Below are 48,300 nucleotides of genomic sequence, written 5' to 3' on the forward strand. Positions count from 1 at the left end.
CATTCTTCGCCAGTAGGATTCTCTTGAGGAATCTGGGGTACCTTTAAGCTCAAAGAATAGCTCCACTTTTTGTTCATATTGATTCATAAAATTGCCTCCCGATATTTGATTAAGTTTAGTGTTGAATCAAATATCAGTAGGTGGAGCCCTACTTAGCTTAATGAGAATATTGAGGTGTATTTTTGAGGTTGTCCATGATAAAATATTTGTCATATGAAAAAGTATGTCTTTCTATTGTTTGGTTTGGCGATTAAACAATATCACAAAAGACATACTTTTTCATTTTTTTATTCTTTTTTTGGTCTGAGGGGGCTTTTAAAGAGCCATCGCGTTAGCGATTTCGTTCTTCTTTCTCTTCCTTATAAACGTCACCATGTCCTCCCCCCCCTCTTTCACCTATATAGAGAGTGAAGGGAGGTGAACAACCATGGCACAGGCAATGTTGAAAAATTCACGATTAACCTTGGTGTTTGAAACAGGAATGAACGAGAAAGGCGAACCGATTTTCAAAGGAAAATCGTATGCAAACGTTCAAAAAGAGGCAACGGCCGACCAGCTACACCAAGCCGCAACCGCCCTAGCCGGACTTAGTGCATACCCACTAAGCTCAGTAGAGCGCACCGACAATCACGACATCATCTAATCCCTTTAAAAGGGAAAGGGGCTAAAAGGAGGTGAAAACAATGGCTAAAACTTTGGAATTACAATTTGCGACCGACCTCGGGAAAGTCGCTCGACTCACCGTCGATAACCCGGTCGAACCAGTCGATCCTGCCGCTCTAAAGCTAGCAATGGAATCGATTATTACATCAAATGCATTCTTCTCAAGCTACGGCAACCTTGTCGCCGTTAGCGGCGCTCGCGTAGTCGAACGCAATGTCACTGACTATGAAATCATCTAATAAGCCACAAGCCGGTTTCCAATAGGAGCCGGCTTTTAAAACATGGGGACGGTTCTTCTGCTTCCCTTTCGGAAGCAGGAGAACCGTCCACATGCCCCTTTGCTTTTAACCTACTTCCTTAACATCCTCTTTGTTTTTGGTAGCCACCGTTTTCTTTAGAGAAAATGCAAACTGACTAAGTCCGAGCGCCTTTGCTTCTTGATTTAAGGATTTAAGTAAGCTGCCGATCATCAATATCATAATGACTGAAAATGGAAATGCGGCAAGGATTACGGTGTTTTGCAGAGCTTGCAGGCCTCCGGAATATAGGAGAGTTAGCGCTGTAAATGAAAGTAAGACACCCCAAGTCATTTTAATCGCTGTACTTGGATTTTGCGATCCATTCGTTGTCATCATGCCGAGTACAAACGTACCAATGTCAGTCGATGACACAAAGGGAGCGTCAGAATAAGCCCTACCGCATTTTCACTTTCTTATTTAAATGAGAGATGTGCTGAAACACACTTCTCCCAGCAACTGCTCCCCATAAAGAGTTGCGGTTATCTATACTATTTTATCTTTCTGAGAAACGACCCTTCAAGCACACGTGGGTGGTTTTATATTTAGGACGTAGTTCCATAGCAAATTTTCGCTATTTCACGCAAACAACCGATCAAATCTCTCTCTCCACTCCTTCACTTTCCTAAGAAACGCCTTCACCTTCCTCCTACAATAAAACAAATCTCTTAATCCTTTAATCTCTTCAAAAAGTATTTATCTCCGTGTCCCTCCACATAGAAAAAAACCTTTAGCCGAATCTCTGCTAAAGGTTTCACCGATTTTCGTTAATCTCCTGCCAACTAGGAGAAGTAGACCTGTAATAAAAACAATGAAACCTAATAGGAACAAATTATATTGCCCCGTCGCGGTATTGGGAGTTTATGACCACCATGACTCTTTTTCATAGCCTTAACAGCTACATCTAAATCAGATTCAGATTGTCTTCCTGTTCCTTCATCCGAACTAGGGGATGTTCCCTCTTCCGGCTCGTCTCCTGTTCCTTCATCCGAACCGGGATCAGATCCTTCTTCCGGTTTGTCTCCTGTTCCTTCGTCCGAACCAGGGGCGGTGCCTTCTTCCGGCTCACCTCCTGTTCCTTCGTCAGAACCGGGGTCGCTCCCTTCTTCCGGCTCATCTCCTGTTCCTTCGTCAGAACCGGGGTCTGTTCCTTCTTCTGACTCATTTCCAGTATCCCCGTCAGAGCCGGTTTCGTTTTCATCAATGATTAGCTTTTCACTACGAGAACTTCCCACAATTATATCGTTCCCAACTCCATTTCCCGTGTTCTTAATCTCATACTCAATAGGGATATCATATCTATCAGCTATTGTCCCTGAACTCACCTTTAATGACGCGTTAACGTTTCCTGAGAAAACATTGCCATCATACGGGACACTTTGCATTTCACTATTTGTAAAGTGTTCTCCGTCAAAGAAATACTTTGTATACACTTCGATTGCACCTGGGCTTTGTTGGCTATGATTCCCTTTATCATATGAAAAATGAATGGTAAATTGAATTTCCCCTGAATCTCTATTAATAGATTCCTTCTTTAGTGTAACTACAAGAGGTGTTCCTGGGGTTGCAACTGCTAAGGTAATGGGAATGATGCCAGACAGAAATAAAACCATAAGCATTAAAAAGGATTTTGAGAACTTTTTCATGCCATACTTCCCTCCTCTTAGATTTCCTAATACTAAGAGGGCCGGTTACACTACTAGCTCCATATAGCCTAAGTGTCCATTTTACCAGCTATACTTCATCGCTACCCTTACACAACTTCGTGTTCCTCCTCCTTTTCGAAAATTATGTTAGTTTAACATATAAAACTTTTATAGTTATAAAGTATGTAATTGATCTAGTTTTATAGGTAAATATATCTATATTATTATATTATATTGTAATTATTTGGAAAAAAAGGAATTACGTTCGACCAATATTTTATGTCCCATATAGAAGGACACAATGTTGAATCGCGTTTAGCGATGTTCCCAACTCATTTGAACAAGGTGCCTTCCCCTGTTCTAACAATTTATCTACTCATAGGTCACAGTGCCTGAGCGAGTAATTTTGAAACGCCCTAAAAAATTAGCCATGGCGTTAATGAGACGCAAATCAAGTAAAATAATATACAAGTTTGACAAAGAAGAATCACTCTGGCCACTTACCAATTTGAAAAAAGATCATACCTTACCCGGTGACATATTCGGGACACAACTCACTTTCCCAAATCCAAAAACCTTAGAGCAATCAACCTTTTCCCTTATTCCTTTTAAAAGTGAATAAATAGGCTCCAACATCTATATAGTTTATAAATTAAATTGGGGAGGGATTTACGGTGGGGGTTTACGACGATTGTTCCCGTTGCAACGGTGGACATGAAGAACTTTTTGACTCTTGTAATTTTTGCAGCGAGTATAAAACGGTCTGCGACAGCTGTGGGTATTGCCAAGAATGTGGACACTACCAAGACTAGATTACGTTCCTGCCTTAAAGGGCTATCGGGACAATTCACTATTCCCTGGGCACCGTACCCCCAGGGACAGGTTCTCTGTCCCAAGGTACCAGAGCGCCGTTAAAATTTCGGGACATAGTGCCTGTGCCCTTGTCCCACTACCTGCCAAAACTAAATTTGCTTATAACAAAAAAACGCCTGACCCTTAGCAGCGCGCTTTAACGCACCGTGGGTCAGGCACTTTTCTTGTCTCTTTAAGCGTTCTTTCTTCGTTGAAGAGTCACGTATATTCCACCGGCAAGTAGCAAGAATACACCGAGTAATAGCATATTATATAGAGAGGTAGCCGTGTTCGGTAATTCATTGCCTTCTTTATCGCTCGTTTCCTTTTCAGGAGAGTCGATTTTTTCCTTCTTAGTTGTTACATTATCCGATTGAGACTGATCATCACTTGAAACTGTTTCTACCTCTAACTCTACTTCTACTTCTACACCAGTTTCTGTCTCACCAAATGATCCAGATGGATCGGTATTGTTATCAGAAGGGGATTGAGTAGAATCCTTCTTAGGCTCTTCCGCAGTAACTTCGTTATCTATTTTTTCAAATACTGTAAAAATACTGAAATGGTCTGTTTGAACGATTACATTTCCGTCGTGATAAACCGCTCCTGGTACTAATTCCCATACCTTCTTTGTTTCATTGTAATAGAAGACTTTTAGATTATCTGTATTATTGACCTTACTTTCATCGATATTGAATACTAGTGTGATAGGTTCTCCAAATTGATGAACAGGCTCCCCATCAGCATAGATGGTAAAGTCATAAACATCACTCACTGCATCTTGAATAGGATCTAGTTTTTTGACGTCCGCTGAAATTTCTTTCCCATCCGGCAAATTAGATAATGGAATATTTAGCTCTACCTTACTGTTTTTCACTTTCAAGGATGCATCCTTTTCCTTTAAGGTTGCAACTTGTTCCTTTGTAAAGGTAACAACTGCCTCTTCTTCCGTAAATTCTAAAACAAGTGTGTCACCATTTTCAACTGCTTCAATATCACTGGTAGGAACTACAGCTATCCCGTTTTCTACTTTTGGTTTTGAAACAACAGACTTTTTAGCTTCACCGTCTGTTGATTCCTGACCATTTCCAGGTAAAGTGTTCGTCTGAGCATATCCATATTGGCCAAGTCTATCGTATTCATCAGTTACAAATAGCTCAATAAAATACTCTTTATCTGGATCCAACTGGTTGAATGTATAAGAGTTACCAGTTGTATTTATATATTTTTGATTATTTATATTAATATAGGTAACATTCTCAGCTGAATTATCCCAGCTAATGGATAATGAATCAGGTGATTGGTTCGTTACTTCGACTGAAACTCCAAATGGATTTGTGGCAGTAAGAGGATCCGAAGTTTCTAAAGCAATCCCTTTATTCTCCAACTGTGTTTTTAATTCAGTGGTTAAAAATTCATCTAAATTAGGTTGAATAATAAAAGCAAAGTATATAGGCATTGATAATAGTTCTTCATAGTTTGTTGCTGGATTATAAAAAAGAAACAGTTCGCTTAAGCCCGATGGTAAAACCCCTAAATCATTTAGGTTTGTATTCTGAAGATTTAGGCTGAATAACTGGGTTAAAGATTTTAGGAATGACCAATCATTAAGTTCCACATGGGTAAACGTTAATGTATTTAGACTCTCTATTTCTTGTAATACATCAAAAGATTTACTATCGATATTCAAATCTGTAAAAGTAATGAACCTTAAATTTGTTGCATATTTTAATGGTGAAAGATCAGAAACATTCTTAGTAATATGAAGTCCACTAACACTTTCAAGTTCTTCGTAGGTGATTCCACGGTGATAGATACCCAATCTGTTTTGGATAGCCTCTAAGAGATTGTTGTCTTGGATATCGACAAGTTCTTCTTCTGGAGGAAGACTTTCTGTTTCAAAAACATGAGGAACTTCTTGAAGTAATTCTCCATTTTCGTTTAAAAGGTGAATGGATAGTTCATACTCCGTTCCAGGCTCCAACTCCTCCAGTTCATACTGCCTAACGGGTGAATCACCATTATCTATAAATTTAGCTTCAAATGGTGTACCGTTATGAAAAAATTGAACCTCTTTTACATCTTCATGTACAGAGTTTAAGAATATAACCATTCCAAATCCAATTGCATATGACGAAATATACTCTACATAATTTTGGGTTTCAGGAATTTCTACTATTTCTTCTCCAGGTAAAAGAATATCTCTAGTTTCTTCACCAATTTGGTGTTGAAGGCGGATTTCCTCCATACCCACTCTCTCATTGTTTATTACTACCTCATAGTCTTGAACACTCTCTTCCTTAGGAAAACGATATGTATATAACCATTTAGAATCATCATATATTTCAATAAAAGTACGTTCATGTACCATATCACTCGTAACACCGTTTACTATAATGGAAAAATTCAAAGGATATTCTTCTTCACCTTCTATTAACCATTTTGCTTCAATAGTGTTATCCTGCTCTACAATTGTATAATCCACAACTGAAAATGTACTCTCAGCATTAGGTGCGGCTATTACTTCACTGTTTGCAGGAATAAACAGTTGAAATACCAAAGCCAAAGTCAAAACTACATTCAATAGTCTCATAGTCCTACTCCTTAGTTGTAATAAATTTTTACAATGCAGTATATATATTACTATGTTTCTATAATTTAGTAAACAAGTAGGCGCTTTATCCTAGGACGGGATATAGGGACAGGTTCACTGTCCCAGTTCAAAAAAATTCAAGTCTGTAATTTCCCTATAGATAAATTTTAGGACACTGTGCCTGTCAGTGCCCAGAGACTTAAAGACTCCGGGACAAGGGATCTATCCCCTTGTTCCATACTCAGTTTTCAAACGGTACAACCGTTTCTACTCCACTCTGAACAATTACTACATTCTCTATGTCTTTAGATACTTCTTTATCAATCTGGACGACAAAGGTTCTTGGTGTTGCGTCAGAAGTACAAGCCCCTTTTGGTTCTGACAACGGAACTGTCATAGTATGATTGTCAGAGCTTATTGCAACATTCTCTACCTTATAGGGACAACTTCCAGATTCATGAACTCCAAGGAAAAATGCATCTTTCTCTTTAAAATCAATGTTTGGTAATTCATTTTTAAAGCCAAATACGCTCCATGTTTGTTCAAATTCAGGCTGATCAACAGATTTTCTCACTAAAAATTGAAAGAAAGGTGTTGTTTCCCTTTCAAATGCGATCTCATGAAAGTTAGAAGGTAACGTCTTTTCACTTACGACCACATAATCATCTGTGGAACCGCTACAACCAACTAAAAGTAACGACATACAAATGGTCAGGGCAAATAATGGTTTAAAGATTGTCAATTCTATTCCCTCCCTCAATCAAAGTAGACGACAATTTCACTTAAGAGTTACACGAACCAACGTGGGACACAGGGACAGTTTCACTGTCCCTACCCCGTAGCCTTAAAGACTCCGGGACAAGGAACCTGTCCCCTTGTCCCAAAACTTATGATAAAATTAATAGACCACACACGTTAGATAGAGGAGAGTTCTATGAAGAAATATTTAATGTTTTTACTACTATTAATGACCCTGATCGTAGGAGCCTGCTCCAATACGGAAGAATCAACTTCTGAGACTCCAACTGACACAGAATCAACTGAAAAACAGAATACCCTTACTACTGAGAAGGAATCCGAAGAAAGAGTGTCACAGAAAGACAAAGAGGAAACTAACGAAGTACCTGATTTCTATGATATTCAACTGAATACTGAAACAAATACGATTGAATTGCTACCTCCTAATGGGGAACCAGTGATCTTAGCAGAGAGCAACCCTTCTGAACCATTGAAGTCTCCAAATGGCGAGATGGCCGCCTATATTTCACCTTATGGTTGGGAAGAACTTAGTGACCTCTATCTTGTTGACCTTCAAGATGGAAGCCAAAGTATATTAGTCACGAATGATTCTGAGAGTAAACCAAAAGAGTTCATATGGCAAGATGATGATCATGTCTTGGTAATCATCGGCTATCCTCATGGAACAGTGAATGTAGGTGGAGACATCTATCGAATCAATATCGAAACAAATGAGAAAGAGGAAATCGTGTCAACTGATGATAAAGTTGAAATAACAGATCTCGAACGTATAGAGGATGGAGTGTTATATTACAGCGGAATCCAATACACAGATGAACAATGGAATGAACACCAGGATTATTCTAATCAAGTTTCACTAAAAAACGATTAAAATGGTGGGACATAGGGACAGGTTCCTTGCCCCTCGATATCAGAACCACAAAAACCCCTGGGACAAGGTACCTGTCCCCCCTAAACCCTCTTCAAAAACCGATTCACTTGCTCGATATCAAACTCCTTGTAACCCTGCATTCTCCCCCAATGACGCATATGTTGATAATCAGGGTGATTGGGATCTGCTAAAATTTTAAGAAATTCCTCATATCCGCCGCTTCCACCGACATCTTCTGGCGGTGTATTTCCTTCGCCTTCTAGGCAAATAGGATGTGGCGCATCATACTCTTCAATCGTTTTCTCTACCTCAATTTCATGTTTCCAATCGTCCCCAAGGTCATACGTGTAGGTCAGTCTCTGATAAGCTGGCAAATACTCAGATAACTTAACCCCCATTTCAAGGATCCTTTCATGATGAACTGGATAATTAAACGCTTCATCCGTACATACAAGCGTCAACACTGGTTTGTGTCCCAAAGATTGATGAGGAGACGAGGAATGCCCTCCTGGTTTTCCACCTTCATAAAAAGTAAATTCATGAAGATGAGAATCCTCCCAGTCAAATGCAAACTGAAGAATATCATGCAGATGCGGAAAGGTCCGATTTAACGGCACAACGATACGGCGCCATGCTGAATTTCCCTCAAGATTCAAGGTGACTTTAAGTTGCACTGCCCTCGAACCAAAGATTGGATGCCCGGCTAAGCCCTCCAGGTTCTTATACATCTCTTCATTTGGATGGATATAACGATTCTTCCCATCCCCAACCATTAGCCTACTAACCCTTCGGCTGACCCTTGGTTTAAAAATATTAGTAGCATCCAAATCACTCGGATAAAAATAAAGACTTTCACATGCCCTATTCATTCGTGCTACAGAAGTACGGTCCTTCGTTTTTGCAAAGGTTACATTTTGGGAAGAAAGAAGATATTTCTCAATGACCTCCTCCTTAATCCCCTCTTCACGAAGAGTTTCACGAATGCCCTCTAAAATGAGTTCATCTATTTTCTTAAAATCTTTTCCCTTTACCCCATACAAAACAACCACATACCGTGTTAAATCATTCACCAACACTAGCGTTTTCCGCCGATTGACGATAATCAAATTAGTATGCCAAGAAAAAAGGGGCTCCTCCTCTACTCCGGACACTGGTTTTATATCAAGTTGCTCTAATAGTTTTTTCGTACATTGAATTAACATAATATTAACTCCTTCCAGGGACAGGTTCTATGTCCCTTCGTCCCCATCCGCAATAATTCAACGGTGGTACTCCTTAGAATTGATGGACCTGGTGGATTAGGCGTACATAGGCATCGTGGTCCTGTACAAGCAATAACTTTAGAGGGCAGCTGGCGTTATACAGAATATGATTGGGGTTCACATGTAGGTGATTTTGTGCGAGAAAGCCCTGGTAGAAGCCATACCCTAATGACAGACACTGGAGCAAAAATTCTCTTCCACGTACACGGAACACTAGAATTCTTAGATAATCAAGAGAATACTACACTTTTGGTTGATTAACCATTACGAGACATATTGTGAAGAAAACAATATTCACATTAATAGAGGTTTATATTTATAAGAGCTTTATCGTTAGCAAGTAATAAACAGCATGAATAAAACCGGGGGGCTTTGCCCACCGGTTTTATGGGACACAGGCGTACTGTACCGTCGCTAGATTCCGTTTCGGTACAAGAAAAGCCCTGGGACAAGGTAGCTGTCCCTCGTGACTTTCTCTTTTCAAAACCGGAACCGTCCCCGTTTCACCTACCTATACTCCGATCCGCCTCCCCAGAGTTCCCGTCCTCCGGTATGACCTGTGTGATGATGGACATCCTCTTTGACAAGTTGCAGAACGCCCGATTCTTCATGGTGATGCCACGTATATCCTTCTGGTGTATTTCCCTGTCCTAGCTGCTGTATATCAGCATTTGTGAAATGTAGGTCCTGGTTCAGGCTTGGTTTGGATTCTATTGCTTCATTCAATTCAGCATTGGCATAGGAAAAATGAATGGAATCTGATTGAAGATACATATTGTCTGGTAATTGAACCTCATAGGCCGCTTCAAAAACAGGAAAAGTTCCTATAACCTCCCCATTCGGTAAAGACACTGTCTTCTCGACAAACGGGACCCCTGTCTCAGGATGAACGTCGCCTACCAATAGGTTATTTCTCGTATCAAGTTCCTCCGCCCCAACACTGTCCACTCCATCTACTATATCCACAACCCCGACCGCCAGTGCAATAACAGCCGCAACCTTTCCAACATTTTTTACACCTTGCAGAGACTTTTCCTTATCTCCGCCGATCAGGCCTCCAATCGCCGTTCCAGTATTTGTGGCTGTATAGGAAATTGTGCTTCCAAGCCCCTTTAAGGTCCGCACACTTGAATCTTTGAGATCAAGAACACCCTCTTGTTTCCGTAATGAATCTTTTTTCACAACTCCATAGGTGCCTTTAACAGCTCCATCTAAAAATTGACCCGCATTATCAAGAGCGATGGTGGAGGCTTGTTTCACGCCATCCCCAACATCTTCAACCCATTCGGATTTCACTGCTTTACCCGCCAGTTTGATCCCTCCACCAAGCACCCCACCAGCAACCCAACCTACACCCTTTCCAACCTCTCGAAAAAAAGACATTCAATCTCCTCCATTGCAATCGTCGGCCTAACAGAAAACTTTTATCCCTAGGATAAAAACTTTTATATAGGAATTGTACTTTTTCTAAAAAGAATAAGAAACTGGTTCATATATATGAAAAAGTATGTGACGCCTTTGGACATACCAATATCCTAAATTTCACAAAACTTAGTAGTCCAACGAATAGTAGGGATATTCCTACGTATAAGTAACTTTTGGTTCGGAACCAGCCTACTTTGAACATATACCTGTCATTAGAGGGTACTTGCCGTTTTAAGCACTTGGACGATATTTCTCCTTGTAATTAAGGAATTTGACCACCCCTCTGGCATTAGGGATGCCTTTTCTATTTTCTCTCCGATTCCATGGATATACTCACTTAACTTTTTTACCTACAAGTTTAAAAGACTCACCTGTTACAATACCGGCTACATCACCTAGTACTTTTCCTGTACTTTTTAAAAATGGATTGGGAACCTCATTGTCAAGAATTCATCCGACTTCCAACTTGTCCAAAAAAAGGCCAATCCTATAGATTAGCCTACTTACAATGATCTTAACTTGATACCTTTTCATCCTCTAATGCTTCAATGCTCTTAACCTCTTTTACATAATAGAGGATTGTTTCTTTGATTGACTCCATATTAGATAAATGTTGATCAATATTTTCTTTATTCTTATTGTAGTCGGATAAAATTGTATCCAGCTGCTCCTTCAAATTATGGATAAAGACATTCAGCTGTGATTCGATAAATTTCACATAATTGGAACGTGACTCATTGATTTCCTTTTCCAATTCCTTAATGACATTCCTTACTGAATCCTTTGAATGCTTCACCATTTCTTCTTTCATCGGGTCTAATTCTATTTTATATACCTTTAAGGATTGACGGACATCGGCATCCCCTGACATGAAGTGTGTCAATAGTCCACCTAATCCACCAATGACTGCCCCCAATAGGTTACCGGCACCTGGAATAACAATTCCTGCTCCAAGTCCAATACCTGCACCCTTAATAATTCTTGCCATCATCGTGGAACTGTCATCTCCAGCAACTTCTGTTGTACCCTCTTGTACTTGAATGTCACTGCTTAATGAAATTTCCCTTGAGATATCCCCCATATTAAACACCTGAAACTTTAATGACATCGACTGCCCGATTAGTTCGTTCGCTTTTTGAGAAAGCTCCTGGAATGCCTTATTAAGTTCCTGATTAATTTGGGTTTGACAATCCATTGCCAAACGTTGAATTTTATCAACATCACGATTGAGCGTCAACTGAACGCCCTGTACCATGGTTTGTTGAATGGATTGTACTTGTTGACGCAACGTGTTCTCATCTGTTCCCTCCACCACACGGCGGGATGGCATATTATTTTCAATCGCCTGATCGACATTCCCTTGAATACCGCGAAGGATAGCGTTAATTTTTTCAACCAACTCAGAAAATTCTTTTTTTGGAATCGACTTTAAAAACTCTCCTTCATTTCTAAGTAATTCAATTTTCTTTTTACTCTCTTCAACAGAGGCTTGGAGTCCTTCCGCATTCTGAGTAGAAAGGTCAATTTGAGCTTGGACGGCATTCAGAATGTTACCCGTTACTTGATGGAGCCGTTCAATCGAGTTGTGAATCATTTTCTCACTAGACTGGTAGAACATCCGCTCAATGATCTTTTCTTCAATGGAAAGAATATTGCTTTCCTCCAGTAATTGCTGGGCAAAAGACTCCGGCTTAGGAATCACTGTAAAGGTAGTTCCTTCAACCTCAATTTCCTTCGCATATTTCGAACCATAGCTAGTCTCCATTTCCTTCTTTAACTCATTTGAAGCAGTTCCAGTTAATACAGCCCGGGCAAGATTCGCCTGCTTTGCCGAAAAAGCAAACACTTGGGGATCTTTAATAATCGGCGCATATTGACTAATTAACTGTTTAACACTGGAAATAACCCCTTCAACGGATCCATCCCGCTCCCGCATCGCATCAATCTTGTTAATGAGGAAGTAAATCTTCTCTTGATCCTTTGCTAAGTCCTCACGATTTTCGAATATATTTTTTAAAATCATAGCGTTGGTATCAGACTTAAAAGTTTGATAGTCAAATAGCATAATTAACGCATCTGAATCTCTTAATTTTTCAAGTCCAATCCGCTGTAACTCGGTCACATCAAACTTCCCATCCCCTGCCTCATTTGGTCCCGGAGTATCTACAAGAATGAAGTTCTGCACAATATCACGGTAAGGAGATTTTTCAATGGCTAAAATCGGACTTTCTAAAAAGTACTTCTCGATGCTAGCAACCTCATTCCTCTTGCGGCTTTCTCGAACATCCTGCAAGAAATTCTCTTCCAATGTCCGTTCCCCATTGCTAACAATTTTAACAATTTCCCCATTCCGGTATATTTTTTGAACATAGGAACCTGCTTGCTCTGAATGTTTAATTTCCGTAATAGCTGCCGTACAAGCTTCCGTTTCATTCGGTAACACGTCTCTGCCAAGTAAAGCGTTAAACGTCGTAGATTTACCTGCCTTCATCGCCGCAATGACGGAAACAACATATCTTTTATCGGTTAAATTCTTCCTTGTGTTCGATAAAATGCCCTGTGAGCGTTCATCTTTTTTTAAAAACGGATCCTGCGAGATATACTTGATCATGCTTTCTGTTTCCGCTAGTAAGGACTGAATCTTTTTAATACTCATTATGCATAATCTCCTTTTTCTTTATAAAGGCTGCGAAATTGGACAATATTTTTATACATTTGTTCACCCAGTAGGGTAGAGATGATGGCCGTTCAAGTGCACCTTTTCCAATGTTTTTTTGATGATGAATAAGAAGCGGCTTTTTCATAAATAGGGAGAAACCTCCATTCCCATTACAGGTGTTTTTTAAAATTTTCCCTGATGCTTTTTCTAGACAGATAATGCCGTTTTCCACATTTTCATTACTCTGGTTCTCCAGCATCAGAACCCGGCACTTTCCAGATAACGCAAAACCCTGTTGATTACGGTTACAGGTATTTTGACTGATGCGGCCCTTTGCTTCTCCTTGTACTGTAATGCCATTGCCTTTATTTTTATCACACTTATTTCCGATAAGGGTAAAGGTGGTCTGTCCAGCCAGCTGAATGCCATCTCCGTTGGATGTAAATTCATTCTCTCTAAGATTGACCTGACTATTCCCCACACTTACCAATCCGATTGATTGATTAAGTTCAATCTGATTCCTGTAAAGTGTTACCATACTATTTTGCCTGCATTCGATTCCGGACCACCGATTCTCTACGATTCGATTGCGATACAATTTAGCATTTGCTTTTGCGGAAAGAACAATTCCACAATCATTCTGCCGAAATTGATTATCTGTTACCCTTACGAACGCTTTTCCACTAATACATAATCCATCGCCTTTTTGATTCAAAAGCTGATTTTGTGAGATGTTTACATGTGAATGATCTGAACAGGTAACACCTATTTGGTTTTCAAAAAAACGATTTTTGGCGATTGTAGCTTTTGCGTTAAGATTCACTGAAATTCCAAACATATTATGTTGATTAAAATCATTATTAACCAAGGAAGGATGGGAGTTGCCACTTACCATGATTCCTTTTACATTATTGGTGAAGGTGCTCTTCTGGACGACACCTTTTGAATAATCCCCATACGTAACTCCTACATCATTCCCTATAAACGTGTTCTCATCTAGTAGAGCTTCCCCACGACCAGACAGCTCTAGCCCATATCCACTATTATGAATAAACAGGTTAACGTTACTAGTCAACATACTACCATCCTGTAAGGTAATTCCCTTGTAAAACCTAGAAAAACTTGATTGTTGGATGTGCCCTTCCGTCTCCCCTTTCAGATATAGTGCTTGATGACTGTTAGTACCAACGAATTGGCAATCTCCAACCACTGTTTCTAGACAATCCATTTCAATAATATATTTTGTATTAGAGGCTTCAAAGGAAATTCGCTCAAGGACCAGACCATGATTTCCCTTTAGATTAACCCCAGCTCCCTTACCTACTTTTATCGTCGTCAGGCCCTTACCCAACCCAATAACAGAGAGACTCTTAGCTAACTCTAGTTTCTGTTTTAAATGATAAACACCTTCTTCTAAATAGATGGTCGTACCGCTTTCTATTTTGGTTAGCATTATATCTAAGTTTGATTTTCCCGGCGTGAGGGTGATGGACTTTCTTCTTGTTGCCAAGTCTGTACGGAATCCTACATCATGCTTCAAATCTATCATTTTTACACTCTCGGCCTGCCGCTTTGCGAGCTGTGCTTCTAATTTTAAAATCTCTGACTCTGTATCTTTGATTAACGGCTCAACCTTGTTGTGTAGCTGTATTAACGGCTTAAGAACCATTTCCTGCACATACTTAGCGATATCGATAAAACGCCTTTGTATCGTATCCAAATGCCATTCTTTACTATATTTATCTAGTGTAGAATGAATAATCTTCTCTGCCTGATTAAATGCCCACGAACAATCATAAGAGTACTCTGTCTTACTTCTTTTCTGAGTAAAGAAAAGAAGAAAGCTTTCTTCCCACTCTGTTGTTTTAGAGTCTGTGCGGATTTTCCCTGAAAACTCCTTGTACTTCCAATCTACAGTTGGTATGTTGGAAAGCCCCTGTGGACGTATATCAAGTTGTCCAATTAGTTTATGAAACTTTATATCTGGCAATTGTTTCGAAGCTGTAGTAATGAGAGTATTCATCCCTTTTAAAATACCTGTAACCGACTGACTGATAGCATGAAAGTAGTTACTCTCTTTAGGCTGATATTCAAGCATCGCTTGATAATGAGACAGAATACTCTGGAACTTGGGCTCTGTGTTTTTATAAAACCACTCATCAAATGTACTAATCCCCTCTTGAAGTGCCTCTTGTGAGGAGGAATATTGATACGTAGATTTCTTTTGTTGGGCATATGTTAGTTTACTAGAGAAAGGTTTTTCTATTCGCATGGCTTCGGCCTGTGAATGGATATTCCGAATAATAACTTCTACTTCATTACGATATCTTATTTCCCCAGCAAGTAATTGCTCCAAGCTCGATAATTTTTTCTTCAATTTACTCTGATTACCTTTCACATCTTGAATTTCCGCATTATTTCTATTAATTTCTTTTTCTAAGACTGTATCTAGCTTATTTGTGAGCTGTGAAAGCCGAACCTGGCTCGACTGGAATAATTGATTCTCAACCTGAAGGTACGCTTCTTCTAAAATTTGACCCTCCAAATCCAGAATGCCACTTTCCTCAATCATTTGTGGATATGCTGAAGCGAGTGGTACTTGAACGGTCACCAGTTGACCTCCCACCTCAATGTTCTTGGTTGGGAGAATGGTATTGATTTCATCCCCTAAATTAGATACTGGTAACCCTTGCTCTACCAAACGTCCGATTAACGCTTTCCTTGAACTAACTGGATATAATCGGTGAGTCTTTACATCCCATGCGTTCAGGAAATCTTTTACCTTATCGACTAAAAACTCGATCCCGCCATCACGATTTCTTAACTTGTCCACCTTATTTAAAATAAAGATGATATTTTCTACTAAATCCGGTCGTAGTTGTTTGATTTTCCTAATAATCTGCAAATTTTCTTCAGCCTTATAGTATTGGACATCTATAACAAAAAGGAGTACATCGGTCCTTCTCATTGCATGTGAGAATACCTGTTCAATCGTTTCTTTTTTTACCCCTAAACCTTCCATTTCATTTAAGCCAGGCGTATCCACCAAGGTGAAACCAATATTATTTAAATATGGATACTTTTTTAACCCGTAGATTGGATGGTTTACCTTATAGGTATAGAATTCTTTCTGAACCTCCATCCTGCTCTTCCGTACGTCTTGATGAAAGACAGAAGAAAGGTTGTCACTTTCTAGAATTTCACTTTTCCCAGACTCATAACTTTTTGTAATTCGATGATCATGCTCCTGATGCACAATATCCGTTGAAGTTAAGGTACATGCCTGATTTTCATTAGGCATGAGGTCATTGCCGAGTAAGGCATTGGTGAAAGAGGATTTCCCAGATTTCATCGCTCCTACCACCGTAATGACAAATTCCTTATTCTTCACTTGTTTCAGTAGGGCTTCAAAGTCAGCAGCACTAATGTTTGCCTGTTGTCCAACTGTAGTTGCTTTATATGTAGTGATGTTTTTTATTATTTTCTCAAGCTGATTATGCAATAAAAATTTTTCCAAGTGCTTCCGCCCCATTAACAATAAAATAAAAAACCTTTATTTCTAAAACCTATTATCTATTTTGAAAATCACTGCTTGTATTCTTATTGATATACTTCTTATAGCATGTCTTTCTCTCATCTGGAGCAATAATCCCACATAAGCTTTATGCCTTTGCCTCAAACCTACCTATTCCAGTGCACACACATCACACAAACCTTCACATTGGGACAAGTACCCTTATTTGCAAAACATCACCTTCTATCAAAATTTAGAAATGATAGTTATTTACTCCTGGTAATATAGTACTACGAATTTATTTTACCAAATTCAGGTACAATAATTTACAAATTCATCTGATAAGTTTCGACATTAATCGACTATTTGTCATAAGGTTTGTCACAGGGACGGTTCTTACATTAGCAATTGGATGTTTGACTCAAATTCGAACACTTTAGGGAGTACTTTAATTAAAAGAAATTTTCTGGAACGAAAAAAAGAGCGAATCACCTGATTGATATTCCTTTTATCCACTTCAATAGAACCATCCGCCTGCTTTCTTATCCCCATCAATAATAGAATTCGTATTTAATAGGATGCGACAGCAGCATCTCTAGAACCTTTTCTCTTTTCTTTTCGCCCCTATCATCTTTATTCTCAAAGTTTAATTTGGCGGGAATTTGTTAGTAGTTGTGCTGCATATTGAGATTTGCGTTCATGACAGTTACAGTTCCATTTTTAATTTTCCCTTTCTCTTAAAGCTTATCAATCTTCTACAAATTTCGGGTTGTGACAGTGCACATAAAGCATGGCCCCTCTGCTCAAATACTTAAACGAATTTTCAGTTAAATCATTGAATATGAATAATTTTCCATTTATACTTGTGTAGTGATCATTTTGATTGCATTAATATGAGGGGGGATTTTGATGAAAGTAACAGCTGCAGTTGTGAATGGAGTAAATGAAGATTACCAACTTGAACAATTAACACTTGGAGAACTTTATCCTGATGAAGTCGTCGTTAAGATGGTTGCTTCTGGCATTTGTCATTCAGATGAGGCACTACGCGTGGGTGACGCGGAATACCCGCTGCCTGCCGTATTGGGGCATGAGGGTGCAGGGATTGTTGAAAGAATCGGGAGTGCTGTTAAAGATTTTGCAGTAGGAGATCAAGTTGTGATGTCATACAATTACTGTGGTACTTGTCCGAGCTGCCGTACTGGACATCCTTCATCTTGTAATCAATGGACAGGCTTAAATATGAGTGGGGCACGTACAGATGGTAGCCATACTTTCTTTAAGGAAGATGGGACACCTGTCTCAAATTTTTTCACGCAAAGTTCATTCTCTACACACACCATTGTACATACAAATAACTTAATCAAAGTGGATCCCGAAGCAGATTTACGTCTAATTGGGCCGCTTGGTTGTGGATTTTTAACAGGTTGTGGCACAGTAGTTAACGGTCTAAAACCAAGAGTTGGTTCATCCATTGCAGTTTTTGGCACAGGAGCTGTCGGGCTCGGGGCACTCATGACAGGAAAGATTGAAGGGTGTTCCACAATTATTGCGATCGATATTCATGACTCTCGTTTAGAAACAGCCAAGGAACTTGGTGCAACACATACGATTAATAGTAGAACAGAGAATTTAGCAGAACGTATAGCAGAAATTACAGATGGCTTAGGGGTGGACTATTCAATCGATACGACAGGTGTTTCAGCTGTTATGAAAGCATCAGTCGAAGTACTAGCGATCGGTGGGATTGCCGCACCTGTAGCTGTAACACCAAACTCTATTGAGATCAATACTTTCATGGACTTAGTCCTAGCTAATCGCAAGCTAATCGGGGTCTTAATGGGTGATGCAGTACCACAAATTGAGATTCCTAAGCTGATTCAATTTCATAAGGAAGGTAAATTCCCTTTTGATAAATTGGTAAAGTACTATAAATTTAGCGAAATTAACCAAGCAGCTGCTGACTCAAATAATGGTCAAACGATTAAGCCAATATTAATAATTGACGAAGACTATCGAAAGTAGGTACAGGTTACTGTCCTAATTCGAAACTGAAGGAAGGTACCTGTCCCATCTCGGGACAGGTACCGGTTTTCAGTGACCCTTGTCCCAAGAAAGAAGGATTAAATAGCTGAAAGGAAAAAGTAACACCCCTTTACCCTTTGGTCGGGTGCGGGGCGGTTACTTTTTTCTTTTGTGACAATCATTATGATCATTGTAAACACTCTAATTAATAAGATAGAAACGCTACAGATATTGCTTCATATGCATGATTTCCCCACCTCCCTTCTTTCGGGAGATGGTCAACCGCCCATTCGCCTAAGCATTAGGCACCAAGCGAAAACTCTTCTGTATAAACTATGAAAATGCTGACCATAATTAAACTATAGTTAATAGTTTTGGAATATGGGAGAAATGTTTTTTGATATAAAGGAGAGGGTTAACTGTGAGCAAAGAGGAATTGAATAAGATGATGGCGATAAAAGAGATGGATTTAGAGGAGTGCCAGCTGGAGCTTAATAGTCGTTATTACCCTGCGATAGTTAGAGTTGCCATGATGAATTATATAACCATTCTAGAAGAACAATTGAAACATTATAACGAACTTATCAAAAGAGAAGGAATTGCTTGATTACATTAGAAAAGGGTTGTTCTTCTACCCCTTAAATAAATTTTTTCATATGTCTCGCCAAAACTCGGGGGTAACAGGGAGATAACCAATGCGAGTGGGGATCAGACCCCACTTGCTCGTCCTTCTTTCTCTTTGTTCAATGCTTCACCTTATTCGTGACCATTTGCTCATGTTTTGGAAAGATTCTCTGGCTCCATATTGAAAAAACTTCTCCAAGTTTAGTACATGAGAATCCGAGTACAGCCCCACATAATAGAGAGAGCACCAGAATGAACCATTCCCCATTCGCAGCAAACGTCGCAAAACACCCCATAAAGATTCCCGGCGTGTAATTAATCGGCACTACTTTTGCACCCAAAATGCACATGAGACAAGTAACAAGCCCGCTGAAAACAGCAGCCCCATTCGGTATTCCCGTTATATTCGTTAAAACTATAATTAACATACCACAACCTACTCCCGCGATATTACAAAGCATCGCTTTTGTCATATCTTTGCTGCCGCCAGCGCCGAGGGTAAAATACGTGGTACACCCAGCAAACCCTGCCCAGCCCAACAAGCCCAGGGGCGTAGAAATGAAGGTCCATAATCCACACAACAGACCCGTTGCTAATACACTAGCCATTTTTTACCTCCTTCTAATGAACAATTACTATTGTAAAATACTGAGCATAAAAATCAATACAAATTCTCATATCATTTTATATCTTCATATCTTTAGCGCTCACAAGGTAATTTAATCCAATAAAAAGGAATGTAAATAAACTCATACAATATTTCACAATAATTTTCGAACTGTACACAGGGGACACACCCTGGTCAAAACATATCCTAGAATAATGTATTAGATAAAAGAATAAGCCGTATAATCGATAAAAATATCGATATACGGCTATTCCTGATGCATACCAGGAAGGTACGCTTTTTTCAATCACAGGCACTGTTCACATGTTGAATTCTAAGTAACCTCGTAATACCCTTGTTCATTTTTTCGATGTATCCCTTTAGATTAGAAATGAAAATATCCCGAACCCTAGAGTTTTCCTTTATTTCTAATGCGAAGAATTTTTTAGTGTACTCATAAATATTCCTTTGAACTATACTTGGAAAAAGACTTGATGGAAGTTCGAATTTTAAAGCACTATCGATTAATAGCTTTTCCAGGTTTGCGACCCTGTCTTGAACAAAATCAACATTAGGAGTAATTAGCAGGCTAATTTCATTAAACTCTTGAGGAAATGGCTCTGCCGGGTTGTCACATTTTTTGATAGTCTTTAATTTCTCCTCTATATCTTCTTCTAATTGTTCAACGGCTTTTTTTAAGGTAATTAGGTCGTCTTTCGCGTCAGCATAACGATCCATATTGTTACAAGAATACTGACATCCTTATTAATAAAAAGAATTTACGTAATCAGGAAAAAAAGATTGCGCTCATTTGCTGCTTCACAAAATAACCCCAACACCAATGCCTATCCCCTGTAAAACAATGACACCGATTAATAATTTCAATTGTAAGCGATTTCTTTTTTCTAAAGCTGCAATATTTTCTTCCTGTGATTCTTTGAAGCGACTTAGTATAGTTGTCACGTTCTGGGTTAGTTCCTGCTCACGTATGACTAGCGTGGTGTCTAGTTTCCTCTCTTGAGTCTTAAATTCTTTAGAGTAAGATTCTAATAAACCTTGCAACTTACCAACAAATTCAAGTTGTTGATTTATGTAAAGGACCATATGTTGTTGTAGCCCTTGTACCTCTTCCTCTACAAATTTTACATACCGGTTATTTTGTTCAAGGTGATCTTTATTGGATTGGTTGACAACAGTTAATTCCTGAATAAATCTTTTTGTAGAATTGCCAAGCTGTTCAACATTGGTTTTAAGCGAAAGGTCTATTTCTGTATATTTAGCATGTAAATCTTGTTCAACCTTTTGCTGCATACACTGCAATGTAGTAATCATTTGCTTTATTCGTTCATAACTACCCTCAAGAAGACTTCTCTCTGCTTCAATAAAGGAAAAATTTGCAGCTTTAATTTCTTCTAAATTTTCGGTAATGTCTTTATTTAATTTTTCTTTATTGTTATCACTTGCTCGTAGTAAAGCTTGAGCAGAATTAATTGTTTTTTTCGACTGCTCTTTAAAAGACTCCTCTAAATAATCAGAAGTTGAATTTAGTTCATCTAAAAAACCTTCAATCTCTGCCTTTAAATCATCTAAAAACACCTCATTATTAAGCCTCTTTAAATCTGATACAGCCTCAAAATATTTATCTTTAGTTGGTAAAGTCATAAGGTATTATCCTCCACAGTATCCAGTGAATTAATGATTAATTGACCATCCTTTACAAGGTGTTGAAGATACCTTAATGCCAGCCATTTCTCCTCAGGAAGACCATAGAGGCACTTCTGTTGTAATCGTTCCTTATATAGAAGCCAATGCTTTATAAAGTATTGCTGAAGCTGACGGGCATGTAGGCAATCTTCTTCCCATCTTTGGCGCAACTTTATATGTTCTTCATTAAGCTCTGCTAATTGCACCTTTACCTTTTTAATCTCTAAAGTCATATTATTTAGATCTTGTTCATATAGATCTTTAATCTGAGATATTTCCTTGTTTAGTTCATCTACCTGTTCATTAATGGTTCCAAGTTTTTCAGAAAGATTATTTGAGTAAATTTCATGGACATGTTCCAGCCACCTTACACAAGATTCTCGAACACTGAATAGCTCCTTGAAATACTTACGGTCAGTCCAAAACTTATTAATTATGGAGTTAATTCCATATACTGGAGCCACATCAACCAAGGTCAATTCATCCATACCATCAACTCTTAGGCCCTTCATGCTCCAATTAATTTCCCTTATCTTCTTGTTCAATAAAACTTCTGTTTGATATTGAAAGTGAACAGCAGCTTGATTGATTACACTTGCATATCGATTCGTAAAATCAGCGGGGATTTTATTTTCTATCTCCTTGTCTATCGAAAACTCTTTTAAACGAATCTGCTCCTGTGAAATTGTCAACCTTACTTTATTCAAGGACCGGATTCTTTCTTCTTGAGGTCTTATTTTATCAGCTATTTTGGTATAGGTATTTCTCATTGCTCTCAAATTATCAAGCCGAGCCTTTATCATCTGTATCCGTAATTCACTCTCCTCTAATTCTACTTTGCTATCCAATTCCGCCTCTCTGTAAAGTTTAGTTAAGAATGAAAAAGACAACTTATTGAAATCAGTACTTGCAAAATCATTTATTAACTTATCCATTATCTCTTGTACAATTACTTTAACTCTTTGGTAAACTATACCCTTAAGACCACGGATTCTTTTCATGGAGACCCCGATTTCTACTGGATAAATAATCTCATTAAAATCTGTATCAACATTCATTTCAGCAGCTAAAAGCTTTGCATAGTAATCTATTAAATCACTTCCCTGACAGATTTTATTCTGTTGTATATCCTTCATGACCGAGTCTAGTGTTGTCGCACGTGTTAAAATAACTCGGTAGTTTTGCGGATGATCATGCCACCTTCTTAAATCTTTTAGAGTAAATTGCGCAAATGCCTTAATATCAGCCGCATCATTTACTAACAGACACAGCTCTGTAAGCGGCATCCAATGCTTTATGCACTGTTGGACATGCTCTACCTCATTTTCCTCAGCTGACTCCACTCCAGGTAAATCTACAATTTCAATTGAAATCTCCCGTTCTCCAAATAAATGCTTCGGGATTGCAATGATAACTGGTTCGACCGAGTAGTCTTGACCATTTTCTATCCGTTGTCTTAATTTATACATGGCAAGCTCAAGGTCCTGCTCGTTAATATCAGATAAGATTTCATTATTCGGAAATTTCACATGGTAATTGTCGTCCGGTGATTGAATGTATTTTGTTACTGTTACCGTAGACGATTCACCAATTGCTCTTGTCCCACGTAGAAATTCTGAAACCACTAATAACTCTTCTTCTCTAATTCCTAAAAGGGCTAGTATTAACGTTGTTTTACCTACTTGGGTTGGCCCGTAAACAGAAATCGTTAATTCTTTCTTGTCGGTATCTAACGATTTAACATCAAGCATTTGAAAACGATTCAAAAAGTCCCTTTTGGCGTTAAACGCCCATTGATACCGCTTCTCTTGAAAATCAATGAATGTATGGAGCATTTCTAAACGCTAACTCCTGCAATTTTCCGCACGTTAATTGTAAACGATGCAAACGGCCCTCTAACTCCTCAAATAATCCAAATGTTTCATTTGTACCACGCCTCTTATGGTACGCTTGCACTAGCTTTTCCTCCATCTCTTCTAGGATGTTTTCAATCATTGCAACCGTGGACTCTCTCTGTATTGAAGCAACTGTATTGAATGTTTCCTTCGCATATATACTTCTTTCAAATTTATACTTTTCAATTCGCTGAGCCCCCTGATTTACCGCTAAACCTGTGCCTACAGCACCAACGATTGCTAAACCTATAGGTGTTGCTGCAGCTGAGGAAGCACCCAAAGCCGTTAGAATACTAGTTAGTGCGCCAAACGAATTGAAGGTACCGTCAATCGCATCAATTCCAAAAAAGACAGCTGCTCCTTTAATAACATTTGACGTTGAAAGTGATAAATTATTAATATCGTCTGTAATTTTATGTGCTTCTTCTAAAATATTTCTTATAAGCTTCTCATCTAACTGCTCTCTTGACTTTTGTAAGGCTTCATTTTCATAAACTAGACTTGCTACAAGCATCTCTTGTGCAATCCCTACAGCTATTATAGGAAGAACTTCTAAATCTTGCGGAGTAATGGTTATATCCTCATTTTCCGGATTTAAATAGCGTTCAATGTTAGATAAGGATTTAGTTATGATATCATTACTTAGTGATAATTCATTCGAACCACTCTTCGGCTGATCCAAATATAGATGCTTGTTTGTATCTTCTAGTTTTATAGTTGCCTCCTTGATATAGTTTTCTAAACTATAAATAACCTTTTTTTCAGCTTCATAACTACTTTCTCCGTGCCAGATCTCTCGAAGGTCCTCTCTTAGCTGTATTCTTTGTTCAAAAGTCATTTCTTTCATGAAATTAGCTTTAAACTTTAGCCAAACCCCAAGCTGTTCACCTTTTAATTTCTGGTCCATTTTGTCACTGCACTTACCTGCATGATTCGTTAGGACTTTCTCGATTTCATTATTTGCCTTAGCGACAACTCTTTTTCTATAAGAATTAAAAGCCTCAGTGATTTCGTTAATGTTATTGCCTTTATTACTGTTAGACTCAATGAATTGAAGCTGTTGACTCAATGCCTCATGTTTTAGCTCTTCCTCAAGATCTACGATTAATCCATCTAAAGACGAGGCTAAATCCATCAGTGTATCTAGTTGCTTTTGATAGCCAGCGGTAGTTGTTAACCCATATTTTATTATTGCATCCACGATCAGCTGTGAAGCACTATTAATCTCCTCCGCAATCCCTGTGAATGTAATCCTGTCCTGTTCTTCTGCAGCAACATCAAATTTTGCACTAATGCTATCTCGAATTGTTTTACGCTGCTCCTCCTCAAGTTCTTCCGCAAAGGACAAAACAAAAATAGGAGCGTTTTCCTTATACGCACGACTAATTTTATCTAAAAGTAACTGCTGTGGTTTCTGTGCCAGCTTTTTATGATTCACCACTAAAACAGCAGATGTAGATAGTGTTAAAAACAACTCTAAATATTTCTGAGATTTCTCCTGCTTATTCCGTTCAAAACCTGGTAACAACGCTAGTGATATATCCGTATTGAAATGCTTTTGAGGTACTAGTACCTCAAGCCATTGTTCATTTTCCTCATAATCACGCGACTTTGCATTTAACTCTTCTAAAGTAATCTCTATATCCTCTAACTCATATAAGCCCGATACTTTATTAGGTACAGCTTTACGTACAAAATATGTTGGATGGATAATTCCTTTTTTTTCAGTAAACAATACAGGGATAATTTCCCCCACACCTGGTGTTGATGGCAGGAGGTCATCAGGTAAATCATACAAATCACGGACTAGCTTCGTTTTCCCGACACCCTGCAAGCCTGTAATTGATACAATCCGACGGTCCTGGATAAGCTTTGCCATATTTAACTTCACAAAGATCTCATCCATCTTTTCTAGTATTTCATTAAATCTCTTTGATCTCGTAACTCTTCTAGATTTTCCAATCACTACATTCAATTCTTTTTGTAACTGTTCAATAAATACTGTTGGACTTTCCCCTAAAGATTGAACCTCAATTTTTTGCATTAGTGACACCACCCTTTTAAGCTTTTTACTAGCAGCTGAATTTCAATAAAAAGGCTAACATTATAATTCTAGTATATTATAAAGTTTGAATTTTTTAATTAGTTAAATCGCTTAAGTCCACCCAAAAGTTATTTTTTTCTAAAAAAATAATGCAGAACCTCTGCATTTTCATTTTCTGCAAAGTCCTGCATTAATTTCTGTACCATTTTGTTAAGGGAACCTATTACCAATCACTCTTTATTTATCTCATCAATCGATATATTTCGTTTCGTATGTTTGGTATGAGGACATTACTTATCACTTCTCTTTACTATCCCAATGATTGATAGAGGAATATACATCAGATTAAAAGATAAGCGGAAATGGCCCAATGAAGTTCCTTATTCTTTTTCTCTAAAATTAAACCGATGATGGAATACGTAGATTAAGCCCAACAAAATAAAATATAGAATGTTAGATGAATCATAACTAACCTTTAGTCGGGCGGCGGCCGGTTACCTTTTTCTATTTGTAAATCCATTAACCCACCTTCTGCTTTATGTAGTTGCTACTATGATTGTGGCGCCTGTATATGCGAAAATCTTTTAAAATCCAATCTCCATTTATACAAATCTCAACAAATATCGGGCGTGCCAGGCACCTCAACACCGGCACCTAAAGCTATAATGACCAACCAACATACATTTCTGACCTTTTTTTAAATCCCTGCACACTCCCTAAATCACTTTGGTCTCCAGTTTCTAACACTTGCTTAATAAATGAATTAATATCAGCCGCATTTCCTCCTAAAGCACTTGCCCCTTTCACAGCAGCTTGGATATCAGCATCTATGAAAGACCTAAGATAAAGGCTAGAATGCGTAACACTCCCAATTATTACTCCATTACGCTTGATCACTAGTGCCTCCGGAAGATTTTCCGCTTGATAACCACTAGGCAATGCATTCTGAACAGTTTGAACTGTAGTACTTACAGCAGGCTTCGGCTCCATGGTTCCCACTTTAATCACTTTATCAACTGGCTGTTTAGTTACTGCCGACGAAACCTTTTCTTTAGAGACCAATCCACCATCTTTGTACGTCTCTTTATAAGTGATGATACGAACGCCGTTCTGACCCTTCTTTACAACCGCCGTCTTACCCTTTTCTAAACTGGAATCATTTTGCTGTTTGGTTTCATATTTAATCGACTCTGTAGAAGTAACTGTTTTCGTCGTTATGACCGGTTCTTTTACGACTGGAGTTTGGCTCGTTTGTGAATCTCTATCCTCTTCCCGAACTGAACTTTCCTTAGAGTTCGAATCCTTGTTAGTAGTAATTGGAGCTTCTTTATTTTCCTCTCTTTCTTGTTTCGGCTCTTCTTTTTCAATTACCTCAGATTTACTTTTCTCCTCCTTCTCTTCACTGACACTATTTACTTCCTTCGACTTCTCGGCATCAGATAATTTCTCATTAACCTCTTCGTCCCCTTCTTCCTTTTCTGACTCCGAAGATACTTCGACATCATTTACTTCCTTTTCGCTTTTTTTCACATGAGCCTCTGTCGGTTCTTTTTCTTTCTCCTCCACAGTTTCCTCTGAACCACATGCACCCAAAAATAAAACCATCATTACCATGAACATTGAAAATTTTTTCTTCATCTACTTTTCCTCCTTATGCACATCGATTATAAAATATAGTCCCTTTCACATTTCCTCGTTTTAATTCTCTACCAATCTATTGATTTTATCAAAAATCTAATTGGTAATTTAAACTAGAACAAAAAAGCCGCACGGGTAATGTGTTTGAGTAAACATCATTCACCATACGGGCGGTTTGCTTACAACAGCATTAATATCGAACGGAGTTTATCCTATCGAAAAAAAACAGAAAATTAAATAATTATTGATTTAACTATATTAAATTTTCCCTGTTTTTTCAATTGCGCCCCCCTTTAAACAAAGTGACAGAAGCTTTTCTTACAACTATCCCATCACCTGCAAAATTCCTTACTCATAGTAGTACAACCACAACAATACTAGGCCCTTTTAAAGTATCCACGATATCATAACTAAGATTAGTATAAGTCATCGGGAAACTAGCATTGGAATCATCTACAAATTCTATATACTCTATTAAGATATCTTCTTGGTAAAATGAAGTTGAATTAGGAGACAACATATTATCTAAATCCAAATATTACATAAGCCCTACCCTTAAATTCTGCTCCGCATGCGCTTGATCAAACACAATCTCACCGTTCCTTAGTTGTGCCTCATCAAGCGCAAGTGAAACATCATGAACAGCTAGTTCAACTGCATTTTTCAATTCTCTTGTTGCTGTTCTATCCGCATCTAAGTTGTATTACAACACAATAATTAGCGCGAATAACTCGGGGGTGACAGCGTACCGAAAGCTCCTACTCCCTCTCCCCATTCACCCAATTCCCCGTAAAAACCGATCCATTGGCATATTGCATCGTGCCTTGCCCATGAGGATTGCCATTAAAAAAGCTCCCAACATAAGTATGTCCCCCATGATAGTTCATTGTTCCATTGCCGGTGATCTGTCCGTGAAGAATATCACCTGTATAGGTTTGACCATTGGTCCAGACAATCGTTCCTTTTCCATGGGGCTGGCCATCTTTAAATTCGCCGGTATATTTCGTTCCATCAGGCCATTCATAGGTGCTCTGCCCATTTACCAAATTGTTCTGAATGACGGGTTTAGAAAATGCTCCTAGTTGCCCCATTTCCGCCCCTCTACTAGCAATAAAAACAATAGCCAATAGAACAAACAACAAGTGGAATCAATAGCTTCTTCATGTCAAAGCTCTTATGCTTACTCTTACTACCGTTAAAACTACTAGAAGAGACCATCTTGGTATCATATTCGGTACTAAATAAAACACGCTCACATTTTTTGCAAGTATTTCTCAATGGTTCATTATGTGTTTTACAGAAGGGGCATTGATAATAATGATCCGTTTTCCTATGAGTGGAAGTCTTTCTTGGGAATGATTTAGATGTGGAGGGTGCATCTCCTTTAAGCACTCTGTTTGTTTGCCTGCTCAATTGCTCATAGCACATTCCGCAGAATAAAATTTTACGATAGAAATCCCCCTTTTCTTCTGGATGAAGAATTCCAAAGGCAGCTAATTCCCCTTCAGTTACAAGATTCTTATTTTTATCCACATACATAAACCGGAACATACTATCAAAGCGATTACAATTATGACATTTCATAAAGTTCAACCTGTCCTTATAAATTTATCCTCTTACATTTCGACAAATATCCCATATCCCCTCCATATTTTGCTAAAAAATCGCACCATTTTTCCTACAATTATATGAACACTAACAGTGAGTAAATCATAGGGGTCAATAGCAGTAATGACCTCTGTCCTTCCCAATAGGGACCTCCATCGTTAACCAGCCTCTGTTCAAGTTCAACCGGACGCAGGTCCACTCGTTCACTACCCCAAACCTGGACTATACACCCAGGGTAAAGGACATAGATCCTCACCCTGAAAAACTCTCCTAACTTCGACACATTTCAACACGCATCCCCTTATGACTCATTCCTATAAAAGACCTATAAAAACGCCCTTTTACAAACACAACAACAACTCACAAAGCGATAAACTTTTCCAGAAAGAAAAACTTCTTCTCTAACTCAAATTTTGTCGGATATACCCCGAGGTTAACCATTTCTCCTTCATGGGTAATGGTCTTAAAAAGGGGTTTTTCCCATAAGAAATAACGAGCCTGTTCCGATTGGAAAAGTAATAAAGAGACTAAGAATGTCCAAGCAAATGTCGCAGGAGGATTTATCGAACCGAAGCTCTCTTGATCGTGGATACATAAGTGATCTTGAGCTGGATAAACACGAACCAGGATTGGGTACGCTCTTTGCCCTAGCGATTGGCCTAGACATAGACTTTATGGATTTGATGCAAGCCATCCATGAATACTATAAAAATGGTTAAGTAATCGAACATTGAATGTCATTACATACAGATACTTGAAACAACACTCAGAAGAGTAGGGATTCCCCCTCTCTCTTCTCCTGCCTTACTCTCACCTATAGAACAACACCTGTTGCCCTCACCTTTTTATTTCCATATAAATAGCAAAAACCAACTATGCACTACTTTTTCATTAACTATAGATAATTAAAAAGTAAATCTTCCAATCAAAGGTGGAATCAAAACATGTATGAATGACTAACCCGTTTTAGAGACTCTGTTCTAAATGGAATCACCAGAATCAAACCATTTATAAAATTGACTAGCAGATTGCTACTAAAGGAGTCGAACCATTTGTTTATTGAAAATCACTACTTCGTCGACACGCAGTTCATGTATATGATGAGCCATTATGACCGCTACGGGAACCAATGCGCGCAAGTCACAACCACCAAAGGAACCTTCATTGTCGACCAGTCACCTGTTCAAGTTCTGAATGAGAGCATTCAACGCATTGGTTTTAATTATCGTGGCGCCCTGGAGACATCGAAATTGCTGCTTGGCGAAGTCCACATGTGTCCGGTAATGATTAACCCTATTTATCGAATTGTTGTATTCCCAACAAAGGCACATCACCATGAAGACACCATCTGGTTCAATCCTCTCCAAATTAAACGAACACTTAGCTATAACCGGAAAACGATGATTCTTTTTAACAACGGAACGATCTTAGTCGTTCCAATCCGTTTGGCTTCTTTTAACACGAAGCTAAAAAATGCCGAGCAATTAGAGAAAATAACGGCTGGCACGAGCATTCCATCATTCACCTTTATTCTGGATCCAAAGAAAAAACGGACAAAAGAGGATAAATAAATGGACAAAATCAACCTCCCAACCAAACACCAGACAAGAGATATCGAAAAAAAGCCCAACAAGAACGGAATTATAAAACGGAGAAAAACATCGGAGTTCGCACAGATTCAGAACCAGGTATTACAAGATCTCACGGATATTCGCTCAATTGGCTTGATCGCCCACTTAATGTCCATGCCAGCCAATTGGGAAATCCGGAAGACGCATCTTTACAGTAAATTTGGACGTGGCCCCATTAGCTCAGGAATCACCGAGCTCGAGGAGAAGAAATACTGGGTCGAAATCGTCTACCGAGTTGGAAGCCAATTTGTTCACGATTACCATCTATCCGATGTTGCCTTCACAGATGAGGAAGTAAGCGACATGGTGAACATAATCAGAGAAGCTAATTTTCCTATTCGCTCGATCAGTGCTCCTTTTATTCACTTAGTACCAAGCACGACTGCAAGTAAAAAGGAAGAGTCAGAAACACAGGCTTCTACTGTTGATTTTCAACAGTCCAATTCCTACAGTACAAATTCTACTGTAGAAAACCAACAGCTATTAAATAAAGAAAGACAAAGAAAGAGAAAACAAATAAACAAGGATAAAAGAAATATTGTTAATTTACAACAAGAACCACCATTTCTTGAAGATGAGGTATTTAGACAAGCCCTAACATCTACCTGTCAAGATTATTATCCTCAATACGCACCAGGCAGGTGGAGCAAACAAGCATGGCAAACATTAATAGAGACATTTGTGGAGGAGACTTTGAATGATGGGAAATACCGAAGTGTACCAAGCGATAAGATTCCTTCCTATGCGAGAGCAGCCATCCTCAATATGGTCCATGCATTTGATCGAAAAAGTGGAAGGAAATCTATTCACATGATAATTCCTGAACGACCAGTGCCTTTTTATGATTGGGTGAGTGAAGGGGTGAATGGGAAGAGGTTGGAAATATCTGAGTAGGAAAGCAAAGGAGGGAATTTTATGTTTCCTCCTTTTTAAAATTATCTAGAATACGATAAAATACATATTCTCGTAGATAACGCTGTTTTCCTACAACTACAAAATCTCCAAACTCCCACAATACTTCCCACGCTTCTCCTCCAACCCCTCATAATAATCTAAAAGACGGTTAACGTTCAGAAAACTGGGTGGAATCGATTGAGGGTACCTGTATAAATAATAACTACTCCAAGGATAATATTCAGGCTGCCTGACCGTCTTTGCCGCAACTGGATTTAAGTGAATATAGCGGCTGACCTCGAGCATGCCTTCTTTGTCCTCAATCAACTTGTCATAAAACCGTTTCTCAAACACATGTCCTGTTATACGATATTTCGTATTATAGTAGTTACCTAACTAATAACCTTGCAATCTTCGACAAATTTCGGGTGATGCAGTGGACTAAAAGCAAGTTTCATTCTCGTAGAATGTATAAAAAAACCTTGTCACCAATCAAAGGACAAGGTTTTTAGGTTAAGTTTATAATTCCTTTTTTATATCGGTTAACATCTGTGTCAAGATTTGCGTGAATTGATTTAGATGCTCTTGTACGCGTCCTGGGAATTCCTCTTCCAAAAAGTCAAGTGTGTCGTTTGAAGTATGCCAGATACCGCCGTGTTTTACGGTTTGATCATAGCCATCATGTGCGCCAATCTCCCAATTTGTTGCTTCAAGATAAGCAATCGTGATTCCCTTAGCTTTAAATGGAGCATGGTCACTCCAGTCTCCAGTTGTTCCCTCAGGGTAAAGTGGATTTATACCCGGGTTCGTCAGAAGAGGAATTTTTCTCTTGTCGGCAATATCTAAGGCCAAATCACGGATCCAGCCATCTTCTCCCTCACCGCCATATACATAGATATTATCACCTGCAAGTAGACTATCGAGATTGATCATCCCAATTGTGTTCTCGATTTCCAATTCTGACATTTGGTCCGCGTAATACTTTGACCCTTGTAAGCCAACCTCTTCAGCACCAAAGAATACGTACTTGATATCATATGGAAGGTTGCGTTTGTCTAAAGCTTTAGCCGTTTCAAGGATAACTCCCACACTTGAAGCATTATCATCAGCACCTTGTCCAACATTTACAGAGTCGTAGTGAGCTCCGACAATGACTTGCTTATCCGTTTTCGGATTATCCTTTACCCCGATGGCATTGGCAGAATCAAAAACAGTACTTTCCCCTCTTGTATAACTAAAGCGCTGTTCCTCCACCTCTAAATCCAACTTCTCCAATTCATTCAAAATGTATTGACGTGCATTTGTCTCTTCTTCGGAAGCTGCAACCCTTGATCCGATCTCCTTTGATAAATACTCAACATGTTCATACGCCAATTCCCCTGCAAACTTTTTCGGAGCCGCACTAACGGATCCAACCGTTAAGAAAGCCGAAGCAGTAAAGACCCCAGCAATCATAGCTGTTTTTAATTTTTTTAAGCCCATTTATGTATCCTCCTAATATTTTCTAGTAATCTATAAAAATATAATAGCACCATATGAATATTAATTCAATTATATTAATTAATATTCATTTAGTGCGACAATAAGAAAAAAACAGAACCTTTGATTTCTGGGAGATAGTACGTAAAATAACCGAGTGCGAGTACCACTCGATTATTGCAACTATATGGCGCATGAATAGCAGCTGACTAAACGTATAGTACAGTATTTTAAAAAAGGAACCAAACTACTCTCCGGTCGAAGGCTAGGCGGTTCCTTTTTTCTTTGTACAACAACCCTCGATGAAAGGGTTATAAAATCTCTCTATCATTCTACAAAACTCGGGTAGTGCCAGGCACCACCCTATTTTCTAAATATTTATACTAATTTGATTTTTCTCCCGTAGGGTTGTATTATGTGATGTAAAGGTTTTCAAAATAGTATAGGAATTGGAGGAAGAACAACATGAAGACAACTAAAAACAGATGGTTGATTGCTTTGTCAGCGATAGCTATCCATCTTTCTATTGGTGGTGCCTATGCATATAGTGTATACACCAATCCCATAAGTGAACATATGGGCTGGTCCGCTTCAGAGGTTACGATTGCATTTACAATTATGATGGCCCTTGCAGGTTCATCTGCTGCTCTGTTCGGGAAATTTGTTGAACTTAATGGACCAAGAAAATCTGCGATGCTTGCTGCTGTTTTATTTGGATTAGGGCAAGCAGGTTCCGGTGTCGCAATCGCGATTGGGTCACTGCCAGTTTTCTTACTTACATACGGATTATTAAGTGGTCTTGGGCTTGGTATAGGGTATATCTCACCCGTATCAACACTCGTGAAATGGTTCCCTGATAGAAGAGGTTTAGCCACAGGCATGGCCGTCCTAGGTTTTGGGACCGGGGCCCTTGTGACAGCACCAATTGCAGCAACCTTAATGGTAGGAATCGGGATTTCAAATACGTTTTACTTATTGGGTGCCGCATATTTTGTGCTGATGATACTTGGTGCCTCTTACATCGCACCTCCAACAGAAGGCTGGATGCCAGCTTCAATGAAAAAAGATATTGCATCTGGTAAAAAAGTGATTAAAAAAGATTTGCAACAATTAACTTCAAGAGAAGCTGTTAAAACGAAACGTTTTTGGATGCTTTGGACAATGATGCTTATTAATACAACCGCCGGAATTATGATGATTTCAGTTGCTTCCCCAATGGCTCAAGAAGTAGTAGGATTGTCAGCCGCTGCAGCCGCTACAATGGTTGGAATCATGGGAATCTTCAACGGTGGTGGTAGACTAGGCTGGGCAGCCGCCTCCGACTATTTAGGTCGTCCTAATGTTTTTATCATATTCTTCACGATCCAAATTGTGGCCTTTTTAATCCTGCCCTTTACAACAAGTATCTTCTTGTTCCAACTACTTATTCTGCTCGTTGTTAGTTGTTATGGTGGCGGATTCTCTAACCTGCCTGCATTCATTGGAGATCTATTTGGAACAAAACAACTAGGTGCGATTCACGGATACTTGTTAACAACTTGGTCTCTTGGTGGAGTATTTGGTCCAATGATCGTCTCACAAATTAGAGAAAAAACCGATAGTTACACTCCAGTGTTTTACGTTTTCCTCGCATTAATTATTCTTGCGTTTATCGTATCAATCATGATGAGGTTAGATATTAAAAACAGTGAGAAAGATTTACAACAAAAACAATTAAAAAGTCAAAATCATGTGGGTTAATAAATAATTCAGGCTGCTATGAATGCTTTAGGTGTGATCACAATATGACCACATTGAATAAAAAGGGGATTCATAAAATTGAAGAATACTATTATTGGGTGAGTTTCAAAAGCTCGGTCCCTTTCCCAAAGGAACTAAAAGAAAGGCTTATAGAGGGATACGGGGAGGGTCTCTTCCTTATAGCTGGACCGATAAAGATATTTATAGGATCTAGAAAGATAATCTCAAATACATCAGTAACCACTCTAAGAAATTATTCAATAATCAAAGCCCTACAAGATGCCTAAATCGGTAATCTGTAGGGCTTTTCTATTCATTGGAAAATGTGTTGGCGTAGCCTGGAAACCCTTGGCGAACAGTGGTAAAAAAGATGGCAAGGGTGGTAAAATCTCTTGGCTGTAATCAAAGAATCATTTAACCAGTGGCCTTTTTATTCGTGCCCAGGAATATACTAACTTGTAATTCTACAAATCTCGACAAAACTCGGGTGGTGACGGCACCGAAAGTAATTTTTCCGCAACCCTTCTTTCGGGAGCTGTTCAACTTTTAAAAATCAATTTATTATTTCACCTTCTTTAGCTACCGCTACTTCATTTAATGAAATAATTTTTTTCTTTAAATCTTCAATTTCATAAGAATACATTAAATCTTGGTTAGGGCTACCATTAACCACACTTTCAGCATACTCTATGTACTCTTTTGCCAGTTTCATGTCTTTAGTTCTTTTAAAATGATACAAAGCAACTTCATAATAATACTTTAGCTGCATATCAAGTAAATACTTACTGTCTTTATATTCTTTTTCAACGTTTAAGGCTAGTTCATAATACTCTTTCCCTTTTTCCAAAGATACACTTAAATCATGTTTTTCGTTCCTCAGATACCACGCGCCTAATGTTGCATACGGGAATGATTCCGTATTATATTTTTCAATACATTTCTCAAGTATTTCCTTTATCTCTGCTGTAGTTATACCCTCCGTTATTTTATTGTAACAAATTGAATTTAGTTGATTTACAAGTGAAGAATAAACTTTTGAATCTGTATTATTCCCTTCTAAAAAATTATCAAACTCAACTGGATGTACAAAAAGAATATCTGCGTTTAATTCCTCAGTATCTTCAGTTATGAATGCCTTATATGCCATGTATTTGTAATATTCTCTTCTATCAGCTAATTCATTTTCCTCCTCATCACTTACTACAATTGTTAAGAATCCTTCGTTTAAATCACCTTTCTTGACCTTCTCCATACCTGATCTAGTCCATGGATAGAAGATAGATGAATGTTGAGGAAAATAAAGTACATTAACTATTAATGTAAAATCACCTATCACTATAAAATTAGGACCAAATGGAATACGAAAATAGTCTGCAATCTTTTCTACCGTTTCCATCTTGATTTTATTAACTCTATTTAGTAATGATTGACCCATATTAAACAATGTTGAAGAATTAATTTGTTTATATGATTCAGAATATATAGGAAGAGAGGATATCAAAATTGGTTCATACACATTATCAGTAAAAATTTTAAAGTTCTTTTTCAACATATGGATAAATTCCTTAAAGTTACTTACTATATCAGTAGATATTAAGAGGTTATCTTTACTTTCGTTTGTCAACCAAACAGTCCATCTACCATCATCATTAATAAATATATTTAGGGGTTTTGAAGCTGGATTTTCATTTTTATAAACAAACAAATTCCCTTCATTAGTAACTCTATCAGTTAAATTAAGGATATTAATTATCAGATCCTTGTCAAAATTATAATCTAAATGTACTGCTGATAAAAAAGTGTGATAATTGGTTTTGCTTTTTATTTCCTTAGGAAAGGTGGCCCTAGTCTGATAGAAATCTAAATTAACATCTAATTCACCGGATACACTATCCTCAATTAGTTCTTCTTGATCCTCTTTTTCTGAAAGTCGTTCACCTTTTTGTTTTTTTTCATTATTTAATCTAAGAAAAACTGCACGTGTTGATGCTAGAAGGAAGCTCATTTCTCTTGTTGAAGTTTTAACCTCAAAATCAAAATCATAATCCGCAGTTTGTCTTAACCAATATAATCGTAGGGTTAAAACAATAATTAAATATTTAACTTTTTTCTTTGGAGTATCTTCCTCAATATACTTTGCTAGTGCATCTGCAATTGCAGCCTCAACTTGTAATTCCTGAGTTTGCTCTTCCTTCTTTAATTCCCTAAAGCTCTCTACCTTCTTCAAGCAGTACTCTAGCGTCTGTTCATTTAATGCATGTAAATCAAACAAATTCTTACTTAAAAATAAAACATATGGCAATATCTCATCCATCAAATCATTATCAAAATCACATATATAATTAAGTATTTTAAAGGGATCCACTGTTCCACTCTTATTAATACAAAGATTATCTCTATAATTTTCTCTATTGATAGCAGTATTCAATGAATTCTCAGATATAAATTTATAATAAATAGCACTTGTAAAGTGCCCTAGTTCTTTAACACTTACATCATTGTCGTCTATTTTGAGTACATCATTAAAGTAATGGTACATCTTTCCATTGAAGAATTTATGAAGGGAATAATACAGCAAACTTGCTGATGTTCTTAATTCCCCAGAGATTAGTGAACAAATTGACAATTCCAAATTCTCTTTTGAAGTATTATCATATACTGAGGCTCTTCTAGATACAATTTTATATACTCTTTTCTTTATAAGCTCCAATTCGCCATCTTCGTTAATAGGAGGATAAAATGATATATACCTTTTTGTAATTTCTAAGGACTTAAGTTTTTCTTCGTTAACCAATTTAATGGATTTGTCTCTCATTACCTGATTAATATTTTTAATGTCTTGATTATATTCATCCTTAAATTCGTTTATAAGTGAAAAAAACATTTTAGCACTTAAATCAAAATCAAATGAGAATCTTGTAGTTCCAGTAACCTCTTTTGGTTTTAAATAAAACTTTTCCATAGTTTCCACCCTATACATTTTTTACTAATTATATCAACTTAATATTATTTATGTCACGGCCTTTTGCCTATTATTGTATTTTTACAAGTATTAGAAGCATGAACTTACTTATGGTCGGTAAGTGAGGCGACCTAGTACCTGATATTGGTTACCGTGTAATCATCTCGAATTCCAGGGTGGTGGCCAGTAACTTTTCAAATGGTACGTTTACATTGCAAATTTGTTCTTGAAAACGCTCATACTGCCGTTCCCGAGCCTTTTCTACCTCTTTACGAAAATTAGAAGATGGTTGTGACTTTAAGGGTCAATCCAAGTTTACTGACTGTAACGGTAGTAAAATATCAATCCGATCATAGAGCGGACCGGCAATATGATTCCGGTAGGATTTAACCTGGTTTGTAGTACAGTTGCAATAATAAGTGTTAGACCCAAGATATCCGTATGGACAAGGGTTCATTGCTGCAATGAGGATAAAAGAAGCGGGATAGGTATCGGTTGAGTGCACATGACTAATCGTAATCTTCCCTGTTTCAAGAGGTTGTCTTAGCATATCTAATATTTTTCGAGAACTCTGCCATTTCATCAAGGAACAAAACACCACGATGGGCCAATGAGATTTCCCCAGGCTTTGGAATAGAACCACCGCCAATGATAGCAACTGCAGAGGCCATCGCCAAGTCAAAAAAAGGACCATTTTTCTTTTGCTCCGAAGGCGACAAGTTAACCACAATCTTTTGGTCGGTCACATCACATTTCTGTGCCCGTATCGCCGACAAAACCCGCTCCTTCGACTCCTTCACACATGCATCTGGCAGCCCGACAATCACCATCGACTCCGTTCCCGGCGAAACATCCACCTCCACCTGAACACGATAGCCCTCCAACCCCTTCAGGCCAATGCTCAAAACTTTAACAGTCATAAACAAAGCTCCTTGTAAAATAAAAAAACGTCAAACACAGCATTAATTGGAATATATCCCTTATTTTTAAACTAGAAAAAAATGATAAAACAAAAGAGTGGTGAAAAGAAGATAAACAGAAGAATAATCCGGAGCTACAACATTATATTCAACAAACAAAACGAAAATCCTGCCCAACGATTCTCAACAAATTTTAAAAAAATAAAACTCTGTAAGCTAGCTCCCACAGAGTATAACAACATAAATGTGAAACAATTCGTGAAACAAGATTTTTCGAAATGTCACTGTGACTGAAACCCTTGCATTTAACAACGATAGAACCAGAATACTTCAACCACCCTCCCACTATCCAGTTGCATCCCCATTCAAATGCTCTCACTACTTAATATCTACAGATCTTTAGCGTTCACAAGGCAATAAAATAAATGGGAATAAGTTACTTGCCCATCTTCCCTCCATTCACAAAACTTTAACATCCTCCTCCATCCCTCCCTGTCCTTTTCACTCTTTCCTTTCTATCTAAAGAGTGAAAGGGTGGTGCATTTGCATGAATTTAAAAACAGGAAGTATAGATCAGTTTAAGGAGTATTCGAAGTTTAGTAGTTTAAAGGAGTTCAACACACATTTTGAGATGTGGATGTCCAAATCGAAGGATGAGTTGTCTAAGGGGGAGCTTGTGGCATTGAAGCGATTAGTTCGTTTTTCTGCAAAGCTCCCTGGCGTCAGCAATGCGAAGATTGGCACGATGCTAAAAGCGATTCATGAAGAATACAACGGCAACGGAATCTCTCGGTCTACCTTTAAAAGAATGATACTGAAAGCCACTGCACTGGGGATTTTAACGGTTCATGAAACAGAACGAAAGAACGGCTCACAGTCTAGTAATCTCTATGTGTTCAATCGTTTTCCTCAAAGTGAACCACCTAAAGCCAAACAAATGAACCACCAATATAAAGCTAGTATTCCTTCTAAAACAAACAATAAAGATATAAAAGAACGTAAAGAAACCTGTCTAGATTATACCTACACAAGTAATCGAGTTCCAAAACCTTTTATCGATCTATTGAAGTACTTTTTTCCTATGGCCAAAACCATTGAAGAGTTTTGGAACATGACCATGATCGCGGTCAATAAAACAAAATTCACCCTTGATTCCAGTACAATTCTTGAAATCGCCATTCAATCTTTTAAACAGCTGATTGGTAAAATGAAGTCGTCTACCTCAGTAAAAAACCAGTTTGCGTATTACTATGGCATTCTCAATAAAAAGCTGGCGAGACATATCCATGAGCTGTTCGGCAACTGGTTATATTCATAAGCAATCGGACAGTCACCTGTTACCATAGCAACCCATGAACACATGATTCATCAGTTCGTCATCCCTCCACCTAAAATGATACGCAAATACGTACCACCTTCAGATTTTCTATATGATAGTTTTTCTATATAGTCTATTTGATTGGATGTAGAGAGCGATGGGAAAAGATGTGCAGGTTTTCATTTATGAGTTGATGGAATCACGTGGGATTTCTTCCATTAGAGAGTTAGGCAGATTAACAGATATTCGGCATGCAGCTCTCATTGAATTGGCCAATCAAAAGAGACAAAATATTAATTTCACCCATATCAAGAAGCTAGCCGAAACCCTTAACATCTCTGATATGAATGAAATTATGAGGATTATCGATACAAAGGACAAGTAATCCTAAACAACACCACTTCACTCAATGGTCCTTGCTTCGACAACCTACCTCTTCCCATATAAGAGCTTTATCAAGGAACACAAGTTTTTTCTAAGAAAGCAACTGATCAAGTCACCACAGAATACACCTCATCTCAAGCTCAATCTACACTCCTATTTTCACTATTTTTAAAAGCGCTTACATTTGTTTGTTCAATACTAAACATAATTCAACTAAAAGGAGTCGAACCACTTGTTCATTGAAAAAGACTATATCATCACTCCGCAATTCCACTACATGAGGGGCCATTATGACCGCTTTGGGAAGCTATGCACCCAAGTCACAGAAACCAATCGGACATTCATTGTCGATAAATCCCCAATGGAAGTCCTTAATGATAGTATTAGAGCCATTGGCTTCAATCTAAGAGGAGCACTCGAGACATCCAAATGGCTGCTTGGTGATGTCCATATGTGTCCAATCATGGTCAATCCAATCCACCAAATCGTCTTGTTCCCTACCCGTTCTCCCAAACACGAAGACACCATTTGGTTAAATCCCAATCCGATAAAAAGAACAACCAGCATCAACCGAAAGACTCTCATTACATACAATAACAACACCACACTCATCGTCCCAGTTAGACTATCATCCTTCAATACAAAACTAATAACCGCCGAACAGTTAAGAGATATGACCGTCGAGTCAGCAAATAAACCTTTTACATTTGTACTTCAACCTATCAAAAGACGCGGGGTAAAAGATAAGAGATAGAGGAATATAAGAAGGAGTGCTTTTTGTTATTAACAAAGAGCCTCCCCTCCTATAATTCTTTAATTTATGGAAAACTGTTGATTCTAATTTATCGTTTACAGAAACCCTTCTCTTTCTAATTGTTAATATCGTTCTATAATGTCCTGAAATTGACGTTATTAATTGTCCCAGAAACTGACGGATTCACTGTCCAACATGAAGAGGAAGCAGCCCTTTGCTTCCCCAATAACTCGGGTGGTGACAGTGGATTGCGCCTGAATCCGGAGATTCCGAGCCTATATAAATCATTCTAAAAACAGGAAGAATTAATTCTAGCAAGGAACGTAGAGCAAGAAAAAATGAAATATTCATAATGGCTAAAGACAAAATGGACGATACGTTCCCATGCCGTTTTATGATATATATCTTGCCGTCACTGTGACGACAAACTCCCACAATACTTCTCCCGCTTCTCCCCCATCGACCCCTCATAATAATCTAAAAGACGGTTAACGTTCAGAAAACTAGGTGGAATAGATTGAGGGTACCTGTATAAATAATAACTACTCCAAGGATAATACTCTGGTTGCTTGACCATTCTTGCCGCAACGGGATTCAAATGGATATAGCGACTGACCTCGAGCATGCCTTCTTTGTCGTCAATCAACTTGTCATAAAACCGTTTCTCAAACACATGTCCTGTTATACGATATTTCGTATTATAGTAGTTTGCATAACGCTTATTCATCAAGGACATGATCTTAGAAAGTGGAACCTCTTCTGAACGAATTTGGAGATGGAAGTGGTTTGTCATGAGACAATAGGAGGCAATCTCAAAAGGGTATTTTTCATGAAGCTGTTGGAGAATGTGGAGAAACGCTTGAAAATCAGTTGTATTTCGAAAGAGCGGATCTCTCCGGTTGCCCCGGCAAACTACATGATAAAATTGGTTGGGGATAAACGTTCGCTTTACTCGACCCATTATGTTTCCCTCGCTATGCTTTGCTGCTTTTGGACACTCAACCTTCTTAAGCTAAAGGCCTCCCAAATAGAGCTGTCCGTTATAAACTCCTCTCCTGCCAAATCTGAGATCGTTCGTGCGAGTCTGATGATTTTGATCTGAACGCGATTGCTCCAGTTTTGCTTAGCGGACACCTTTGAAAGCATTTTTTGCTGTTCATTAGTTAACGGGCTCTTTTCACTTAGGATTTCAAACGGAACCTTTGCATTGGAGATTTCACTTTGATAGCGCTGATACTGGAATTCACGGGCCTCTGCAATCCTCTTCCGTATCACCGCAGAGGATTCTTGTTGTTTCGAAGGTTGCTCTAAATTGATGGACTGTAATGATAGTAAAATATCAATTCGGTCATACACTGGCCCTGATAATCGATTCCGGTACGCTTGAATTTGCTTAGGCGAACAAGTGCAGTAATGGTTATTGGATCCTAAATAGCCACAAGGGCAAGGGTTCATCGCTCCAACCAAAAGAAATGAACTCGGATAGGTCACAGTAGAGTGAGCGCGACTAATTGTTACTTTCCCGGTTTCAAGCGGCTGTCTAAGCATATCAAGCGTCTTTTTCGTGAACTCCGCAATCTCATCAAGAAACAAAACACCTTTATGTGCAAGCGAAATCTCTCCTGGTCTTGGAGAAGACCCACCCCCAATAATCGCAACGGAGGAGGCTGAATGATGTGGATGTCGAAAAGGAACACTTTGATGAAATAATCGCTTTTCACCCGCGAGCTGGTATAGACTAATCACCTGCAACTGTGCCTTATTGGTTAATGAAGGAAGAATCGATGGAAAAGTTTCTGCAAGTAAGCTTTTGCCACAGCCTGGCGGGCCACTCATGAGCACATTATGTTCTCCTGCTGCCGCGATTTCCAGTGCTCTTTTTGGATACTCATGGCCAATGACATGACAGAAGTCCTTTTGATATGGTTCTGGAATAGAAGGAATAGAATTAGAGGGTTCGTAAGGCGGGAGGAACGAAAGGGAATCTTGACCATCTAAGTGGTGAACAACCTCTTCAATATGATGAACGACAATACATTCCAAGTCCTCCATCATATGAATCGGAATGAGCGGATCATGAGGAAAGTAGATTTGCTTGATACCAAGTTCTTTAGCAGACACAATCGCTGGCAGCATCCCTTCAGCCTTTTCTACCGTTCCATCAAGTGACAAAGCTCCAATAAATGCCGTTTCTCTCGGAATTTCACCTTCAATCACTCCCAGTTCTTTTAAAGCAGCAATCCCAATGGCCAAGTCAAACAACGGACCGTTTTTCTTCTGCTCCGAAGGCGACAAATTCACCACCACCTTCATGTCGGTGACATCCGCACCAAAATGACTCAATGCCGCAATCACCCGCTCTCGTGACTCTTTCACAGACGCATCCGGCAAACCCACAATAATCATCGACTCCGTCCCGGGGGAAATCCGAACCTCCACTTGCACACGGTAACCCTCAAGCCCCTTAAGACCAACACTGGATACTTTAACCGTCACAAAAAAACCTCCAAGCTTATTTAGTTTTCATTACAAAGGGAAAGAACAATTTAATGTAATACGACAGGATAAAAAAGAGGAAACACGAATGGATGGAGTGTAAGAAGACCAGCAATTAGAAAATGGAACTGGTTAACCTACTTGATTTATCGATTCGACATATATACACAAATTCCTTCAAGCCTTTATAATTTTTTTTTGAGTAGAGCAGAAGAAAGAAGAATCGAGGTTCGACAGTGGACTGATCCCCATCAATCGTTCTTATGATTGCGTAGTCACGTTATTCCCTTGGCCTCCCCTTCTCGTTAGGAATAAATTGCTGTATAATGGATATATAATAAAAAAGAGAGAAGTGCGCTAACACTTCTCCCTGCAACTGCTATACCGTAAGGGTGGCGGTTGTCTATGTTAATTATTTTTTTGAGAACCACCCTTTTGCTTCCTACGGCGCGGGGTGGTTTTCTTGTTTTCTATAACGGCTTTCCTAAAGAAATGTGCACTTAACTCCCGTACAATCCCCTTTAGAATTTCACGAATAAGATCAAGAAATGTTTCCATGATTATCACCTCCTTCCCTTAATGGAAGAAGACCGACAACCAACCACCCTCACAATATTCAGCTGCAACTCCATTTTATCATTCGCTTTCTCTCTAAAAACCTATCAATCTTCGACAAATTTCGGGTGGTGCCTGGCACCGAAAGCTTTTATGTCCCTTCTACTTATTTCCCCAAACCTATTACAATTCTTAAATAGATCCGGGACAGACAGGGTCAATTAACTTAACCACCAACCTGATTCCTGTGTATCCACATAAACTGTTGAGCAACCCTCTTGTATGAAGAGTTATTTTCAATATCTGTATCCTCAATATAGTCTGCAGGACATTCATATTTTGCTTCTAATTGGTGATAGAGTTCATCCGGAGGAATTAAAGCCTGAACAGCATCGTATTCCTGTTTACTAAAAGGCCTAGTATGAGGAATTCCAGTCTCCAGATTATAAGAAGGCGAAAGGAAAGAACAGAGAAATCTTTCAACCCCTTTTTCTTCTTTAAACCATGACCTAATCCTTCCTTCAACTTCCCCCTTTGTCCCCCATTTCTTCCAAATCCATAAAAGACCGTACACATCTTGTTCAGTGGAATATTGATCAAGGAAGTCGATTTCCACTGTTGCAATCTCTATTCTTTTTATTAATGTAGGGACGATCTCAACAATCTCTTCCTCCGTATGAATAACCTCATCAATATTCTTTTTCTCAGAAGGGTGTATCCACCATAGAATTTCCTTTGAAAACGATAGGGGCTGAGCGATTCCCAATAAATGCTTTGAAAAATCTACTCTTTCCGTTTTTGAAATTCGTTTCATAAAATTTGTAATCAGAATAGCTGCCTGATTCCAAGTCGTGACAAGCCCAAATGCTCCATCTTTCCGTGAATAATGGGATCCTAACATGACCAGAGTTTCCGCGAGTTTCCTTGCTGTGTAAATTGGTACACTTGTTTCAATATACCTTAGTTTTTGGATGAATCTTGAAATTCCTTGCTGATGAATGATTTTATTAATTTCGTTTTGTACTTCTGATTCCTGCCCTTCTTCCACTATCGTTAAAAGGTTTTTAACCCAGTTATCCGGAACATCGCCTGCTGGAACCGTATACTTAAAAAAACGATCAAAATACTCACTGGAGCAGATCCTTTGTTCCTTTGTCCACCCTCTATCCCATGAATGCCCATAATAAGTATTATCTGTAAAAACTAGTTTCGTCCTCGGAAATAGATCTTGTAATAATATCTCAAGTGCTAATCGCTCCTCTTTATTGTATGGTTGCATAACCTTCTGTAACTTCTCCCTGTATTGTTTGACCTTCTCTCTATCATCGGAGCCACTTCGACCAGGGGTTAAAAAAAGGTCTGAATTCAATCTTAAGAATCCATATAAATCTGGATAAAACACTCTTAAAGACTCAATGAGAATCTGATCGACAGTATTCACTTCATTATTTAATAATGGGATTGAAAAGAGCAGGGAATTTAAATACCGTTTTACCATTCTAGGTGTGGAAATAACATGTCCAATAGACCGATCCCAAGTACTAACAAATCGATGAACTTCATCTTTCCTTAATTCAATTTGGTTTAGTTCAAGAATCCTGTCTATTCCTGAAAGAACCATACTTCGTAAAACAGCAGGGTCAGCTGGAGGCATATGTAATGGCACCTGAATAATCTTTTCTAAGAAGGAATCCCCCTTATTTTGAGAAGAGTTATCCTCATATTGATTTGCTAAACTTTTAGCAACAAGACGATCATCAAACGCCAAAATATACGCAGTATAAGGAAAATCGGCAATTAATTTTACTAGTTTAAAGACGGTTTGTGTTTCATTGCGATTTAGACGGTCAATGTCATCAATAAACACCGTAATCCCCTGTCCGTTTTTTTCCAGTAGCTCTATGATCAATTCCCGTAGTTCCATAATATCTGTATCTGCTGAAACGGATTTCTCTGAAAAAAAAGAGGTGATATTGTTAATGGACAAAGAGGCAAATCCCATATTCACCTTTAACGAGGCAACCTTTTCTCCATAAATTCTCAGCATTTTTTCAAGTAAGATTGATTGTTCTGCCCCACCCTTGTTCCTTACTGCCATTCCAAATTGGATAAAGAATTGCCTTATTAACTCTTTCTCATTTTCAAAAAACCATGGATTAAAACGGAAAACAACTTCATCTTTTAATGAGTTTTCAATCAAGTTTAGCACAGATGTCTTTCCACTTCCCCACTCACCATAAAGACCAATTACTAAGCCTTCTGAATAACCCCTCATGCCGATAACCGTTGAAATTCTTTTTGCAAAGGTTGAACGATCCAACTGATCATCTTTGTCCGACTCAATTGGATAATCGAGAAAGAGCTTTTCATTCAACCCTTTCACTTTATTTTTTTTATGTACATAGGATGCAATTGAACGAATAACCATCCAAAGGATGTATCCTCCTCCTGCAAATCCAATATATACGAGCGAACGGTTCAGAGTACCTTCAGCATATTCAAAATTTGAAGCAACCTTGTATAGCAAGAATGCTAATAAAGTAGAGATAACAATTGTATCCGCTCTTAACTGAAAAGCCGGGATTCGAAATGTATTTTTAATAACTTTCCGTTTTCTTATCTCATCTAATAATATGAATAAAATAACAATGAGAAAGGGTAGAAAATACCAATAGGACTCTATATAAGATGAGATCCGATTCATAGAACTAATTAATAACTTTTCAATAATAATAAGAAGAATGAATACAATGGATGATTGTAATATGATTTCCTTCATTCTCTCCAATCATAATCCCCCTTTCCACAATCCACAACATGGGTTTATTTATTAAGTAGCCCTTCGGCTTCAAATGATGCTGCTATAATTCCCCCTTAAACAGGAAGAGTTACCCCTCGCTATGATCACTATGATCCTTTTGTATTAATAAGTGACATCTTTAACGGCTTATGTGACTGGTTCACCAGCACATATTTCTAGCACCATTATACTATCTTGATTGGACAAAAGTTAATAATCTTATTATTTTATAACCCCTTGATTTCTAGGAAATTAAGGATCCAATTGAAATTCAACATTATGCCAGCATCCCTTCTGGGATGCTTAACTATCAGGTGTTTTGTTTACCTGTTAAAAGGTGTATTTGTCAATTTGTGAACCAGATTAACCATTTAATAATGAGTCACTATATTCTAAGTTATCTCCATGTTAATAGGAGAATTTCTATGATCCCTCAACACTTTAATTAATTTATGCTGTACTCTTTCAACTATTAGGGTCAGTCCCCGCGTCCCACACATCATTTGTCTATCCTAAACAATTGAATCCAACAGTACAACCTCTACTGTAGAAAAACAACATATTAAATAAAGAAAGAAAAACAAACAAGAACCAAATAAATAATAATCAAAGAAACATTGTTAATTTACACAATCCGCCCTCTTCTTCAAATTGATCTTTTTAAACAAACCTAACATCAGCAAGCAAGTGCTTTACCCACACTATGCAGCGGAGTGATGTAGCAAACAAGCATTCAAGCACTGATTGAATCGTTTATAGATGCAACGCTGGGGCACACAATCCACTTGCCCAAAAAGGTTCTGGGACAAGGAACCAGCCCCTCTGTCCCATCCCAAACTGAAAAAGGCCGAACAGTTACGAGATATGACCGTGGAGTTAGCCAATAAACCCTATACCTTTGTGCTTCACCCTAATAAAAGAACTGGGATTAAAAATAAGAAATAAAATACAAAGACAAATAAGAGCACTTCTTGTTGTTTGATAACAAAAAGCCTCTCCTCCATTAATCATTATAACCCTGAGCTTGTTATAAGACTCAGGGTTATACTTATATCATTCTATAAATCTCGACAAAACTCGGGTGGTGACAGGCACCGAATCCCAATGCAAACACCAAAGTTTCAATACTACCTGCTAGATTTCGTAAGTCAGTCACTACATCAAGAGCGAGTTTTGTTTTGCTCATTTACCTTTTCTCCTTTCCTTTCATTTTGTTCATCAAGTTGGCTAAGCCGATTAGCTAGTCTTTTAGAAACAATACTAATAGCCGTAAGAACACCCACCATCTCTTCCTGCATATCTTTATTAACACCTTGTTGCTTTACTTGAGTCGTCATTGTTTATGGCATCATAAAAATGTAGGTTATGGCATTTAATTTGTGCAGGCCCCGAGGGGCCTGCACAAATTAAAAAAACCACTTGTCAACATTCCCAAATACACATACACTTCCTGTTGGGTACAAAGACGTGCAGGAGGTATTTAAGGAGATGTTGGCAGTGGCCGAGATTAATTATATCAGACATGAAGTTAACAATAAAGGCTACGGGTATTCAGAAGTAGCAAAGAAAATGGGAAGAGATCCAAGAACTATAAAGAAGTATGCAGATAGGGAGGATTTCAACAAACAGCCACAGAAAAAACAGACCAGGGTTGCTCCGGTACTAGGGCCAGTAAAGGCAAT

38 protein-coding genes, 4 pseudogenes and 1 riboswitch are annotated in these 48,300 nt (G+C 38.3%); of the genes and pseudogenes, 15 read left to right on the top strand and 27 right to left on the bottom strand.

Annotation, left to right across the window (positions count from 1 at the left end; translation table 11 throughout):
* Positions 1 to 427 precede the first annotated feature (427 nt).
* Both BMX30_RS21580 and BMX30_RS21585 read left to right on the top strand, forming a co-directional pair.
* Entirely contained in the window at positions 428 to 643 is a 216-nt protein-coding gene (locus tag BMX30_RS21580) for a DUF1659 domain-containing protein (RefSeq protein ID WP_090750248.1), read from the top strand.
* 40 nt (positions 644 to 683) lie between these two features.
* Positions 684 to 902: a DUF2922 domain-containing protein gene (locus BMX30_RS21585; RefSeq protein ID WP_090750250.1), complete on the top strand. Its 219-nt coding sequence runs from the start codon at positions 684 to 686 to the stop codon at positions 900 to 902.
* A gap of 105 nt (positions 903 to 1,007) precedes the next feature.
* Here the strand turns inward: BMX30_RS21585 and BMX30_RS21590 are convergent.
* The 4 genes and pseudogenes from BMX30_RS21590 to BMX30_RS21605 form a co-directional block, all read right to left on the bottom strand.
* Positions 1,008 to 1,337, bottom strand: a pseudogene (locus BMX30_RS21590) (BCCT family transporter); the annotation flags it as partial.
* A 440-nt stretch (positions 1,338 to 1,777) separates the two neighbouring features.
* The gene (locus BMX30_RS21595; protein WP_090750252.1) at positions 1,778 to 2,605 is read right to left on the bottom strand and encodes an ICP22 family protein; all 828 of its coding nucleotides are present in this window, start codon (positions 2,603 to 2,605) and stop codon (positions 1,778 to 1,780) included.
* A gap of 30 nt (positions 2,606 to 2,635) precedes the next feature.
* Positions 2,636 to 2,720, bottom strand: a riboswitch (cyclic di-GMP riboswitch).
* A gap of 930 nt (positions 2,721 to 3,650) precedes the next feature.
* Positions 3,651 to 6,050: an LPXTG cell wall anchor domain-containing protein gene (locus BMX30_RS21600; RefSeq protein ID WP_090750254.1), complete on the bottom strand. Its 2,400-nt coding sequence runs from the start codon at positions 6,048 to 6,050 to the stop codon at positions 3,651 to 3,653.
* Between the two features lie 241 nt (positions 6,051 to 6,291).
* Positions 6,292 to 6,792, bottom strand: coding sequence for a hypothetical protein (locus BMX30_RS21605; RefSeq protein WP_090750256.1), 501 nt, complete (start codon positions 6,790 to 6,792; stop codon positions 6,292 to 6,294).
* Positions 6,793 to 6,984: 192 nt separating this feature from the next.
* On the opposite strand from BMX30_RS21605, the gene BMX30_RS21610 reads away from it, so the two are divergent.
* On the top strand, positions 6,985 to 7,680 hold the full coding sequence (locus BMX30_RS21610; protein ID WP_090750258.1) for a DUF4652 domain-containing protein: 696 nt from the start codon (positions 6,985 to 6,987) through the stop codon (positions 7,678 to 7,680).
* A gap of 80 nt (positions 7,681 to 7,760) precedes the next feature.
* Here the strand turns inward: BMX30_RS21610 and BMX30_RS21615 are convergent, their stop codons facing one another.
* Positions 7,761 to 8,882 carry a plasmid pRiA4b ORF-3 family protein gene (locus tag BMX30_RS21615; protein ID WP_090750261.1) on the bottom strand — a complete coding sequence of 374 codons (1,122 nt, stop codon included), beginning with the start codon at positions 8,880 to 8,882 and terminating at the stop codon, positions 7,761 to 7,763.
* A 63-nt stretch (positions 8,883 to 8,945) separates the two neighbouring features.
* On the opposite strand from BMX30_RS21615, the gene BMX30_RS24330 reads away from it, so the two are divergent.
* A complete protein-coding gene (locus tag BMX30_RS24330; RefSeq protein WP_170843968.1) occupies positions 8,946 to 9,203 on the top strand; it encodes a cupin domain-containing protein in 258 nt (85 codons plus the stop codon).
* 246 nt (positions 9,204 to 9,449) lie between these two features.
* Here BMX30_RS24330 and BMX30_RS21625 read toward each other — a convergent pair whose 3' ends face one another.
* From BMX30_RS21625 to BMX30_RS21635, 3 genes are all read right to left on the bottom strand, one after another.
* Positions 9,450 to 10,325 carry an HNH endonuclease gene (locus BMX30_RS21625; RefSeq protein WP_090750264.1) on the bottom strand — a complete coding sequence of 292 codons (876 nt, stop codon included), beginning with the start codon at positions 10,323 to 10,325 and terminating at the stop codon, positions 9,450 to 9,452.
* Positions 10,326 to 10,881: 556 nt separating this feature from the next.
* The gene (locus BMX30_RS21630) at positions 10,882 to 13,023 is read right to left on the bottom strand and encodes a dynamin family protein (RefSeq protein WP_090750266.1); all 2,142 of its coding nucleotides are present in this window, start codon (positions 13,021 to 13,023) and stop codon (positions 10,882 to 10,884) included.
* Entirely contained in the window at positions 13,013 to 16,543 is a 3,531-nt protein-coding gene (locus BMX30_RS21635; RefSeq protein ID WP_170843969.1) for a right-handed parallel beta-helix repeat-containing protein, read from the bottom strand. Before BMX30_RS21635 ends, BMX30_RS21630 begins: the two co-directional genes overlap by 11 nt.
* Positions 16,544 to 17,449: 906 nt before the next feature.
* Here BMX30_RS21635 and BMX30_RS21640 point away from each other — a divergent pair.
* The gene (locus BMX30_RS21640; protein ID WP_090750270.1) at positions 17,450 to 18,565 is read left to right on the top strand and encodes an NAD(P)-dependent alcohol dehydrogenase; all 1,116 of its coding nucleotides are present in this window, start codon (positions 17,450 to 17,452) and stop codon (positions 18,563 to 18,565) included.
* A gap of 421 nt (positions 18,566 to 18,986) precedes the next feature.
* Positions 18,987 to 19,172: a hypothetical protein gene (locus tag BMX30_RS21645; protein ID WP_090750271.1), complete on the top strand. Its 186-nt coding sequence runs from the start codon at positions 18,987 to 18,989 to the stop codon at positions 19,170 to 19,172.
* Positions 19,173 to 19,308: 136 nt separating this feature from the next.
* On the opposite strand, the gene BMX30_RS21650 is transcribed toward BMX30_RS21645, so the two are convergent.
* From BMX30_RS21650 to BMX30_RS21685, 9 genes are all read right to left on the bottom strand, one after another.
* The gene (locus BMX30_RS21650; protein ID WP_090750273.1) at positions 19,309 to 19,797 is read right to left on the bottom strand and encodes a DUF1097 domain-containing protein; all 489 of its coding nucleotides are present in this window, start codon (positions 19,795 to 19,797) and stop codon (positions 19,309 to 19,311) included.
* Positions 19,798 to 20,099: 302 nt separating this feature from the next.
* Positions 20,100 to 20,534, bottom strand: coding sequence for a hypothetical protein (locus BMX30_RS21655; protein WP_090750274.1), 435 nt, complete (start codon positions 20,532 to 20,534; stop codon positions 20,100 to 20,102).
* Between the two features lie 81 nt (positions 20,535 to 20,615).
* Positions 20,616 to 21,458 carry a hypothetical protein gene (locus BMX30_RS21660; RefSeq protein ID WP_090750276.1) on the bottom strand — a complete coding sequence of 281 codons (843 nt, stop codon included), beginning with the start codon at positions 21,456 to 21,458 and terminating at the stop codon, positions 20,616 to 20,618.
* Positions 21,455 to 23,335: a GTPase gene (locus BMX30_RS21665; RefSeq protein WP_090750278.1), complete on the bottom strand. Its 1,881-nt coding sequence runs from the start codon at positions 23,333 to 23,335 to the stop codon at positions 21,455 to 21,457. The genes BMX30_RS21660 and BMX30_RS21665 overlap by 4 nt, the downstream gene beginning before the upstream one ends.
* Positions 23,316 to 25,439 (bottom strand): hypothetical protein, encoded by a 2,124-nt coding sequence (locus BMX30_RS21670; protein WP_090750280.1) that lies wholly within the window; start codon positions 25,437 to 25,439, stop codon positions 23,316 to 23,318. The genes BMX30_RS21665 and BMX30_RS21670 overlap by 20 nt, the downstream gene beginning before the upstream one ends.
* A 660-nt stretch (positions 25,440 to 26,099) precedes the next feature.
* Positions 26,100 to 27,077: a G5 domain-containing protein gene (locus BMX30_RS21675; protein WP_090750282.1), complete on the bottom strand. Its 978-nt coding sequence runs from the start codon at positions 27,075 to 27,077 to the stop codon at positions 26,100 to 26,102.
* Between the two features lie 538 nt (positions 27,078 to 27,615).
* Positions 27,616 to 27,744: a hypothetical protein gene (locus BMX30_RS24185; protein ID WP_280140002.1), complete on the bottom strand. Its 129-nt coding sequence runs from the start codon at positions 27,742 to 27,744 to the stop codon at positions 27,616 to 27,618.
* A gap of 91 nt (positions 27,745 to 27,835) precedes the next feature.
* Positions 27,836 to 28,168: an MORN repeat-containing protein gene (locus BMX30_RS21680; protein WP_090750313.1), complete on the bottom strand. Its 333-nt coding sequence runs from the start codon at positions 28,166 to 28,168 to the stop codon at positions 27,836 to 27,838.
* 13 nt (positions 28,169 to 28,181) lie between these two features.
* A complete protein-coding gene (locus BMX30_RS21685) occupies positions 28,182 to 28,661 on the bottom strand; it encodes a hypothetical protein (protein WP_090750284.1) in 480 nt (159 codons plus the stop codon).
* A gap of 542 nt (positions 28,662 to 29,203) precedes the next feature.
* On the opposite strand from BMX30_RS21685, the gene BMX30_RS21690 reads away from it, so the two are divergent.
* From BMX30_RS21690 to BMX30_RS21700, 3 genes are all read left to right on the top strand, one after another.
* Entirely contained in the window at positions 29,204 to 29,404 is a 201-nt protein-coding gene (locus tag BMX30_RS21690; protein ID WP_280140003.1) for a helix-turn-helix domain-containing protein, read from the top strand.
* 333 nt (positions 29,405 to 29,737) lie between these two features.
* Positions 29,738 to 30,256 (top strand): competence protein ComK, encoded by a 519-nt coding sequence (locus tag BMX30_RS21695; protein ID WP_090750287.1) that lies wholly within the window; start codon positions 29,738 to 29,740, stop codon positions 30,254 to 30,256.
* The gene (locus tag BMX30_RS21700) at positions 30,257 to 31,210 is read left to right on the top strand and encodes a hypothetical protein (RefSeq protein ID WP_090750289.1); all 954 of its coding nucleotides are present in this window, start codon (positions 30,257 to 30,259) and stop codon (positions 31,208 to 31,210) included. It abuts the gene before it with no gap.
* A gap of 96 nt (positions 31,211 to 31,306) precedes the next feature.
* Here BMX30_RS21700 and BMX30_RS21705 read toward each other — a convergent pair.
* Positions 31,307 to 31,600: pseudogene (locus tag BMX30_RS21705) on the bottom strand (transposase); the annotation flags it as partial.
* Positions 31,601 to 31,729: 129 nt separating this feature from the next.
* Positions 31,730 to 32,692, bottom strand: coding sequence for a M20/M25/M40 family metallo-hydrolase (locus BMX30_RS21710; RefSeq protein WP_090750291.1), 963 nt, complete (start codon positions 32,690 to 32,692; stop codon positions 31,730 to 31,732).
* Positions 32,693 to 33,154: 462 nt separating this feature from the next.
* Between BMX30_RS21710 and BMX30_RS21715 the strand changes: the two genes are divergently transcribed.
* Both BMX30_RS21715 and BMX30_RS23705 read left to right on the top strand, forming a co-directional pair.
* On the top strand, positions 33,155 to 34,429 hold the full coding sequence (locus BMX30_RS21715) for an L-lactate MFS transporter (protein WP_090750293.1): 1,275 nt from the start codon (positions 33,155 to 33,157) through the stop codon (positions 34,427 to 34,429).
* A gap of 44 nt (positions 34,430 to 34,473) precedes the next feature.
* Positions 34,474 to 34,716, top strand: a complete 243-nt coding sequence (locus BMX30_RS23705) for a hypothetical protein (protein ID WP_170843967.1) — start codon at positions 34,474 to 34,476, stop codon at positions 34,714 to 34,716.
* A 266-nt stretch (positions 34,717 to 34,982) separates the two neighbouring features.
* Here the strand turns inward: BMX30_RS23705 and BMX30_RS21720 are convergent, their stop codons facing one another.
* Both BMX30_RS21720 and BMX30_RS21725 read right to left on the bottom strand, forming a co-directional pair.
* The gene (locus BMX30_RS21720; protein ID WP_090750295.1) at positions 34,983 to 37,391 is read right to left on the bottom strand and encodes a hypothetical protein; all 2,409 of its coding nucleotides are present in this window, start codon (positions 37,389 to 37,391) and stop codon (positions 34,983 to 34,985) included.
* 304 nt (positions 37,392 to 37,695) lie between these two features.
* Positions 37,696 to 38,311: pseudogene (locus tag BMX30_RS21725) on the bottom strand (ATP-binding protein).
* 547 nt (positions 38,312 to 38,858) lie between these two features.
* Between BMX30_RS21725 and BMX30_RS21730 the strand changes: the two are divergent.
* The 3 genes from BMX30_RS21730 (at position 38,859) to BMX30_RS21740 (ending at position 40,767) form a co-directional block, all read left to right on the top strand.
* Positions 38,859 to 39,629 (top strand): hypothetical protein, encoded by a 771-nt coding sequence (locus tag BMX30_RS21730; RefSeq protein ID WP_090750297.1) that lies wholly within the window; start codon positions 38,859 to 38,861, stop codon positions 39,627 to 39,629.
* Positions 39,630 to 39,786: 157 nt separating this feature from the next.
* Positions 39,787 to 40,014, top strand: coding sequence for a helix-turn-helix domain-containing protein (locus BMX30_RS21735; protein WP_090750300.1), 228 nt, complete (start codon positions 39,787 to 39,789; stop codon positions 40,012 to 40,014).
* A gap of 231 nt (positions 40,015 to 40,245) precedes the next feature.
* On the top strand, positions 40,246 to 40,767 hold the full coding sequence (locus tag BMX30_RS21740) for a competence protein ComK (protein WP_090750301.1): 522 nt from the start codon (positions 40,246 to 40,248) through the stop codon (positions 40,765 to 40,767).
* 412 nt (positions 40,768 to 41,179) lie between these two features.
* Here BMX30_RS21740 and BMX30_RS21745 read toward each other — a convergent pair whose 3' ends face one another.
* From BMX30_RS21745 to BMX30_RS23720, 6 genes are all read right to left on the bottom strand, one after another.
* A complete protein-coding gene (locus tag BMX30_RS21745; RefSeq protein ID WP_090750302.1) occupies positions 41,180 to 41,728 on the bottom strand; it encodes an REP-associated tyrosine transposase in 549 nt (182 codons plus the stop codon).
* Complete coding sequence (locus BMX30_RS21750; RefSeq protein ID WP_090750304.1) at positions 41,728 to 43,263, bottom strand: YifB family Mg chelatase-like AAA ATPase; 1,536 nt, start codon at positions 43,261 to 43,263, stop codon at positions 41,728 to 41,730. Before BMX30_RS21750 ends, BMX30_RS21745 begins: the two co-directional genes overlap by 1 nt.
* A 408-nt stretch (positions 43,264 to 43,671) precedes the next feature.
* Positions 43,672 to 43,821, bottom strand: a complete 150-nt coding sequence (locus tag BMX30_RS23710) for a hypothetical protein (RefSeq protein ID WP_090750306.1) — start codon at positions 43,819 to 43,821, stop codon at positions 43,672 to 43,674.
* Positions 43,822 to 44,044: 223 nt separating this feature from the next.
* Positions 44,045 to 46,597, bottom strand: a complete 2,553-nt coding sequence (locus BMX30_RS21760; RefSeq protein ID WP_244532693.1) for a KAP family P-loop NTPase fold protein — start codon at positions 46,595 to 46,597, stop codon at positions 44,045 to 44,047.
* A gap of 1,069 nt (positions 46,598 to 47,666) precedes the next feature.
* Positions 47,667 to 47,804, bottom strand: a complete 138-nt coding sequence (locus tag BMX30_RS23715) for a hypothetical protein (protein ID WP_170843970.1) — start codon at positions 47,802 to 47,804, stop codon at positions 47,667 to 47,669.
* Positions 47,779 to 47,955 (bottom strand): hypothetical protein, encoded by a 177-nt coding sequence (locus BMX30_RS23720; RefSeq protein ID WP_170843971.1) that lies wholly within the window; start codon positions 47,953 to 47,955, stop codon positions 47,779 to 47,781. Before BMX30_RS23720 ends, BMX30_RS23715 begins: the two co-directional genes overlap by 26 nt.
* A gap of 151 nt (positions 47,956 to 48,106) precedes the next feature.
* Here BMX30_RS23720 and BMX30_RS21765 point away from each other — a divergent pair.
* Positions 48,107 to 48,300 (top strand): annotated as a pseudogene (locus BMX30_RS21765) (IS21 family transposase); the annotation flags it as partial.

The sequence above is a fragment of the Mesobacillus persicus genome (genome assembly GCF_900109925.1).
In the GTDB taxonomy this organism is placed as follows: domain Bacteria; phylum Bacillota; class Bacilli; order Bacillales; family Cytobacillaceae; genus Mesobacillus_B; species Mesobacillus_B persicus.

What these genes read in the sequence shown, in the direction of transcription:
- BMX30_RS21580 (WP_090750248.1), top strand. Translation starts at nt 428, where the DNA reads ATGGCACAGGCAATGTTGAAAAATTCACGATTAACCTTGGTGTTTGAA.
- BMX30_RS21585 (WP_090750250.1), top strand. Translation starts at nt 684, where the DNA reads ATGGCTAAAACTTTGGAATTACAATTTGCGACCGACCTCGGGAAAGTC.
- BMX30_RS21595 (WP_090750252.1), bottom strand. Translation starts at nt 2,605, where the DNA reads ATGAAAAAGTTCTCAAAATCCTTTTTAATGCTTATGGTTTTATTTCTG.
- BMX30_RS21600 (WP_090750254.1), bottom strand. Translation starts at nt 6,050, where the DNA reads ATGAGACTATTGAATGTAGTTTTGACTTTGGCTTTGGTATTTCAACTG.
- BMX30_RS21610 (WP_090750258.1), top strand. Translation starts at nt 6,985, where the DNA reads ATGAAGAAATATTTAATGTTTTTACTACTATTAATGACCCTGATCGTA.
- BMX30_RS21615 (WP_090750261.1), bottom strand. Translation starts at nt 8,882, where the DNA reads ATGTTAATTCAATGTACGAAAAAACTATTAGAGCAACTTGATATAAAA.
- BMX30_RS21625 (WP_090750264.1), bottom strand. Translation starts at nt 10,325, where the DNA reads ATGTCTTTTTTTCGAGAGGTTGGAAAGGGTGTAGGTTGGGTTGCTGGT.
- BMX30_RS21630 (WP_090750266.1), bottom strand. Translation starts at nt 13,023, where the DNA reads ATGAGTATTAAAAAGATTCAGTCCTTACTAGCGGAAACAGAAAGCATG.
- BMX30_RS21640 (WP_090750270.1), top strand. Translation starts at nt 17,450, where the DNA reads ATGAAAGTAACAGCTGCAGTTGTGAATGGAGTAAATGAAGATTACCAA.
- BMX30_RS21650 (WP_090750273.1), bottom strand. Translation starts at nt 19,797, where the DNA reads ATGGCTAGTGTATTAGCAACGGGTCTGTTGTGTGGATTATGGACCTTC.
- BMX30_RS21655 (WP_090750274.1), bottom strand. Translation starts at nt 20,534, where the DNA reads ATGGATCGTTATGCTGACGCGAAAGACGACCTAATTACCTTAAAAAAA.
- BMX30_RS21660 (WP_090750276.1), bottom strand. Translation starts at nt 21,458, where the DNA reads ATGACTTTACCAACTAAAGATAAATATTTTGAGGCTGTATCAGATTTA.
- BMX30_RS21665 (WP_090750278.1), bottom strand. Translation starts at nt 23,335, where the DNA reads ATGCTCCATACATTCATTGATTTTCAAGAGAAGCGGTATCAATGGGCG.
- BMX30_RS21670 (WP_090750280.1), bottom strand. Translation starts at nt 25,439, where the DNA reads ATGCAAAAAATTGAGGTTCAATCTTTAGGGGAAAGTCCAACAGTATTT.
- BMX30_RS21675 (WP_090750282.1), bottom strand. Translation starts at nt 27,077, where the DNA reads ATGAAGAAAAAATTTTCAATGTTCATGGTAATGATGGTTTTATTTTTG.
- BMX30_RS21680 (WP_090750313.1), bottom strand. Translation starts at nt 28,168, where the DNA reads ATGGGGCAACTAGGAGCATTTTCTAAACCCGTCATTCAGAACAATTTG.
- BMX30_RS21685 (WP_090750284.1), bottom strand. Translation starts at nt 28,661, where the DNA reads ATGAAATGTCATAATTGTAATCGCTTTGATAGTATGTTCCGGTTTATG.
- BMX30_RS21700 (WP_090750289.1), top strand. Translation starts at nt 30,257, where the DNA reads ATGGACAAAATCAACCTCCCAACCAAACACCAGACAAGAGATATCGAA.
- BMX30_RS21710 (WP_090750291.1), bottom strand. Translation starts at nt 32,692, where the DNA reads ATGGGCTTAAAAAAATTAAAAACAGCTATGATTGCTGGGGTCTTTACT.
- BMX30_RS21715 (WP_090750293.1), top strand. Translation starts at nt 33,155, where the DNA reads ATGAAGACAACTAAAAACAGATGGTTGATTGCTTTGTCAGCGATAGCT.
- BMX30_RS23705 (WP_170843967.1), top strand. Translation starts at nt 34,474, where the DNA reads ATGACCACATTGAATAAAAAGGGGATTCATAAAATTGAAGAATACTAT.
- BMX30_RS21720 (WP_090750295.1), bottom strand. Translation starts at nt 37,391, where the DNA reads ATGGAAAAGTTTTATTTAAAACCAAAAGAGGTTACTGGAACTACAAGA.
- BMX30_RS21730 (WP_090750297.1), top strand. Translation starts at nt 38,859, where the DNA reads ATGAATTTAAAAACAGGAAGTATAGATCAGTTTAAGGAGTATTCGAAG.
- BMX30_RS21735 (WP_090750300.1), top strand. Translation starts at nt 39,787, where the DNA reads ATGGGAAAAGATGTGCAGGTTTTCATTTATGAGTTGATGGAATCACGT.
- BMX30_RS21745 (WP_090750302.1), bottom strand. Translation starts at nt 41,728, where the DNA reads ATGGGTCGAGTAAAGCGAACGTTTATCCCCAACCAATTTTATCATGTA.
- BMX30_RS23710 (WP_090750306.1), bottom strand. Translation starts at nt 43,821, where the DNA reads ATGGAAACATTTCTTGATCTTATTCGTGAAATTCTAAAGGGGATTGTA.
- BMX30_RS21760 (WP_244532693.1), bottom strand. Translation starts at nt 46,597, where the DNA reads ATGAAGGAAATCATATTACAATCATCCATTGTATTCATTCTTCTTATT.
- BMX30_RS23715 (WP_170843970.1), bottom strand. Translation starts at nt 47,804, where the DNA reads ATGAGCAAAACAAAACTCGCTCTTGATGTAGTGACTGACTTACGAAAT.
- BMX30_RS23720 (WP_170843971.1), bottom strand. Translation starts at nt 47,955, where the DNA reads ATGACGACTCAAGTAAAGCAACAAGGTGTTAATAAAGATATGCAGGAA.